Source organism: Devosia sp. MC521 (genome assembly GCF_014127105.1).
GTDB lineage: Bacteria > Pseudomonadota > Alphaproteobacteria > Rhizobiales > Devosiaceae > Devosia.
Map to the genome: position 1 here is coordinate 2,687,675 of NZ_CP059902.1, position 57,671 is coordinate 2,745,345.

Consider the following 57,671-nt stretch of genomic DNA (forward strand, 5'->3'; position numbering starts at 1 on the left):
ACGGGAATATCACCATACTTCCACCCGATGGCAAGAGCATGGCGCAAGCGTGAGCGGATTAGTTTACCCAAACCACCAAAAAGAAAGGGGCCCAACGGGCCCCTTAAATGTTCAGCGAGCGTGCACTTAGTGCTCGATGCCCTTCCAGAGCTTGCGCTTGGTTGCATAAAGCAGACCGGCGAAGCCGATGAGGAAGATCAAAACCATGAAGCCGGTTTCCTTGCGGCTCACGAGGTGAGGCTCTGCAGCCCACATCATGAAAGCAGCAACGTCATGGGCGTACTGGTCGAGGGTTTCCGGAACGGTTTCACCGTTTGGACCTGGCTCATACGTCACCGAACCGTCAGACAGCGGAGGTGCCATGCCAATAGCATGACCAGGGAACACGTCGTTGTACGACTTGCCATCTGGGAGCTCAAAGCCTTCTGGAGCTTCGTCGCGGTAGCCGGTCAGCAGACCATAGATATAGTCAGCGCCGCCTTCCTGGTAGCCAGTGAAGTAGTTGAAGATCCAGGTCGGGAACTCGTCCTTGACGCCGCGAGCCTTTGCCAGCACCGAGAAGTCAGGCGGGAAAGAACCGCCCATTGCTTCGGCTGCTTCAGCGTCGCTCGCGAACGGGCTCGGCCAACGATCCGCTGGAACAGCTGGGCGTACGCCACCTTCTGCGGTTGCATCAGCGACTTCGTACTCAGCAGCAAGTGCCTTGACCTGTTCTTCCGAGAAGGACGGGCCATTCTCTTCCGAAAGGTTACGGAACGAGAGAAGACGCGCACCGTGGCAGCTCGCACAAACTTCACGATAGATCTGGAAGCCACGCTGAAGCTGGTTCTGATCGTAGGTACCGAACAGACCGCCGAACGACCAGTTCTGACGTTCGATTGGAGCACTTTCGCCGGCGGCGAAGGCTGGAGTCGCAGCAAGGCCTGCTGCGACTGCCATTGCGATAGCAATGGTTTTGATTTTTGACATAGGTCTCGCCTCGTTCACGAGTGTACCTTGCCGAGAACACTCTCGGAGATGCTGGTCGGCAGCGGCTTTGGCGTTTCAATCCGCGAAAGCACCGGCAGAATCACAAGGAAGTAGATGAAGTAGTATGCAGTGCAGACTTTTGCCAATGTGGTGTAGACGCCTTCTGCCGGTTGCGCACCGAGGTAAGCCAGACCGATGAAGTTGATCACGAACAGAGCGTAGAACCACTTGAACATCGGACGGAACGAACCCGAACGAACCTTGGAAGTATCGAGCCACGGCAGAACCAACAGCAGGAGCATCGAACCGCCCATGGCGATAACACCGCCAAGCTTGGAGTCGATGAACAAGATGTTGAAGTCAACCGCACGAAGAATGGTGTAGAACGGAAGCAGGTACCACTCTGGAACAATGTGAGCCGGCGTTACCTGGCTATTCGCCATGATGTAGTTGTCGGCATGGCCCAGAATGTCCGGCGCAAAGAAGACGAACCAAGCGAAGGGGATGCAGAACAGCACCATCGCGAACAGGTCTTTCATCGTGTAGTACGGATGGAAAGGCACGGTATCGCGTTTATCCTTCACTTCGACGCCAATTGGGTTGTTATTACCCGGTACGTGAAGCGCCCAAATGTGCAAGCCCACCACCGCAGCGATGATGAACGGCAGCAAGTAGTGCAGCGAGAAGAAGCGGTTCAGGGTTGGGTTGCCAACGGCAAATCCACCCAAAACGAGCTGCTTAATGCTTTCACCAATGCCCGGAATTGCGGTGAACACGTTAGAAATAACGGTAGCACCCCAAAAGCTCATCTGACCCCACGGCAGGATATAGCCCATAAAGGCGGTAGCCATAGTGAGGATGAAGATCAGCACACCCAGAATCCAGATGATTTCACGTGGTGCCTTATACGAGCCATAATACAGCCCACGGAAGATATGAATGTAGAGTGCGACAAAAAACATCGACGCACCCACAGCATGGGTCGCCTGAATGATGCGACCGCCGTTGACGTCACGACGAATGTGCTCAACCGAGTCGAAAGCCATCGAGACGTTCGGGGTGTAGTGCATGGCCAGGATAATCCCGGTCACGATCTGCACGCCAAGGCACATCACGAGAATAGCGCCGAAGGTCCACCAGTAGTTGAGGTTCTTCGGAGTGGGGAAATCCATCAAGTGCTCTTTAGCGAAGCGCACGACCGGCAGGCGGTCATCGAGCCACTTCTCGACTGAGGATCCGGGAGTATAATTCGAGTGTTCAGAAGCCATCGGGTAAGTCCCCCACTAACCGATCTTAACCAGCGTATCGCTGACAAATTCATAAGGCGGCACGACGAGGTTTGTCGGCGCGGGACCCTTGCGAATGCGACCTGCGGTATCATAGTGCGAACCATGGCACGGGCAGAACCAGCCGTCGAACTCACCAGCTTCACCAACTGGTACGCAACCAAGATGCGTGCAGTTCGCAACCATAACCAGCCACTGTTCGTGACCTTCCTTGGTGCGCTGCTCATCTGTTTCCGGATCCTTCAGATCCGACAAAGGCACAGCCTTGGCTTCAGCAATTTCAGCAGCCGTACGGTGACGTACGAAAACAGGAAGACCGCGCCAGGTAATGGTTACCGACTGGCCTTCTTCGATTGCGCCTAGGTTGAATTCGATGCTGGCGAGAGCCAGTGTTGAAGCGTCCGGATTGAGCTGATTGATCAGCGGCCAGACCACGGCGGCTGCGCCAACAGCGCCAACAGCGCCCGTGGCGACGTACAAAAAGTCCCGCCGGTTCGTGGATGAATGTTCTACTTCTGTGGCCAAAGTCCGTATCCCCGTACGAATGCACCTTTGACGGAGCCGGCAGCGGCATTATCGATTATGCAAATAGGAGAATATGCAGAATCGACCGCCGTCCGCCCTCAAGCGGTCCGTCAGTTAGGGTCCTTTTTGCACTGTCACGGGCACTTGTCCAGAGTGCGACAACTGACAGCACCCTCCTGCGACACTATACCCATGGATCATGCATGCTCCACCCTTGCGAAAGATGAACACTTAGTCATGGCCTTGGATTTAGCACTCTATCAACCTGACATTGCAGCAAATACCGGGACCCTTTTGCGCTTGGGAGCGTGCCTGGGAGTACCAGTTCACGTTATTCATCCAGCCGGCTTTGCCATCACCCAGAAAAATCTCGCAAGATCTGGAATGGATTACCTCGATCACGCCAATCTTGTTGAGCACAACAGCTTTTCAGCCTTTGAAGACTGGCGGATTTCCCAAGGCAGGCGGCTGGTTTTGATGACAACCAAGTCCAGTTCATCACTTTATAAGGCGCAGTTTGTCGCTGGCGACATTTTGCTCCTTGGACGTGAAAGCGCTGGCGTGCCAGATGAGGTCGCAGAACGCGCCGACCTTCGTATCCGTATCCCCATGCGAGAAGGCCTGCGCTCTCTCAATATCGCTATCGCTGGCGCTATGGCTTTAGGAGAAGCCATCCGTCAGACTGGCAGTTACGCTGAAGACATTTGAAACTATCCGCACGGCATCCCCCCATGCTGCTAGGACCCTTTACAGTTTCCGCATAAAGGTACATGTCCCCCGCCATGACACTGCCAATCGATATCGACGACAAGAAAATCGCTGCGCAAGCTTGGTTCCGCACTCTGCGAGACAAGATCGTGGCGGAGCTGGAAGCTATTGAAGCTGAGGTCACCGGACCTCATGCCGATAGGGCGCCCGGCAAGTTTGAAATTTCCCCATGGGATCGCGCCGCTGGCGGCGGCGGCGAAATGGGCATGCTTCACGGCCGCGTCTTTGAAAAGGCAGGCGTGCACATCTCAACTGTGCACGGCACCTTCTCCGAAGACTTCGCCAAGCAGATGCCAGGCACCGAAGCGGGTGCGGGCTTCTGGAGCTCGGGCATTTCGCTCATCATCCACCCTTGGAACCCCCATGTTCCTGCCGTGCATATGAACACGCGTATGATCGTCACGGGTAAGCAGTGGTGGGGCGGCGGCGCCGACCTGACGCCAGTTCTCGACGTTAAGCGCACGCAGGACGACACCGACACTATCGATTTCCACGCTGCCATGAAGGCGGCCTGCGAAAACCGTCCGGGCGTCGACTACGATCGCCTCAAGGCATGGTGCGACGAGTATTTCTTCCTGCCACACCGCAATGAACATCGCGGTATCGGCGGCATTTTCTACGATCACCTCAATACTGGTGATTGGGACGCCGATTTCGAATTCACCCGCGCTGTCGGCGAAGCCTTCCTCGACATCTATCCCAAGCTCGTTCGCCGCCATTTTGAAAAGAACTGGTCCGAAGCTGAGCGCGACGAACAGCTGGTTCGCCGTGGGCGCTATGTCGAATTCAACCTGCTCTATGATCGCGGCACGACCTTTGGCCTGAAGACCGGTGGCAATATCAATTCCATCCTCTCCTCCATGCCGCCTGCGGTAAAGTGGCCCTGATCGGCGACTGACCCAACTCAAATTTGATCATGGCGCCCCCACTCACCTTCTGATTGACTGGCGCCATGACTGTTTCTGACCTTGAGATCAAAGCCTATCGCTCGGTTCGATCGATCCGCTTTCCCCTACGCCGCCTCACCGTGCTGACCGGCGGAAATGGCGTGGGCAAAACCAATCTCTATCGCGCCCTAGAACTCCTGCAAGCTGCGGCCAATGGCACCATTACCCATGCCATCGCACGCGAAGGTGGGCTTGGCTCCGTCCTCTGGGCGGGCGAGCGCGGGGTCAAAGACCTGCCGCGGCTCAGCCTCGAAGTTGGCCTTGAGGCCGACAATGGATCCGACGTCATCCTGCCGCGCTACGCCGTTGAAGTCGGGTTCGGCGACAGCAAATACGAAGCCGTCTTCTCCGAAGAACCCCAGATCAAATCCGAGAGCCTGATCCTGCCCGGTCGCCGTCCCGTGACGCTGCTGGAGCGCAATCGCGCGGCCGTGTGGTATCGCGATGATAATGGCGCGCGCCGCCAGCTTGATGATACGCTCCTGCCCAGCGAAACCGCTCTCTCGTCATTGCGCGGCACCCTCCCCGAGGTCGATGCCGTTCGCCACATGCTCGCAAGTTGGCGATTCTATCACGGCTTCCGCACCGACCCAGATTCGCCGTTGCGCCAACCTTCGCTCGCCATCACCTCGCCCATGCTCGATTCTGACGGCAGCAATCTCGGCGCGGTCTTTGCGACCCTCAAACATATTCGCGGCGACACCGTCGATCTCGACGTAGCAATTGATCGAGCCTTCCCCGGTGCGCGTCTCGACATCCCACCGCCAGACAAATACGCCAGTTTCACCATGACCTTCCCTGAGGTCCCCCATCGCCCCTTCGGCGCTGCGGAACTCTCCGATGGTACATTGCAGTTTCTCGCCCTGCTGGGTGCCCTCCTCAGCTACCGCCCCGCCCCCTTCATTGCCCTCAACGAGCCTGAAGCCTCACTCCACCCCGATCTTCTGCCCGCTCTGGCGCAAGCCATCGCCCGCGCTTCTGAGCGAACCCAAGTCTGGGTCGTCACCCACTCCCAAGCGCTCGCTCGGGCCCTTGAAGACGCAACAGGCCTGGCCCCGCGCACCGTTATCCGTCGCAAGGGCTCAACCTGGCTCGAAGGCCTTTCCGACATGGGCTTCTTCCCCGATGACGAAGATTAGCGGAACCCATACCCCGCCCACTCGTTGGGCCCGGACACGCCCAAGGTCAAACCAAGGAGTTACGTGATGAAGCGATTTGATGCTGGAACACTCATCCCAGGCGCAACCTGGCACGCAGAGGCGGAATCGGAAGCTGAAGTCGTGCGTCGCGCTGTCGAAAATCTAAAATCTTTGCACGGCGAAACGGAAGTGCGCCCCGACATGGTCGAGCGTATCAAAGAGCGGATCGTCGATGTTGGTCCCCGCGCCTAAAGCGCGAGGAGCTCATCTTTTGAAAGCGTAAAACCGCTCTCGACCCAGGCCTTCTCAAGCTTTTTAAGCCGTTGACCCAATTCCGGGCCAGCGGCAACGCCTTGCTCTATCAGGTCTTTCCCCGACACGGGCAGCGGCTGCGCGGGCAGTCGCGCCAATTCTCGCGCCGCTTCCATAAGCCGATCACGCGGCCAGTCATCAGTGCTCGCCGCAACAGCCAGCCCTTCAACCGCGTCTTCGCCAAACCGATAAGCGGCCCAGTTGGCTTGATTATGCGCCAGCAAGTCTGCGGACTCAACAATGCGTAAAGCCTTGGCATAAACCTCGCCCGAGAGCCGCCACTCGGCCTGACGCAGCGGCAGGCTATCCGCGCCCAAGAGCGCCAAGCGCGCTTCGGCGGAGCGACCGCCAAGGTCCTCATAGGTTACAAGGCTTGCGATCTGCTTTTCCGTCGCCCGCACAAGGCCAATGCCTTGCATAACCGCCAGCGTCCGCGCCACTTTTGGCTGCGCCAGCATGCGCATCATTTCTGAACCGACACGCTCGCGCGAGAGATGGTCCAAGCGCCCCGAGGCCGCGCGACAAGCAGCCAACCCCTCGGCATCAAACTGCCCGCCACCATGCGTCGTTGAAAATCGGAAGAACCGATAGACCCGCAAACCGTCCTCAGCAATTCTCGTCGCCGCATCGCCAATAAAGCGCACGCGCTGATTATGGAGATCGCCCAATCCGCCCAGCGGATCAAACACCGTCCCATCAGCTTCCACATAGAGTGCGTTCATCGTAAAATCGCGCCGCTGAGCGTCCTCCACCCAGTCTGTGCCAAATTCCACCTGCGCGTGCCGACCATCGGTCTCCACGTCCTTGCGCAAGGTCGTCACTTCCACGCTCGTATCGTCGAGCCGAAGCGTCACCGTCCCGTGGTCTATGCCCGTCGGATAGGTCGCTATGCCCGCAGCTTTTGCCCGTTGCATCACGCTCACCGGCAACAACTCGGTGGCCATATCAATATCGGTATTGGGCCGAAGCGAGCCGAGCAGGCTGTCGCGCACAATCCCACCGACCGCGCGGGTTTTCCCCTCAGCGCCGCCGAGAATCGAGAAAATGGTCTGCACAGCAGGAAGAGCGAGCCAATCCGCTTTAAGCTTGGTCGACGTCATGCAGCATCCTCATCCATCACCAAATCTCGGAATTTCCGCGTGAGATTGGCCGTTATACCCCAGATCATGTGGCCATCATGGTCGATCTGCCAAGTGGTGTGTTCTTTCCCCTGCCGAGAGATTTTAAAGCGCCCATAGGTGGATCGCTCTAATATCCGCGACAGCGGCACTTCAAACACCGAATGCACTTCCCCCGGATTGGGAACAAACGGCCCGCTCGGACTGACCAAAGCCACAACCGGGGTAATCAGATAATTCGTGCCCGTGTAATAGGTCGGCAAATAGCCAAGGATTTTCACATCCTCCGCCCGCATCCCCACCTCTTCATTGGCCTCGCGCAGAGCCGCCGCCGCCACATCGGCATCGGTCTTGTCGACCTTGCCGCCGGGAAAAGCCACCTGCCCCGAATGCGCCCGCAAATCGGGCGACCGCTCCGTATAGAGCACCGTCAACCCTTCGGGCCGCTCCACGAGAGCAATCATCACTGCCGCCTCAACGGGCGGACGGTCATAGGGTGTCAAAGGCGCCCAATCGGGCACCAGCTCTCCGGCGTGTACTGGCGGAACCTGCAACAGGCGGCTGCTCAGTCGAGAAAGGAATGCGTCGTCGCGAATAGTCATAGCGCCAGATTAGGGCAGCCGAACGCAAAGAGCAGCAGAAATCTGCCTACTGACCGGTGCGGAACGCACCGATGCGGCCCGACATGGTCTTGGCAAGGCCCTTGTCATCCGACAGCAGCAGCACGCGGCTCACATCGACCGGGCCGGGAAACTCGATATTGCCCGGAGTGGTGATTTCCCAGCCAAGCGGGCAGTAATAGTCCTGATCGCCAACCAGCAGCACAAACTTGCCCTCGCCACGCGACAGCGCCAGCTTAGACACTTCCAAAGCCAAAAGCTTACCAGCACCGCGCTTGCGGAATTTCGGGTGTGTTGCCAGCGGCCCAAGCATGTAGCCGTTCATGTCGCCAACGCTGATCGGGGTCATCCACACCGAACCGGACGGCACGCCATCGACTTCCGAAATCAGGCTCAGGCTCGGATCAATCGGGAAACGCTCACGCACCCGGAAAGCCGTCCGCGCAAAACGTCCCGGACCAAAGGCAAGTGCCTGAAGGTCATCGACGAATGCATCGTCAGCCGGGGTTGCAACACGCAGGGACAGGGTTTCGCCAGCAGGAGTCGTGATGGCAGCGGACGCAAGAGAAGCGGTCATGAGAAAATGGTCCAGTAATGTTCAGACGAGGACAGGGCCACCCGCTCGGGGCACCCGTTAAAAACGACCAACTAGGGTCGTCGGTTCATCTGAAAAACTTTCACCATCCTGGACGCCTCCACGTCTAGAATCCCGATTAGCACCGGTGTGCGATCACGTAAACAAAAATGCGAAGTCGCGAACAGTCTTGTGTTCGCATCGCCTGTTTGTGTTCCAAATGCACAACAGTGCGTTGCCATTGCCTCCCCTTATCTCCGCCCCTCATTCCCTCTAACTTTGGGGCCACAGCAACCTCCACATCCCCTGCCTCATTGAGGACGTGCGATGGCGAACGAAAGGACGAACAATGGGACAGTTGATAGATGGCAAGTGGTCAACCCAGTGGTACGACACTTCCAAGACCGGCGGAAAGTTCGTCCGTTCGCAATCCGGCTTCCGCAATTGGGTCACCGCTGATGGCGCTCCCGGCCCGTCCGGCGAAGGGGGCTTTAAAGCCGAAGCAGGCCGCTATCACCTCTATGTCTCCCTCGCCTGCCCTTGGGCCCACCGCACGCTGATCTTCCGCAAGCTCAAAAACCTTGAAGATTTGATCCCGGTCCACATCGTCTCGCCCAAAATGCCAGACGAAACCGGCTGGTCATTCAAAACCGACGAAGGCTCGTCCGGCGACACGCTTTTAGGCAAAGACTTCCTCTGGCAGGTCTACGCCGCCGCCAAGCCGGACTACACCGGCCGCGTCACGGTCCCCGTTCTCTGGGACACAAAAACCGATTCCATCGTCTCGAACGAAAGCAGCGAAATCATTCGCATGTTCAACTCGGCCTTTAACGAGCTGACCGGCAATGAGGACGATTATTACCCAGAAGCCCTGCGCGCTGACATCGATGCGGTCAACGCCCGCATTTATGACGAGGTCAACAACGGCGTCTACAAGGCTGGCTTTGCCACGACTCAGCCCGCTTACGAAGAAGCGGTAGCAAAACTCTTCTCCGCCCTCGATTGGCTCGAAGGCCTGCTTGGCGAAACCTCATACCTCACCGGCGATACCATCACCGAAGCCGATTGGCGTCTCTTCACCACGCTCGTACGCTTTGATGCGGTCTATGTCGGCCACTTCAAATGCAACATCCGTCGCATCGCCGATTACCCCAACCTCTCGCACTATTTAAAGGCGCTCTACGAGGTCCCAGGCATCAAGGAAACGGTCGACCTCGATCACATCAAAACGCACTATTATTGGAGCCACATCACCATCAACCCAACCCGCGTCGTGCCGGTCGGGCCAGATCTGGAATTCCTGCGTTATGCGTAAAATTCGGCGTGGGGCTTAATAGCCCCACGCTTTCCGCTTTTCGACGCCGTCAAAATACTCGTCGATCCGCTGCGATGTCGCTGGCGACACCCCATTTGGCAGCTGCCGACGGTCAAACCAGCCGATCTCTGCGATCTCACGATCCGGCTTGCGCTCGAATTCGTGGCTGAATTTTTTGCAGACGAAGAAGGCGACGTGGTCCCGGTTCGTCACCGGACTGGAATTATGGTAAAGACCAAATAACTCCATCGGGCCCTCGACTCGATAGCCGGTTTCTTCCAGCGCCTCGCGCACTCCGGCCTCTTCAAAAGTCTCGCCGGGGTCGACGCCACCGCCCGGAAATTGCCAGCCCGGCACGTAAGTATGCTTAATTAGCAAGACCTTATCGCCATCGACCAGCATAACGCGGGTGCCGACAGTCATGCGGAGCATAAAGCCTTTTACGGTTAGAAAGATGCGCGCAATCATGCGCTGTCGGCCATTCATCATCGGCTTTGCTCCAATACTTGCCCCATCGCTAGCAGAGCTTTGCGCGTGACAAAATCGTGTGGAAGCACGATTGAACATTTTCTTGGCCGCTTCATTCTGGCACAACCCCTCTCGATGATCACACTCGCCCACATTTCAGACATCCATCTCTCGCCGCTTCCAGAAGTGGCACCGCGTGACCTTTTGGGCAAACGCCTGACGGGCTACCTGAACTGGAAGCTCAAGCGCCACGGTGAGATGAACACCGAAACCCTGCAGCGACTTGTTGCGCACATGCGCGAGCAAAACGCCGACTTTACGGCGGTCACTGGCGATATGACCAATTTGGCGCTGCCCTTCGAGGTCGAACGCGCTGGTCAGTGGCTGCGCGAGTTGGGATCTTCGGAAACCACCGCTGTCTGCCCCGGCAATCACGACGCCTATGTCCCCGGCGCGCTTGAGCACGCGCAGCGCGAATGGGGCGATTATCTCAAGGGCGAGACCATCGAAGGCCAGGCCTTCCCCTTCGTGCGCCGTGTGGGCGACGTTGCCATCATCTCCTGCTCAAGCGCTATCCCGACCGCGCCCTTCTTGGCCGTCGGTAAGTTTGACGATATGCAGGCCGCGCGTTTGTCGCGCCTTCTCAAAATTCTCGGCGATGCGGGTTACTTCCGCGTGGTGATGATCCACCACCCACCCGTCCAAGCGCTTCAGCACCCAAGCTTTGGCCTCAAGGGCCACCGCACCTTCCGCCGCGTCATCGCCGAAGAAGGCGCTGAAATGGTCCTTCACGGCCACACGCACCGCTCATCCATCCACCACATCCCCGGCAAGGGGCATGAGGTTCCGGTGATCGGCGTCGCCGCCGCCAGCGCCGCCCAAGGCGGCACGCTCGACGATCCAGCCCGCTACAATCTTTTCCGCATCGAAAAAGCGGGCGAGACTTGGCAATGCACCATGCGCGAATACGGCTTCCAGCGCATCGGCTCCGACATCGTCATGCGCATGCAAATGCGGATTTACTAAAGAGCACCCAGCTCTTCTCCTCCCCCGAATTCGGGGAGGTCGGGTGGGGGCACCTCCCAAAAGCTAACTCTCCTTCTCCTCCCCCGTACTCGGGGGAGGCCGGGTGGGGGCTTTATCCTCACCTCACCGACATTTCCCCACCACCCTCAGGCCCTAAGCAATGAGCGCTAACAACCTTGTGTAGCTCAGCCCGTTGCTCCCCTTCTCCGTGGCCCGTACAAGGCCGGTGATGATTTTTCGTGTTCTCGTCATAGTTCTGGTGGTCGTTGGCCTCGTGTTCCCCGTGAACGCCCAGCCGAGTGGTACAGCGACCTGTTTACGCTTGATGCTCGACGCCACGACCGCACACGACGTTTCGGTCGCGTGCCCTCCCTTGCAAAAGTCCAGTGAGACATGTTGCTCCAGCAAGGCAATCGCGACCAGTTCTGCACTGCTCGCAGCGCCGAAGCCAGCCGCAGCTCTGCCGTTCGCCGCGAGAGAAATCTTCGTGGCAACCGGAATTGATCGCGGCATAGACCGTCCACCAAAAGCTTTCCTGAGTTAGCGCTCCCAGGCACCTTCATCACCAAAATCTACGGACGCAAGCCTTGTCCCCTAGAGACGAGACTTTGCGCGCTGACACCGGAAAGAACTCCCATGTCGAAGATCCACGCTCCTATTCCCGAGCGCATTCCCGCCCTCACGCCAATCTACGCGCGCCTTCACACCCTTGCTGAAACGCTGATGCGCGTTATCTGCGGGCTCATTCTCACAGTCCATGGCTATCCCAAGATCATGGACCCATTCCGGGCCGTACCTATGGTCGAAGGGCTCGGGTTTTACCCCGGCGTCTTCTGGGCACCTCTGCTTGCCGCCACGGAGTTTTTCGGCGGCATTCTGCTTGCCATGGGTCTTTTCACGCGACCCGTTGCGATTGCGGCCAGCGTGATCTTGCTGGTCACTGTTTATGCCCACTGGATCCCGATGGAACAGGGCTACTCTGGCGCTGAAAAGTCTATCCTCTGGCTCGGCATGAGCCTCTTCTTTGCAATTCGCGGATCGAACGCCCATTCGATTGACGCCAAGCTCGGGCGTCAATTCTAACGCTCACGACAATGATCCGGCGCAGCCCCTGTGCCGGATCGCATTGGCGAGATGTCGCCCATCACCGGCGACACTGAGCCTAACAGGCGGCGGCGGCGCTCAACAGCTTGCCGATCCTGTATTGAGGGTCTTGCAAAAGGCTCAAACGCCGCCCTCATCCTCGACAGCCTCTCCCACCGGCCATCACCCTTGACCCGAAGGCACACCACTTCTCCTCCCCCGTATTCGGGGGGACTGTTCATTTGGGACTCCTTATGAGGTGTCTGTTGAAGAACAGATTGAGCGTAATCTCGAGCATCTGCACTGTTTTGGAGACGCGCTTTGTCCGCCGATCGAACCGCGCAAGATTGTCCCTGATTGAGGAATTGGAGGACTCAATCAGGTGGGTTTGCGCCTTTGTTTCCAAATGTGGCACGGTCACGCCATTGCGCTTGAAAGCGAGTGCGTAACAAGAGTTGGCATCGGTAAAGATGGCCCCGATCTCACCCACAGCCTGCAGGGCCAAGCGGTAGGCCGTGATCGCACTTTCTACGCCTTTGTCACCGATGTGGTGGGCAACAACGCGGCGCTGTCTTCGGCTATAAACGGTCCAGATAACCGCTCGCTGCTGTTTTTTTGGACGTAGGTATAGATCTCGTCCATCTCAATAATATCGGGTCCGCTCGCTGGCGTCCCGCGCTGAGCCGCGATCCGCTCTTGCAAGATGTCGTGCTCCTTGCGTATCCATTTAAGGACCGCGGCTGGGGAGGCCGAAAGGACGCGCCCAATGGCCCGAATGCCGGTGCCGTTGAGATACATCTGAACGGCCTGCGCTTTTGTCTGAGCGCTGAATTTAGGGGCGCGATCAGTAAAGTACCGACCACACTGCTTACAGCTAAATCGCTGGTAACCCGCCTTGAGGCCGCGCTTGACCGTGGCAGTGCTAGAACAATCTGGACAATCCATCTCAAACCCTCCGGAAAAACACCCCCAAGCAGCCAAACTAGAATCCCAAATGAGCAAGTTGTAAACAGTCCCCGCATTCGGGGGAGGCCGGGTGGGGGTCTTCCTCCAAACCCGCACCTACTCACTCCCGGGCACGCCCAAGTGTAGCCCCTTGGGTCAACCCCAAGGGTAACGAGCCGTGCGAGGGACACACCTGCTATGACAGAAGTCACCCATCACCGGTGATCCTCACCACCACCCAAACGAATTAAGCAATCCCCGCCGCCAAAACCACGCGCATCATGGCAGACCCCTGCCCCTCACTCCGCGCCGAGCGCCTCCCCCCCAAAAAAAGCCGCCCCCTTGGCGGCGCGATCTTTTCCGCCTTTGCGCCCCTTTCTCGCGCCCCAAACCGCCACCTCCGCGCCCATCCTCGTGCCCATAAAGGCCGGCAGAATGCCCATGATGTGCCAATTGGCGCCCCTAAATCGGCAGCACGCGCGAACTCTTCACTGCCCCCAGCGAAAAACTGCTCTCGATCGAGGCAACGCCGTCGAGCTGCGTCAGCCGTTTGCGCAGGAAGGTCTCATAAGCTTCCAGATCGGCGCAAACCACGCGCATGAGAAAGTCAAACTTGCCGGTCATCAGATAGCAGTCCATCACCTCCGGCCACCGACTGATGGCCGCGCCAAAGTCGTCGAGATTTTGCGCCCGCTGCTGTTCGAGTTTGATCGAGATGAACACCGAAACGGGCAGCCCCACAGCCTTGGGATCAATGCTCGCCCCATAGCCGGAGATAATCCCGGCCTCTTCCAGCTGCCGCACTCGCCGCAGACAGGGCGAGGGCGAAATGCCCACCCGCTCGGACAATGCCTGCACGGTAATGCGCCCGTCCTCCTGCAACGCACGCAAGATTTTATGGTCGATTGGATCGATCTCTCGTTTGGCGAATTCTGCCAAGATTATCTCCAGAACTTGCGATTTCCTGCGCGAACAATCGCCTTAGAGGGCGAGATAGGCGGAAACCGTCCCTGAACAGAGCATAATGTCAGACATTATGGGAGGACAAGCCGATGACACTAGGTTCGGATCGCATTGCGGCCATTGAAGCACTGAACAAGAAATCTCTCTGGCTTGCCAGTTGGATGGTGCATCACGCCAATCACATCCGGCCCAATGTTGACGGCGTTAAAGTGGGCGGGCATCAGGCTAGCTCGGCTTCCATGGCCATGCTGCTCTCGACCCTCTATTTCGGCGTTTTGAAGCATGAAGATCGTGTCGCCGTAAAACCGCACGCGGCACCGATCTTTCACGCCATCCAATATTTGATGGGCCGACAGGAGAAGCAAAAGCTCATTGATTTCAGAGCCTTCGGGGGAGCGCAGTCCTACCCGTCCCGCACCAAAGACACCGCAGACGTTGATATTTCCACCGGCTCCGTGGGCCTTGGCGTTGCCTTCACCGCCTTTGCCTCGCTGATCCAAGATTATGTCCGCGCCAAATCTTGGGCCAAGACCGACCGCCCCGAAGGGCGGATGATCGCACTCGCCGGGGATGCCGAACTCGACGAAGGCAATATTTACGAATGCCTGCTCGAAGGCTGGAAGCACGGGCTGCGCAATTGCTGGTGGATCATCGATTACAACCGCCAAAGCCTTGATGGCGTTGTCCGCGAAGGGCTTTACGACCGCATCGAAGCCATCTTCCAGGCCTTCGGCTGGACGGTCGTTACCTTGAAATATGGTGCCCTCCAGCGCGCCGCCTTTGCCGAACCCGGTGGCGATAAGCTCAAGTCCTGGATCGATAATTGCCCCAATGATCTCTATTCGGCGCTGATGTTCCGGGGTGGCGCTGCCTGGCGAGAGCGCCTCACCGATGCCATCGGCGATCAGGGCGAAGTCTCCGCCCTTCTCGCTCGCCGTTCTGATGCTGAGCTTGCCGAACTCATGGCAAATCTCGGCGGCCACTGCGCCGAGAGCTTGCTCGAACAGTTCACCGTCGCAGGCTCGGATACGCCCACCGTCTTCATCGCCTATACGGTAAAAGGCTGGGGCACGCCGCTCGCGGGGCACAAGGATAATCACGCTGGGCAGATGACGTCGGCCCAGATTGAACAGCTCCGCGCTGCGCACAAAATCCGCGACGGGCATGAGTGGGATCGCTTTGAAGGTCTTGAAAATCCAGACGAACTCCAATCCTTCTTGGACGCAGTCCCCTTCAACACCAAGGCCTCGCGCCGTCTCTCCTCGGCCGCAGTCCCAACCATTGGCCCCCAGCTCCTCGGCACAGGCGCGACCTCCACTCAAGCCGCATTTGCCAAAATTCTCGACGCCTATGCGAAATCTGACAGCGCCTTGTCCGAACGCATTGTCACCACCTCGCCTGACGTCACCGTCTCCACAGGCCTTGGCGCTTGGGTCAACCGGCGCAATCTCTTTGCCCCCAAAGAGAAGGTCGACCTCTTCCAAAAAGAGGCCATCCCGTCGACGCAGAAATGGCGCTTCACCCCCTCAGGCCAGCACATGGAACTCGGCATTGCCGAGATGAACCTCTTCCTCATGCTCGGCGCGGCAGGGCTCTCGCATTCGCTCTTTGGCGAACGCCTGCTCCCGGTCGGAACGCTCTACGATCCGTTCATTTCGCGCGGCCTCGATGCGCTCAATTATGCCTGCTACCAAGACGCCCGCTTCCTGCTGGTCGCGACGCCCTCCGGCGTTTCCTTGGCAGGTGAAGGCGGCGCGCACCAGTCTATCGCCTCGCCTCTGATTGGCATGGCGCAGGATGGTCTCGCCAGCTTTGAACCGGCCTTTGCCGACGAGCTATCCATCATCACCGATTGGGCTTTTGACTACATGCAACGCACGGGCGATGCTCGTCCTGACCTTGCCGATTGGCCGCGCGACGTCACCGGCGGCTCGGTCTATCTGCGCCTCTCGACCCGCACGCTCGAGCAGCCACCCCGCCCTGTTACACCAGCCCTCAGCGAAGGCATTATCCGCGGTGCCTATTGGCTCAATCCACCAACGCCGCAATGCGAGGTTGTGCTGGCCTATCAGGGCGTGCTGGCCAGCGAAGCCATTGAAGCGGCGGCACGATTGGGCGGCGACCGACGCAATGTTGCCGTGCTCGCCATCACCTCCGCCGACCGCCTCAACGCGGGCTGGCAGGGCTCTGTACGCGCCCGTATGCATGGCGACCACACCCCGAGCCATATCGAGCAGCTGCTGGCCCAAGTGCCCAACAAAATCGGCATTGTCACCGCCATCGACGCCCATCCGGCCACGCTCTCGTGGATCGGCAGCGTCTGTGGCCACCGCACCATAGCGCTCGGCGTCGAGCATTTTGGTCAAACCGGCACGGTTCAGGACCTTTACCGCCACTTCGGCATTTCATCGGACGATATTGTTCGCGCAGCAAAACAGTTCGCCTCATTTTGAGGCGAGCTGGCCAGCCAATAAACACGGCCACTCTATTGCATTCGTTTCCTAGAAATACGCTTGTCAGCGTCGATTTCATTTGTCAGACATATGTCAATTGGTTCGTTTGGAAGGGACAGACGAACCAAGCACGAGCGCAAAGATGCGCCGGACTTCAGGGAACGACATCAAGCTTCGAGAAGGAGGGAGCTCATGCACATTCTACCGAAATTGGTAGGCGCACTGGCCGTCGCAACAGCGTTGACCATGCCGGCCTTGGCCCAAACCACCATTTTGGCACCGGGCCAATCGACCACCGGCACCTACATGGACTACATGAAGACGGTCTATGACCGCGCCACCTTCGCTGAACTCCTGCAAATTCCCATCGCTACTTTCGATAAGGAATTTGAGCTTGTTCCGATGGCAGCGGAAAGCTGGAGCCAATCGGAAGATGGCCTCACCTGGACCTTCAAGCTGCGCCCCGGCCTCGTTTGGTCCGATGGTGAACCTCTGACCTCGGAAGACTTTGTTTTCTCGCTCCAGCGCGCAGCCAATTCGGGCTATGACTTTGCTTGGTATTGGGATTTTGCTGGCGGGATCAAGGGCTGGAAGGAAGTCACGGAAGGCGCTGACGCTTCCGAACTGGCCGTCAAAGCTGTCGATGATCTAACCATTGAGATCACCACCGTCGCGCCAAAACCCTATTTCCCATCCGTCACCAGCCTCTGGTATCCGGTGCCAAAGCACCAGCAGGATAAGTTCGGCGACGATTGGGCGCTCAATGTCGAAAACGTTGTGTCCTCCGGTCCGTTCTCGGTCGAGAGCTGGGAGAAGTCGAACAATTCTGTCGTCTTCGTAAAATCCCCGACCTACACCGGCCCATGGCAGGCACAGGTTGATCGCCTCGAAGTCGATCCGACCATTGGCGCGCCAGAAGTTGGCCTGCCAGCGTTCCTCGCAGGCGATGCGGATTATACCTTCCTCAACACCGGACAGGTCCCTGTCGCCACCGCGACCAATCCTGACGGCATCCGCAAGAACGCCGTGTTCGCAACGTCCTACATTTCCTATGATTTGGACGCCGAACCCTTCAACAATGTCGACGTCCGCCGAGCCTTCTACCACGCCGTGGACCGTGCTGAGTTGACCTCAACCGTTCTCAAGGACATCGCCATCCCAGCCGGGTCAATCCTGCCCCCAGGCTATCCTGGCTACAATCCAGACGTCGTTGCGCAGGCAACTTTCGACCCGGAAAAGGCCAAAAAGCATCTCGCCGATGCAGGCTTCCCGAACGGCGAAGGCTTCCCCAATGTCGACATCTGGATCCGTGAAGAGGGCGGCTATAACGGCGCTATCGTTCCGGCTATGGCGCAGTACCTTCAGGCTGAATTGAAGGAACACCTCAACATCACCGTCTCAATCCGTCAGCTCCCCGGCGCTGAATGGATGGATGGCCTGCGTGGCAAGAAGAACAACATCTTCATCGCCCCGTATGAATACGACTATCTCGATCCGTCAAACTTCTACGGCATCTTCTACAATGGTGGCCGTCACGGCTACTTCGTGCCGGAATATGACGCGCTCGTCGCCAAGGCTGACGCCGAAAGCGACTGGGATACCCGCTACGATCTCTACGCTCAGGCCGAACAGGTCATGATCGATCAGGGCCTGATCGTGCCGCTGGTGCACCCGATTACCACTGCTGTGATCTCTGGCGATTTGGGCGGCGAAGCCTCGCAGCCAAACTCTCTTGGCTTCACCCCGCTTGACCGCCTTGGCCACTACTTCTTCACGCACCTGACGAAGTAATCCAGCAGCATCCTAGCGTCCCTTGGTTCCTCGTGCCGAGGGACGCTAGCCCAATTAGGTCAGCCCATGCCCCTCATCGAAATCGAAGACCTGCGCGTCAGTTTCCGTCAATACGGCGGCAAAATTGACGCTGTTCGTGGCGTCAATTTCACGCTCGACGAAGGCGAAAGCCTCGGTATCGTGGGCGAGAGTGGATCAGGGAAATCCGTGAGCTGCAGCGCTCTCATGCGCTTACTACCCGCCACCGCAGAGGTGAGTGCCACAAAACTCATGCTCGGCGGCATCGACGTCACCAAAGCCAATAAGGAAGATCTGGCGCGCCTTCGCGGTCGCTTTGCCTCCATGATCTTCCAAGATCCGATGACGGCGTTTGACCCCGTTTTCACCATCGGCCACCAAATCGCCGAAACCATTCAGGCCCACCGCAACCTGCCCAAGAAGCAGGCTCTGGCGGAAGCCGAAGACCTGCTGCGCCGCGTCGAAATCAAAAACGCAGCGGATGTCGTCAATTATTACCCCCACCAGCTTTCAGGCGGCATGTTGCAGCGCGCTATGATCGCGATGGCACTCTCTTGCCGACCCAAAGTTCTGATCGCAGACGAGCCAACCACCGCACTCGACGTCACCATTCAGGCCCAGATCCTAGAGCTCATAAAGAAGGTTCAGGCCGAGTTTGGCATGGCCCTAATCATGATCACCCACGATCTGGGCGTCATCGCCGAAACCGTCGATCGCGTGCTGGTCATGTATCGCGGCGAAGTGGTCGAACAAGGCACCGTGCAGCAGATTTTTGACGCGCCGGAACAAGCTTACACCAAGCAACTCTTGGCCTCGCTCCATTCCAGTTTCGAGCCGTCGCGCGGCAGCGATGATGAGACCCCGGCACTGGAACTAAAGGGCGTTCAGAAAACCTATCGCATCCGCCGCCGCAGCGGGTTTCGCACTGAATATTCCGATTCCAACGCCGTCCAAAAAGTGGACCTCGTTCTGCCGAAAAACCGCATCGTTGCCGTAGTCGGCGAAAGCGGTTCAGGCAAAACCACCACCGGCATGATGGCGCTACGCCTCCTCGATTCCACCGCTGGGCAAATCCTCTTGCACGGCACCGACATCTCTTCGCTCCCCCCCGCCGGCCTCAAGGCGTGGCGCAAGAAAATGCAGGTTGTCTTCCAAGACAGCTACTCAGCGCTCGACCCGATGATGACGCTGACGCAGATCATTGCCGAACCGCTCCATATTCATCAGCTTGGCACCCCAAAAGAACAGGCCGAGAAAGCCATTGCTTGGCTTGAACGCGTCGGCCTCGACCGAAGCTTTGCCACCCGCTATCCACACGAGCTATCCGGCGGTCAACGCCAGCGCGTCGCCATCGCCCGCGCCCTTATTTTGGAGCCGGACGTGCTCGTTGCCGACGAGCCAACATCAGCGCTCGACGTCACGGTCAAAGCGCAGATCATTGGGCTTCTCAAACAGCTGCAAGCGGAGATGGGTCTGTCCATCCTCTTCATCAGCCACGACCTCTCGACAGTGAAGTCCCTCACCGACAGCGTGGTCGTTATGTATAAGGGGCGCGTTGTCGAAGAGGCACCAACTGAGCGCATTTTTGCCGATGCCCAACATCCCTATACGCAGGCCCTGCTCGACGCCGTGCCAGCCACCAACCCGCGCAACAAACGCAGCCGCACCTTCCTAACAGCGGAAGAGATCGCCGCTCGCACCCCACGCTTTACCGTTATTCAAACCGGCGCCGCGCCGAACAAAACCCCGCAACTCGTCACCATCGCTCCCGGCCACCGGGTCGAAGCCATTGTGACGACCTAAAGGAGGAGCGACCATGTTGAGCTATATCCTGCGCCGCCTCGTCTCAGTTGCGTTCACCTTCATCGTGGTGTCGCTGATCATCTTCTTCATGATGCACGCTGTCCCCGGCGGCCCGTTCGACGCCAACGACATGCCGGTCTCCGCCGCCGTCCGCGAAAAGCTTATGGCCCAGCTTGGGCTCGATCAGCCGCTATACGTGCAATACTTCAAATACATGTGGGGCGTGCTCCATCTCGATTTCGGCGTGCCCTATCAGAGCCCTGGGGAAAGCGTGCTGCAATTGCTCTCCCGCGCTTGGGTCCCGAGCCTTGTCTTGGGGGGCCTCGGCGTTGTGGTCGGCGCGCCCTTGGGCATTCTTTTGGGCATGGCGGCAGCGCTTAATCGCAACACTTGGATCGACTATGTGGCCTCCGCTCTTGCAACCATCGGCCTGACCATTCCGGTGTTCGTCACCTCAATGCTGCTGATCTTGGTATTTGCAGTCTGGCTCAAATGGTTTCCGGCAAGCGGTTGGCCCCACCCCAATCGCTGGGTACTGCCAGTCATTGCCTATGCCGCAATTCCGCTCGCCACCTACGCGCGCTACACCCGCTCGGCCATGCTCGACACTTTGAGCAAGCCCTTTGTCAACGTGTTGCGCGCCAAGGGCCTTTCCGAGCGAAAAATCATCTTCCAGCACGTGCTGCGCAATTCGGCCATTCCGCTGGTGACCGTCTTCCTCCCCATGTTCATTGGCACAGCAACAGGCTCGATCTTTGTCGAAGCCATGTTCCGCGTGCCCGGCCTTGGGTCATACTTCGTCTCCTCGATCCAGAACCGCGATTATCCGCTCGAAATGGCGCTCATGCTCATGATCACCTTCATGTACTGCATCGCCTATCTGCTCTCGGACATCGTCTATGCGCTGATCAATCCGCGTATCCGCGTAGGAGGAAGCCAATGACCGACATCCTCACCCCAACGCCCGCGAGCAACCGCAGCCCGCTCTGGTTCGCTTGGATGCGCTTTAGCTCAAACAAAGCCGCCCTCGTCGGTGGCATCGTCATGGTAGTGCTGATCTGGATGGCGATCTTCGCCCCGATCATGACCCCTGTCGAACCCGAAGCGCAGCTTTTTCTCACCCAGGCCCTCGCCTTCCCTTCCCCCGAGCATTGGATGGGGATTGATAATCTCGGGCGCGATTTTTACACCCGCATCGTCTATGGCGCGCGCGTCTCGCTCTCCATCGGCTTTATTGCGGCTGGGTTTTCCGTACTCATAGGAATTCCCCTTGGCGCTTTGGCAGGCTATTTCGGCGGCAAGGTCGATTGGGTTATCATGCGTATCATCGAGCTCTTCTCGGTTGTTCCACCGCTGCTCGCCGCCATGCTCTTGGGTGCCCTCACCCGTGGCGGCTATCCCACTATTGTCGCCATCGCGGCGCTCTTTGGCTGGGTGCAAGTCTGCCTACTCGTCCGCGCCCAGGTGAAGGCATCGCGCGAGAAGGAATTTGTCCGCGCCGCCGAGGCCCTCGGAGCCTCCCCTTGGTACATCATCCGTCGCCATCTCATTCCAAATTCCATTAGCCCGATCATTGTCGGTTTCGTGCTTGCGATCCCCCTCGCCATGATGCTCGAAGCCTCATTGAGCTTCCTTGGAATTGGTGTTCCCCCGCCAACCCCCACCTGGGGTCAGATGATCAATGAAGGCATCAACTTCATGTTCTTCTATTGGCATCTCGCCGTGTTCCCCACGGCAGCCCTTGCTATCACCGTTCTTGCCACCTCGCTGTTTGGCGATGGTCTGCGAGACGCCCTCGATCCGACCCTGAAAGGCCGTTAATCGTGTCTGAAAATCTTGCTCGACAGTTCCTCATCCGCGAGGATGTCGTTTTCCTCAACCACGGCTCTTTCGGCGCGTGTCCGCGCCCGGTGTTTGAGACCTACCAAGGCTGGCAGCTCGAATTGGAGCGCGAACCCGTCGAATTCCTCGGCCGCAAGCTCACTGAAAACATGCGCGTGCCGCGTCAGGCCCTCGCTGCCGAACTAAACTGTGACGAACAGGACGTTGTGGGCGTCATCAACGCCACCACCGGCCTCAACATTGTTGCGCGTTCGCTCGACCTCAAGCCGGGCGATCAGATCCTCACCACTGACCACGAATATTCCGCTCTGGAAAAAACCTGGGCCTTTATCTGCCGTCAAACTGGCGCAGAAATCGTCGTCGTCGATGTGCCCTTGCCGCTCACCAGCGAAGAGCAGTTCACCAAGGCCATCGTGTCCGGCATGACGGAGCGCACCAAAGTTCTCTTCCTTAGCCACATCACTTCCGCAACAGCCCTCGTGTTCCCGGTCGAGCCCGCCATTGCTGAGGCCCGTAAGCGCGGCATCTGGTCGGTGATCGATGGTGCTCACGCCCCCGGCCATATCCCGCTCGACATGCAAAAGCTTGGCGCCGATTTCTACTCTGGCAATTGCCACAAGTGGATGATGGCCCCCAAGGGTTCAGCCTTCCTCTATGCCCGCCCCGAGGTCCAATCCCTGCTCGACCCTTTGGTCGTCAGCCACGGCTGGACCGCGCAATCCAAGGACCCCGGCGCTAAGGGTGCATTCGACAACTCCCCCTTTGTCGATGAGATGGAAATGATGGGCACGCGTGACCCTTCGGCTTTCCTCGCCATTCCCGCCGCGCTCAAATTCCGCGATGACAATGATTGGCCCGCTGTTGCCGAACATTGCCGCGCCTTGGCGCAAGACACCGGCGAACGCATTGCCAAACTCACGGGCCTTGAACCCTTCAGCTCGCCCGAGTTTTGCGCCCCGCAAATGGTCGCCATGCCGATCCCGGAATGCGATCCACTGGCCATCCACACGGCGCTCTTTGAGCAGTATAAAATCGAAATCCCGGTTTTCCGCTGGAAGGACCACTGCGTCGCACGTGTTTCTGTGCAGGGCTACAACTCCAAACCACAAATGGATCGCTTGGTTGAGGCTCTCACGGCGCTTCTGAACTTAAACAAGGCATAGGCTGACAAACGCTCTCAGATGTGGTGAGAGAGAGCACCTAGCCGCCACACCGAGAGGATCGGGCACCCATGGATCGGGAAAATGCCCTTAACTATCTGGAGCCTTTAGAGAACCGCACGCGCAACGTGGCGGTACAGGATGCGCTCGCCGAAATGGTCGAGCGCGCCGGTCTCAAAATCGGTGACCGCCTCCCGCCAGAATTGTCCTTGGCCTCGTCCTTGGGCGTCGGTCGTTCGACAATTCGGGAGGCCCTCAATCGCTGGGAAGGCCTTGGCGTCATCCGTCGCCGTCGTGGCGACGGAACCTATCTCACCGCCAATGTGCAAACCTCGCGCGGGCTCATCCCCACCATGGTGCGCTTGGAAGGCGAGGCCTTGCTTCGCCTTCTCGAAATTCGCCGCACGCTCGAAATCGACGTCGTGCGCAAAGCCACGATCCACGCCAGCGAGGCGCAGCGCAAAGAGATCAGTCGACTGGGCGACATTCTTCTCAAGGCAGTCAATGGTGGTCACCCTTGGCGCAAAGAAGACCATGCTTTCCACGACGCCATCTATCATGCCTCCGGCAATCCCATGTATGGCCAGATACTCACCAATCTCGATCACGCCCTCGAACGTGACGTAAACTCGCCCTACAATCGCGATGCCTTCGGTCTGGGGTCTTTCCCTATGCACAAGGATCTGGCCGACGCCATTCTGGCCAGTAATCCAGATCGGGCCGTCCAAGCGATCAGCGAAGTGATCGACAATGTCGAATTCGAAATCCGCGCAATCTTGGCTGCCACCAAGGACAGTTAGCGCGCGACAAAAAATAGCGCGATCAACTCGCCACCGCCCTACTCCCGCCCAAGCTGCAAATCACCTATATGATGGACAAACGCAGCGAGTAGCCCGTGACTGAATTTTTCCGCATTGAGAGCCCGAGCCTTGATCCCGCCACGGGAGAGGCCCGCTTTACCTATACGCTGAACGATCTCAGCTTCACCGAAGTGCTGACCTTGCCGCAAGGCGCGGACAGCGCGGCGGCACAAACCTCTAACTTCGAAAAACTTCTCGGGCTTACCGCGATCACCTTGGGCGTGAGCTACTTTAAGCTCCGTGCCCCGTTCACCATCGAAGCGCCAAGCATTCCGCTGACCTCCGCCGAACGCGCCTTCGTCATCGACATCTATGAAAACGGCCTCGGCGAATTCTACGCCCGCAATGAGCTGGCTCGCTTCGGTAAGCTCACGCTCACCGCGCCCGAGGACACTATTGCCCGCAAGCCCGAGATCACTCTGCTCGAACGCACCCTGCTGCCCATTGGCGGCGGCAAGGACAGCCTCGTCAGTGTTGATCTCCTGACGCACACGGGTGTGCCGTTCACCCCGTTTGCGGTCAATCCTAAGGGCCCAATCGTCTCTTGCGTGGATGCCATTGGCACGGCGCCCGTTTACGTGTCGCGAAAACTCGACGCTGAGATGATCCGCCTCTCCAAGGAACCGGGTTATTACAACGGGCACGTGCCCTCGACCGCGATCAACTCCATGATCGCCTCGCTGTGCGCTGTGCTCTTTGGCTACGACCAGATCGTTCTCTCCAACGAGCGCTCTGCCAGCGAAGGCAATGTCGTGTTCGATGGCCGTGAGACCAATCACCAATACTCAAAGTCTCTTGGCTTTGAGCTGCTGATTGCCGATACGCTCGCCAATGCCACTGGCGGCGCGCTGAAATATTTCTCGCTGCTCCGTCCCTATTCGGAAGCCCGCATTGCCTCGCTCTTCACCAAGAGCGATAAATTCGACGCGGTCTTTTCAAGCTGCAATCGCAACTTCCGTCTCAACGGCAATGACGGCGCATTGTGGTGCGACGAATGCCCAAAATGCCACTTCGTCTTCCTGATCTTCGCGCCCTTCATGAAGAAGGAACGGCTCTTGCGCATCTTCGGCAAGAACCTGCTTGATGTCGCTGAATACGAACATTCCTTCCGCGAGCTCTCCGGCCTTGCTGGCCAAAAGCCCTGGGAATGCGTTGGCGAAATTCTCGAAGCCGCAGCGTGCTTCTACACGCTGTCGCGCCACGCCGATTGGTATCAGGACACCATCGTCAAAGCTCTCAAGGACGACCTCCTCGCCCAATACGGCGAAGAAAAACTCCAACTGGCCATGGCGGAGTGCCTCACCGACAGTCGCGATCACCACATCCCGCCCGCCCTCTCGGCCAAGGTGCAAGCTTATGCGGTTTGAAGAACCGGTCCTGCTCTATGGCGCAGGCAAAGAAGCCCTCTCGACCCGCGCTTTCCTAAAAGCCCAGCAGCCCAACCTGCCGGTCTTCGTCGCCGTCGATAGCGGCGCAGCCGACATTCCGGACACGGTGCATATCCCGGCAGATGAGCTGCCGCGCGCCATTGCTGAGCGACGCTTTAGCTACATCATCAAAAGCCCCGGCGTGTCGCGTTATAAGCCGATTTTTGAAATCGCCGCCGATGCTGGCATTTCCGTAACATCGAACCTCAATCTCTGGGGATCGAGCTATCGCGCGGGCCGCACCGTCATTGCCATCACCGGCACCAAGGGCAAGTCGACCACAGCCACGCTCACCCATCTCATGCTCACCCGTTCGGGCATTGATGCAGGTCTGGCTGGCAATGTTGGTCTCGCGCCCATCGACATTGCCGACAAACATGCCGTCGTGATTTTTGAGCTCTCGAGCTACCAAACCTCGGACATGAGTTTTCTGCCCGATATTGCTGCCCTCACCAATCTCTACCCCGAACATGTCGATTGGCACGGCTCTGTCGAGCGCTATTACGCCGACAAGCTCCACCTCATTGATCGCGATGGTGATTTCCCGGTAGCGCTCGGCGCCAAAGCCAAGGGCAATGCACTGGTCGCCAAGGCAGTGCGTGATCATCGCCGTCTGGTCCAAGAGCTGACGGCGGATCAAGAACGCGCCATAGAAAACGCTGCAGCGCACTCCCGCCTCAAAGGCGCACACAATCTCGATAATGCCTTCCTCGCGGCCCAGATCGCCCTGGCCACAGGCGGAACTATGGAAGGCATCCTTGCCGGCATCGCCGCTTTCCGCCCTCTGCCCCACCGTTTGGAAGAGCACAGCATCGGCGGCGTCACCTTCGTTGACGACAGCATTTCCACCACGCCTGAAGCCACCAAGGCAGCCCTTGCGGCCTATCCTGGCCGCCGTATCGCGCTGATCGCTGGCGGGCACGAGCGCGAACAGGACTATGCCGAGCTCGCCACGCTTCTGGCCCTGCGCGGCGTCACGACTTTGGTCACGCTTCCCGTCACGGGCAAGCGCCTCGCTGATGCCGCCCGCATCGCCGCGCCCGAGATTGTCGTGACCGAAGTGCCTGATCTTGAAGCCGCTATGCACACGCTCCTCGCGCAGCGCGAGCGTTTTGACACCATCATCCTCTCGCCCGGCGCGCCGTCGTACAACCAATTCAAAAACTTTGAAGAGCGCGGTGCCCGCTTTATCGCCTACGCTCAGGCGCTATTTGCGACCGCTTAATACGGGCCGTCGAGCCGATCGTTCGGCACGCCCGCAGCGGACAGGCTCTTGCGAATAACATTGAGAAGCTGCGCGTCGGTGATCCGGCGCGCCAGCTGCGGCATGATCCCGTTTTCGCGAAAGCTACGTGTATCCAAAAGGCGCGGCAAAGACCGATTGAGCTGATTTGAATCGTTCAGCCCGTAGCCCGCCAGCACCCCGAACAATGGCGCCGTCATGTTGTCCGCATTCTGTAACAACACCGCATAGCGCCCAACCGCTTCCCAGTCTTCCTCAGCCAGTGCCACCATCGCCGGTGTGATGTAATACCAGCCCGGCGGATTGCTCGAACTTTCAAGCGCGATATCGAACAGCTCCATCGCCTCGCGTCGACGTCCCGCAATCGCTAGAGATTGAGAGTAGGCCGCCAGAAGTTCCGAATTGGCCGGGTCAAGCTTCTGCGCCGTCCCATAGGCCATTTCTTCGCTTTCAAAATCTCCCCGTTCCCGACTAAAGCGGGCGAACTGGGTCCAAACGAAAGCATTCAGGGGTTCGCTGGAGACCGCCACGCGCAGCAGTTCTTCGGCCATCGCCGTGCGCACGCCCATATCAACGTTTTCATAGCCGCTACCGGCCGCTCCCCCCATAATCAGCAGCGCCTGTGCCGCCTGCACTTCCCCGGTCGCCCGTACATCCGGGCTTAACTGCGCATAGCAGCGATTGCTGCGTGCAGCGGCATCGGGCGTAAGATCAGCACGGTAGCCAGAGTAGATCACCCTGCACAGATAGAGCGAAGGCACGACATTGATCTCTTGATCCGCCAAAATCGCCCGAACAGGCGCTAGCACCGGCCCATTGATATTGCTCAGCGCTGTCGCCAGTCGCAGGCTCACTGCATCGGTTAGGCCCTGAGAACCGCGCCCATCAACATTGGTCGTAATGACCTTGCTCCAGCTCACCTGGCCCGTCGCGGTATCAGTCAGGATCGCACTATACTGCGCCTCGTCACCATCGCGACGCACCGTGCCGCTCAAAACAAAGTCAGCATCAACCAGCTGCGTCAGGCTGGTGCCACCATATTTGGCCATCACCAAGCCTGAGCTATTCAACTTGGACACCAAATCAATGGCGAGACCAGCGGTCAGCGAAACATCGTCACCTGTTTGACTGAGGCGCTGAAACTCCATCACCTTTACCGACAATGGTTGGGTGAGATAACGCGCCTGCTCAGTGCGCTCTTCTTCCATGCCGCGAATAGCAAAAGTAATCGCGACCGCGGCAAACATCAGCGTCGCTAGGGCCAGCACACTCCACGACCGCAAGAGATGCTGGCGACTCACCAGCGCGGGGCGAGCGGACGATTTTGGCGCGATCTCGACCACGTCCATCCCGGCTTCGGGGAAAACTCTTGGTGTCGTCGAAGGACTTAAAACAGTAACCGGATCAACAACAACAAACTCCGGTACATATCGACCGGTTGGCAGTTCAATACGAACAGACTCACCTTGCCCGGCGCTGGCATAATACTGGGCGATTAACGCACGCAATCTACGCGCTTGCACGCGAACTATTGGGTCGGCCTGAGGGTCAAAATGGGCCGGACGATCGAACACGTCGACGGCGATGGAGTAGGCTTTTATGCTGCTTTCTTCGCCCCGCAGAGTGGCACGAACGACATAATCGAGAAAACGGCTAAGCTGCGTAGAACGCGCGATTTCTGGCCACGACAGCAGGTTTTGCAAGGCCGCAAGAACGTCTTTTTCTGCTGGTCTGTCGCTGGCCACAAATGTCCCCCCACGCGGTCCGAACTAGCACCGTTTTACATGTAAAACGCAAGCGTTTGTTACCTGCGTTTAACGCCTATTTGCTTCCGGTGCAGAAACAATTCCCGCATACCAGTCCTCGTCGCGGCGCTTTCGTAGCGACGCTGGCCAGCGATTATTTCCCGCTGGATATCCAAAGTGAAATGCACGGGCCCCACCAAACGCCGCGCTAAGTCGGCGAGTGCATGGATCAAGACTACCGATGCTTCGGCATCCACTAAACAGGTAAGCGACAACTGCGTCCACAGGTCGCGTACCTAGGCGGAGAGAGATGCTGCAGAAGGGTCCCCCCGACTTCAACTGCGTTCCCTGCGTCCTCTCCGCCGCCTCAGTTTAGATCAACGGTCTGCACCACTGTTGATCTGATGCGCAGGGCACTCTCAGCTCTGTGCTTGGGCGCGGTTACGGCTCCTCCCTGCTGTGCCGCTCCGGGGGGAGGAATGATCTGCAAAGGCGCTAGTCCCTCAGCGAATTTGCCTCTTCCTCCCCGCGCCCCTCCCGCATATCGCTGCGCGCATGCACTTTCCGACTAAACGTTCGCAACGCCGCCATGATGATCACGGCGAGTAGAGCCACGCCGCCTGCGACCACATAATAGCCGAGTGCTGTTGCGAGCCCCACAGCTCCCGCCAGCCACATCCCTGCGCCGGTTGTCAGCCCTTGCACGCCCGCTCCGGAGCGGAAGATTGCGCCCGCTCCAAGAAACGCGATGCCCGCCGTCACCGCTTCGACCGCGCGGATCGGGTCCGCACGCATTTCGCCGCCTGCAACTGACTCAATTGTGTGGAAGATTTCAAAGGCGAGAATGGTGAACAGCGCTGCAGCGACTGACACCAGCATATGCGTCCTTAACCCAGCTTCTGCGGTGCTGAGTTCGCGTTCGAGACCGATCAGGGCCCCAAACAGGGCCGCGATGCCAATGCGAATGGCGATGATGTGGAGCGGGAGGTAGGTATCGACCATCCCAAAGCTGTTACCCATGTCCATCTGAGCTCATCCCTTGAACAAGACAATAAACAAACTGTCGACGCCTCAGGGGGTTCCGAGTTGCGTGAGCTTAGCTGGCGGGTGGCTGCATTGCGCCATTGACGAGATAGACAATCGCAAAAAGCACGACGATAGCCACCAGCGACACGATCAAAACTCGCGAATTCATCTTGCGCGAATTGCCCTGTCGCACTTCGTTCTCAGATTTATGCGGATCATAGGTCGGCATATCATTCTCCGGTTTCATCAAGTCCCAACGATGGGGGTAAGCCATGGTTCCCAAGTGCCATTGCGCTTGACGTAGAGCCGCGAGAGGTCGACCCTAAAGGCGAATTCAACTTGAGGCGAATATGATCAGCACCGAAGTTTTGACCCGAATGATAATGGCAGGCCAAGGCAAGGAGCCCGCCGATCTGGTCATCAAGAACATCGGTCTGCTCGACATCATCACTGGCCAAGTCACGGTCACCGACATCGCTATTGTTGGTGATCGGATCGTGGGAACCCATGAAACCTACGAGGGCAAAGTCACCATAGACGGCACCGGACGCTTCGCCGTCCCCGGCTTCATCGACACGCATCTGCATATCGAATCTTCCCTCGTCACCCCACACGAGTTTGATCGCTGCGTTCTGCCCTACGGCGTCACCACTGTGCTCTGCGATCCTCATGAGATCGCCAATGTCCTCGGCACCGAGGGCATACAATACTTCCTCGACAGTGCCGAACAGACCATCATGGATGTTCGGATCAATCTCTCGTCCTGCGTCCCAGCGACACCGTTCGAAACGGCAGGTGCCCAGCTTGAAATCGAAGACCTTCTCCCCTTCCGTAGCCACCCCAAGGTCGTCGGCCTTGCTGAAATGATGAACTTCCCCGGGGTGCTCAATGCCGATCCCGGCATCATGGCCAAGCTCATCGCTTATCAGGATGGCCACATCGACGGTCACGCCCCGCTGCTGCTCGGAATGGGCCTCAACGGCTATCTGGCGGCCGGCATCCGCACCGACCACGAAGCCACCAGCGCCGCCGAAGCGCGTGAGAAGCTGCGCAAGGGCATGGCCATTCTCATCCGTGAAGGCTCGGTCTCCAAAGACCTCGAAGCCCTGGCTGAAATTCTCGACGAAAACACCTCGAGCTTTGTCGCCCTCTGCACTGATGATCGCAACCCGCTCGACATTGCCGAAGAAGGCCATCTCGACAGCTCCATCCGCCGCCTCATCGCCCGTGGCTGCCCGCTGCACCACGTTTACCGCGCAGCCAGCCATTCCGCCGCCCGCATCTTTGGCCTCAAGGATCGCGGCATCCTCGGCTCCGGCTACCGCGCCGACATTGCCATTCTCGACAGCCTCGAAGACTGCCGCGTCTCCGATGTCATCTCTGCCGGCCGCCTCGTCACCCCCGAACTTTTTGAAACGCGCAATCCCGTCGCCCCAGTTGGTCTAACCTCGGTTAAGGCCAAGCCTATTACCGCCGACGCCTTCATCACAGAACCCAAACCCGGCCAAAACCGCGTTCCTGTCATCGGTGTCAAACCCGGCCTCATCCTCACCTTCCGCGAAGAAGCCGCGCTCGCCTCAACCGATTTCGGCCTTCAACCCGATCTTGAAGAAGACGTCATCAAAGTCGCCGTCATCGAACGTCACGGCAAAAATGGCAACATCGGCCGCAGCTTCGTGAAGGGGTTCGGCCTCAAGCGCGGCGCCATAGCCTCGTCCGTCGGCCACGACAGCCATAACATCACCGTTGTGGGTGCCACCGACGCCGACATGGCGTTGGCCGTCAATCGTCTCATCGAGCTGGGCGGCGGTTTCGTCGTCGCCAATGAGGGCAGGATCACAGCAGAGCTGGCCCTGACCATCGCGGGTCTCATGAGCCTAAAACCCTTCGAAGAGGTCGCACACGACCTCCACATCCTGCGCGAAGCCGCCAAAGCGCTAGACTGCGTGCTGCCCGAGCCCTTCTTGCAGGTGGCCTTCCTCGCGCTCCCGGTCATTCCCCATCTCAAGCTCACGGACCGTGGCCTGTTCGACGTCGACAAATTCGACTTCGTCGACTAACCGCACATAAGTTGAACTTGCCGGTCATGAAATAATTTAGTCTAGTGCGCCCACTGCGCACTGGACCTGCTATGACTGAAACGCCTCAGACCGACACGCCCCGCTCCGTTCTCCAAGATACCGATGGCGATGCCATTCGCCGTGCCAAAACGCTACTGCGCACTTCGCGCTATGGAGCTTTGGCCACGCTGGACCCAACGAGTGGCGCTCCAGTCGCCTCCCGCGTTGGTACAGCGAGTGATTTCTATGGCCGCCCTGTCCTGCTCATTTCCGGTCTCACCGCCCACTATAAGGCGCTACAAGCCGATCCACGCTGCTCTCTACTCTTAGGCGAACCCGGCAAGGGCGACCCCTTGGCCCATGCCCGCATCACCATTGCGGCCGAAGCCCGTTTTGTGGATCGCGACAGCGAAGAGCATCAAAGCCTCGCCTGGCGCTATTTGAACCACAATCCCAAAGCCAAGCTCTACGTCGACTTGGGCGATTTCCGCTTTGTCGTGCTTGAGCCTCTATCGGTAAGCCTCAACGCCGGTTTCGGCAAAGCTTATGCCCTCACCGCCAGCGATCTGCTCACGCCTCAAAACCCAGACCTCGCCAAAGCCGAGCACCATGCGCTCGAACACATGAATGACGACCATATCGATGCCACGGCCGACTATGCGCGCCACTATTGCGGCGCCGAGCTTGGCAATTGGCGGCTTGCCAGTCTCGATGCCGATGGCATCACCATCGTTCTGGGCGATGACATGCGCCGCATCTACTTTGACGAACCCGCCACCGTGCCGCAGGATTTTCATCTCAAGCTCGTCGCCATGGCCAAAACCGCACGCATCGCTCTGAGCGACCAATCAAACTAACGGCAAACAAAAGCCCTCGCAGACGGGTCTCTGCGAGGGCTCTTAAAATCGGACCAAACCAGCCAAAAGCTTACTTGGCGTCGCGCGCCTTCACCTTGCGGCGGGCGGCATGGAGCAGCGGCTCGGTATAGCCGCTCGGCTGGTCAGCGCCATGCAGCGCCAGATCAAGCGCCGCAACAAATGAGATCGATTGGAAATTGCCAGACATCGGGCGATAGAGCGGATCGCCCTGGTTCTGATCATCCACGACTTGTGCCATGCGCTCGAACACCGAAGTCACTTCGTCCCGGCTCACCAGTCCATGACGCAGCCAATTGGCGACGGCTTGCGAAGAAATGCGGCAGGTCGCACGGTCTTCCATCAAGCCAACATTGTTGATGTCCGGAACCTTGGAACAACCAACGCCCTGCTGCACCCAACGCACCACATAGCCCAAAATCCCCTGAGCATTGTTTTCGAGCTCGCGGATAATCTCTTCGCGGCTGAGCGAATACGGCTTCTGGATTGGCATCGAGAAAAGCTCAGAAAGCCCCGGCATCGCCTGATTATGCCGGCGACGCTGCGCTTCGAACACATCAACCTGATGATAGTGCAGCGCATGCAGGGTTGCCGCTGTCGGCGAAGGCACCCAAGCGGTATTGGCGCCAGCATTGGGATGACCGATCTTGGCGTCCATCATGGCGGCCATATCGTCTGGCCGCGCCCACATGCCCTTGCCGATCTGCGCCTTGCCGGAAAGCCCACAGGCCAAGCCGATCAGCACATTGCGATCTTCGTAGGACGAAATCCAGCGCTCGGACTTGATCTCATCCTTGCGCAACACCGCGCCAGCTTCCATCGAGGTGTGAATTTCATCACCTGTACGGTCAAGGAAGCCGGTGTTGATGAAGAACACGCGCTCACGCGCTTCATAAATCGCCGCCTTGAGGTTTGCCGACGTGCGGCGCTCCTCATCCATGATGCCGATTTTGATGGTGTTAGGCGCAAGACCAAGGAAGCCTTCCACCGACGCAAATATCCGGCAGGCAAAGGCCACTTCTTCCGGACCGTGCATCTTCGGCTTGACGATATAGATTGAGCCCGTCGCCGAGTTGTTGCCCTGATCATGCATGGCGCACAGTGCGGTGATCGCCGCGTCCATCAGCCCTTCGCCAACGGGCTTGCCGTTCAGCAGCACCGCGTCCGTGGTCATCAAATGCCCGACATTGCGCACCAGCAAGAGCGAGCGGCCCTTGAGCACCAGCTCTTCGCCATTCACGCCGCGATAAACCCGATCCGCCTTGAGGCGACGCGTGACGGTCTTGCCGCCCTTATCGAATGTATCTTCCAGATTGCCCTGCATCAGGCCGAGCCAATTGGCGTAAACGCCAACCTTGTCCTCAGCATCTACAGCGGCAACCGAGTCTTCGCAGTCCTGAATAGTGGTGAGCGCCGACTCGACAATCACATCAGCCAGACCGGCTGCGTGGGTCGCGCCAATCATGCTCGATTTATCGATCAGCAAAATCGCATGCAGACCGTGGTGCTTGAGCACGATCTCCTGCTTATCGCCAACGCCCGAGTACCCCACGAAGGCATCAGCATCTGCGAGAGACACGTCACCCGCAGCGGTTTTGATCAGAAGGGTTGCGACGCCACTCTGCTCCACCACGCTATACTGCGTGACAGATGTGTGGCTGCCTGAAGTCAGCGGAAACGAGGCATCGAGAAACTCTGCCGCCCGCGCAACAACGGCTGCGCCACGTGCCGCATTGAACGCCTTGCCCGGCGCCAGATCGCCATCTCGGCTGATCACATCCGTGCCGTAAAGCGCGTCATAGAGCGAGCCCCAACGGGCATTGGCAGCATTGAGCGCATAGCGGGCGTTCGAAACAGGCACCACCAGCTGCGGGCCACAGAGCGAAGAAATTTCTGGGTCTAGATTGCTGGTCGAAATGGAGAAGTCACCCGGCTCGTCGACCAGATAACCGATCTCGCGCAAGAACTGCTCATAGCCCTCAGGATTGTTCGCGACGGGTCCATTCTGATGGTGCCAATCGTCAATCCGGCTCTGCAGCTGGTCGCGCTTTGCGAGGAATTGCGCATTCACTGGCACATGTTCGGCCAACAGCGCTGCAAACCCCGCCCAAAACGCGTCTACCGATACGGGAAGTCCTGGAAGGGCCGCTTTTTCTAAAAAATCCACCAGTAAGGGGTGAACGGAGAGGCCGGACTTCGTCACGTATTCGGTCATGTTAAAACTCTGCTCGAACAGTTTGGGGTACACTGGTTTATGACAAGAGCGGTTGGTTTCACAACCCGGCTAAAGTCGACTTTGTAGCGGCTCCAGCAACATAAACTTCCACAATGGAGCGATCATCGCCCATGGTTTGGAGTAAGAATAGCTCTTCAACCAAAGATGTCACTGTTCCTTGGCGCATTTGCATAGTTGGCGTTGCTCCAGAATCGAGCACGACCAAGTCAGCATCGCGCCCCGGCGCTATAGATCCGATCTTGTCTTCTAAGCCCAATGCTTCTGCGTTACCCCGCGTTGCCAAATGAAACGATGACAATGGATTGAAGCGCTGCTTGCGCAACTGCAAAATCTTGTAGCCTTCGTCCAATGTCCGCAGCATGCTCATGCTGGTGCCGCCACCAATGTCCGAGGCAATGCCAATCCGAACCCCGTTGGCCAGAAGGCGTTCGCGGTCAAATAAGCCTGATCCTAGGAACAGGTTTGACGTCGGGCAAAAAACCGCCACCGCCCCGGTTTCCGCCAAGACGGCCGTTTCGCGATGATTGAGATGGATCGAGTGACCGAGCAGCGTTTTCCGACCCAATAGGCCGTAGTCCTCATAAATCCCCGTATAGTCCTTTGACGCCGGATAGAGCTCCATCGAGAAGCGAATTTCTTCGTCATTCTCGCTCAAATGCGTCTGCACGTAGCATTCGGGATGCTCGGCGACCAAAGCCTGCGCGGCTTCGAGCTGTGCGGGAGTCGAGGTGATGGCAAAACGGGGGGAAATCGCATACTGGCCGCGACCGCGCCCGTGCCATTTGGCAATGAGCGCCTTGCTGTCGTCATAGCCGGATTGAGCCGTATCGCAGAGCGCTTCGGGCGCATTGCGATCCATCATCACCTTGCCGCCGACCATAAGCATATTGCGCTTCTCGCCCTCGGCGAAGAACGCATCAACCGAGCGCGGATGGCTTGAGCAATAGGCGACGGCTGTGGTCGTGCCGTGCCGGATCAGCGCGTCGTAAAAATCAACAGCGACCGCTGCGGCATGTCCCTGCTGGCTGAACTTTTGCTCTTCGATAAAGGTATAGGTATTGAGCCATTCGAGGAGCGACCCAGCATAGGCGGCCATGATGTGGCTCTGCACATAATGCACGTGGAGGTCGATAAAGCCGGACATGATCAGGTGAGGCCTGTGGTCCACCACTTCGGCCCCAGCAGTCTCAGCGCTCGCATAATCACCGACTGCGATGACCTTGCCGTTCTCGAGCGTCACGGCACCATCTTCGAGATAGAGATAGCTCTCGGTGTCTCCAATATCTTGCGGGGCCCGGTGGAAGCTGAGAACTCTGCCTCGCAATATGGTTTTCGTCACGAGTTAGAACCCTCTCTATACCACTCTACGAGCAACGCCCGTTCTTGCGCAGTCATTTCCGTCACATTACCGGGCGGCATCGCGTGGCTCCACCCAGACTGAATGACAATCTCGCGGGCGTGGTTGGCAATCGCGATGTCATTATCAAGCACGACATTCTTGGGCGCACGATACACCCCCTCATAGGCCGGCTCGGCCGTATGGCACATGGCGCAGCGCGTCTGCACTGCAAGGCTAGCGGCCGCAAAATGCTGGCTATCCATATATTGCTGCCCACCCGCGCTAATCTGCGTCTCGGCCCCTTCAGGCAGGCGCGGACCGGTCGAGAGCCAAGCGATGATCAACATCAGGATCACAGCAACAGCCCAGGTCCCATGCGGATTGCCCTTACGAGCATGGCGCGTGTTGAAATAGTGCCGCACGACCACGCCAACGAGGAAGATCAGCGATGCGATAATCCAGTTCCACTGCGTGGCGAAAGCCAGCGGATAGTGGGACGATAGCATGAAGAAGATCACCGGCAGGGTGAGGTAATTGTTATGCAGCGAGCGCTGCTTAGCTATCTTGCCATATTTCGCGTCGGGCGTGCGCCCGGCCTTGAGATCGGCAACCACAATCTTCTGATTGGGAATAATAATCATCGCGACATTGGCGGTCATAATGGTCGCGGTAAACGCGCCCATATGCAGCATGGCCGCGCGGCCAGTGAACAGCTGCGTATAGCCCCAGCTCATCGCCACAAGGATGGCGAACAGCACGAGCATCAGGCCCGTGGTCGATTGCCCGATCTTGGACTTGCACAGCGTGTCATAGAGCAACCAGCCCAGACCAATCGAGCCGATGGAGAGCGCAATTGCGCCCCAGCTCGGAATATCGAGCACATTGCGATCGACCAGATAGAGGTCCGCGCCGATGTAATACAGCAGCGCCAGCAGCAGCGCGCCCGAGAGCCAGGTTGCATAGCTTTCCCACTTGAACCAAGTGAGGTGCTCGGGCAAAAACTCCGGCGCAACGAGATACTTCTGGATGTGGTAGAAGCCACCACCATGCACTTGCCATTCTTCGCCATGGGCTAGCGGCGGCAAGCTCGGGGTCTTTCGTAGACCCAAATCGAGAGCGATAAAGTAAAAAGAAGACCCAATCCAAGCGACCGCTGTGACCACGTGCAACCAGCGCGCGGCGAACATCGCCCATTCATAGAAAATAACTAAATCGCCCATGTCCCACCCTCATAAAAAGGGGCGGGTAAACCCGCCCCTGATCATCTCGAAATGTCTATCAGGCTGGTGGGATCACGCCTTCAACATACCAGTCCATGCTGAGCAATTCAGCGTCGGTCATGGTGACGCCAGCCGCAACGCGTTCAACACCAGTGTGGTCCTTGATCGGACCGGTGAAGATTGCAACCGAACCATCGATCTGGCCGAGACGCATAGCTTCTGCGTCCTTAACGGCAGCTTCTGGAACCTTGGAGTGGTAAGGGGTCATGGTCACGACTTCTTCCTTGAGACCTTCCCAGGTGTTGCCTGGAGCCCAAGAGCCATCGAGAACAGCCTTGGCCGACGCGAGGTAGTGCGGGCCCCAGTTGTCGATGATCGCGGTCAGCTGGGTGTCAGGAGCAAATGCGCTCATGTCTGCGCCCTGGCCGAAGCCGCCGATGATGCCGCGTTCCGCAGCAACCTGCAGAGCCGCTGGACCGTCGGTGTGCTGAGCAATGATGTCCATGCCCTGGTCGATCATAGCGCGGGCAGCGTCAGCTTCCTTGGCTGGGTCGTTCCAGGTCGAGATATAGACCGGGGTCAGGGTGAATTCTGGGTTGATTTTACGCGCAGCGAGCGTGAAGGAGTTGATGCCCATCACAACTTCTGGGATCGGGAACGAGCCGATGTAACCAGCCTTGCCGGTCTGGGACATGTGACCAGCGATGATACCGCAGATCGCACGACCTTCATGGAAGCGCGCGTTGTAGAGGCCAACATTCGGGCCGCTCATGTAGCCGGTTGCGTGTTCGAACGCGATATCAGGGAACTCTTCTGCAACCTTGATAACGCTGTCGCCGAAACCAAAGCTGGTTGCGAAGATCAGCTTGCAGCCCTGCTGAGCCAGTTCGCGCAGAACGCGTTCGCAATCCGGGCCTTCAGCCACGTTTTCGACGAACATGGTTTCAACCTGTTCACCCAGCTGTTCCTGGATGAAGATACGGCCCTGATTGTGCGCGTAGTTGTAGCCGTTGTCGTTGATCGAGCCCACGTAGATGAAGCCGATCTTCAGTTTTTCTTGACCGAAAGCAGTGCTTCCGAGAAGTGGCAGAGACAAGGCGGCCCCACCAACCTTGATGAAAGTACGACGCGACAGTGTCATCATTTTTCTCCTGATTGACGACATTTTTATGAATTGAGGCGTTCGTTGGCGCCGCCTCAATTACCCGGCATGAACGGCCTGCCAAGGCAGGCCGGAGCATTAGTTGACGCGTCGCGCTTCAGCGAAATTAGCACCAGCACGACGATCGTTGCGAGATAGGGCAAGGCTGCCCACAATTCAGCAGGTATAGCGGAGAAAAGACCGCCACCCGCCTTGATGTACACTTCCATGGTCATCACCAGACCAAAGAGATAAGCGCCGAACAACAGGCGCATTGGGCGCCACGAGGCGAACACCACCAGCGCCACGGCAATCCAGCCACGGCCCGCCGTCATGCCTTCGGCCCATTGTGGCGTCAGCAGCAGCGGGAAGCACGCACCGGCGATCCCTGCCATAGCGCCACCAAACATGATCGCGAGGTAGCGGACACCCAATACCGAATAGCCAATCGAGTGCGCCGAATGGTCGTTCTCGCCGACAGCGCGCAAGATCAGGCCCGAACGGGTCTTCTTGAGGAAGAACCAAACGGCAAACACCATGAAGAACGCGAAGTAAACCGGCAGCGAATAGCCCAGCAGCACGCGCGCAATGGGATGGTCCGCGATGGTTTCGGGCAAGACCGAGTCCATAAGCGGGACCGGACGAGCAGAGTAGTTGGCCCCAATGAGAGCCGAAAACCCTGTCCCGAAAATCGTCAGTGCCAGCCCGGTCGCTGTCTGATTGGCCGAAAGCGAGAGCGTCAGGAAACCAAAGATCAGAGACGAGAGAACACCAGCAACGGCCGCTGCCAGAAGAGCCAGCAGGGGCTGACCGGTATGGAACTGAACGATGAAGCCGACGACAGCGCCAATCAGCATCATGCCTTCAACGCCGAGGTTCAACACCCCTGCCCGTTCAACGACCAGTTCGCCCAAAGCGGCAATCAGAATAGGAGTGGACGCGCCGACGACGGTCACGATGATCGCAATGGTAAGATCCATTATGCAGCTCCCACGCGGGCATCAGGCTGAACGCGCCGAATGCGATATTTGATCAAAATGTCACCAGCCAACAGCAGGAACATCATTAGCGCCTGGAAGATACCTGTCGTTTCATCCGGAAGACCCATGGTTGTCTGAGCAATCTGCCCACCAACGAATGTGATCGCCAACACGAAACCTGCAAATATTACGCCAAGTGGATTAAGCCGTCCGAGGAAGGCCACGATGATGGCCGTAAAGCCGTAGTTGGTGGCAAAGCCCGGCACCATGCGCTGGAACGGGCCAGCCACTTCCAGCATCCCCGCCAGACCCGCCAAACCGCCGCTCACCAGCATGGCCATCCAGATGGTTTTGTTCTGCGAAAAGCCGCCGTAACGCGCTGCGTGCGGCGCCGCACCAACAACGCGCATACGATAACCAAACACGGTACGGGTCATGATGAACCACACGACCAGTGCAATGAAAATCGCCAGCGGCACGCCATAGTGCACGCGTTCCACGAGCCCCTTGAGGATCAATGCGCCGTCACCGAGGAAGCCAAAATTTTCGACCGTCAGGTTTGGCAAGCGCGCCGCCACGTCAAAGCGACGCGACTGCGGGAAACCAATGCCCATTGGGTCCTTCCAGGGACCACGAATGAGGAAGAAAATCAGCTGTACGGACGCATAGGTCAGCATCAAACTGGTGAGAATTTCATTGACGTTGAGCTTGGTCTTGAGAAACGCCGGGATCGCCGCATAGGCCATGCCCGCAATCGCCCCTGCCACCGCCATCAGCGGCAAAATCCAGAAGCCACCCTGCCCGTGCGTGGCCAGCGCCACCCAGGTCGCAGCCAAAGCACCAACGATGTACTGGCCCTCAGCACCAATGTTCCAGACATTGGCCCGATAAGCGATCGACAGACCAACACCGATAATAATCAACGGCGCAGCTTTAACGCCCAATTCCTGCCACTTGTAGGGATTGGTCAGTGGGGTAAGGAAAATCTCCCCAACCGCCGCAAAGCCATTGTAACCAATGGCCGAAAACAGGATCACGCCCACCAGCATGGTCAGAGCAACAGCCGCAATCGGCGTTGCATAGAGCATGAACTTGGATGGTTCAGCGCGCTTTTCGAGACGAAACTGCATCATGCTGCTCCCGCCTCGCCATGCACACCGCCCATAAGCAGACCGATCTCTTCCACGCTAAAGTCCTTCACCGGCCGCACTTCAGAGAGCGACCCCATATTGATTACCGCAAGGCTGTCGGAAAGGGCCAGCAACTCATCAAGGTCCTGGCTGATCACGACAATGGCCGAGCCCGACGCGGCCAGATCGACCAAAGCCTGATGGATCGCCGCTGCCGCGCCCGCATCCACGCCCCAAGTTGGCTGGCTCACCACCAGAACCTTGGGGCTCTGCATGATTTCGCGGCCCATAATGTACTTCTGCAAATTCCCGCCCGAGAGCGAACTCGCGGTCGACTGCGAGCCGATGGCCTTCACCGAGAAACCCGCGATCACCTTGTCGGTGTATTTCTTGGCCGTGCCGAAATTGATCAGCCCCAGCATAACCATGCCGATACGATCACGCGCCGTGAGCACCGAATTGTCCGAGAGCGAGAAATCACCAACCGCCGCGTGACCATTGCGCTCTTCCGGCACCGCCGAAATCCCCGACCGGCGACGGTCGGTTGGGTGCTGCAAGCCAATGCTGCGTCCATCAAGGCTGATGGCGTCGCGGTCTTCGCCGAGCAACTCGCCCGATAGCGCGTCCAAGAGCGCGTTCTGCCCATTGCCGGCCACGCCCGCAATGCCCAGAATTTCACCAGCATGCACAGTAAATGAGATGTTGTTGACGGGCACATCGAAGTCGCCCGTCTTCTTGGTCGAAAGGCCGTTCACCACGAGCTTAGGCTCGCCAAAGCTGCGCCCTTCACCCTTGTTGATATCCTTTAGCCCGGCCCCGATCATCTTCTCGGCCATCGAGCGCGAGGTCTCGACCTTGGGATCACACGTATCCACGAGCTTGCCGCCGCGCAGAATAGTCGCTGTGTCACACAGCGCCTTAATCTCATGCAGCTTGTGCGAGATATAAAGGATCGAGCAGCCTTCGCTCGCCAACTGGCGCAGCACGGTGAACAGCTGCTCCACTTCCTGCGGCGTCAAAACCGAAGTCGGCTCATCCATAATCAGCAGTTTTGGATTGAGCAGCAGCGCGCGCACGATTTCGATACGCTGGCGTTCGCCCACCGAAAGCGTTGCAACGGTACGGTGCGGATCAAGCGTCAGCCCATAGGTCTGCATGATCTGCCGCGTCCGCTCTTCGAGCTCACGCTGCGGTATCTTCGCATCCATGCCGAGCGCGATATTTTCGAGAACGGTCAGCGCTTCAAACAGCGAGAAGTGCTGGAACACCATGCCGATGCCCAGTTTGCGCGCGGCCTTAGGGCTCTGCACGACAGTGGGAACCCCATTCCAGCGGATCTCGCCAGCATTGGGCTGCATGATGCCATAAATCATTTTCACGAGGGTGGACTTACCCGCCCCGTTCTCACCGAGAAGCGCGTGAATTTCCCCTGGCTTGACCGAAAACGACACATTGTCGTTGGCCAGAACGCCTGGGAATTGCTTGGTGATACCGCTCAGTTCGAGCCGATTGGGCAGGTCAGAAACCACGCGCCACTCCCGTTTGTTCAAAGGAGGAATTGTCACGTGCACAAATGCCCTGACTTCCAACATGTGCCATAATTTCAGCTGCGGCGAAGGCCGCTATAACGGCGGGGCGTTTGTCGCCAAGGCCCTGCGCGCCGATAGGTAAAATGAGCTTGTTCAACGCCAATGCGTCACCCCCTTGGTCACGATACCAGCTCGTGAACTTTGCTCTTTTCGTTTGTGAGCCGACCATTCCAACATAGGCAGTGTCACGTCGCGACAATGCTTCATATGCAATGAGAAAATCTAAAGCGTGATCATGCGTGACGATCACAAAGCTGCTGCCCGCAGGCGCTTGGCGCACAATCATCTCGGGCATAGCGACAAGTCGAGAAGCGATTTGAGGCGCAAGTGCAGCCAGCTCCTCTTTGCGCGTATCAATCACCTCAAGCCTCACTGGCATAAGCGAGAGAATTTGCGCCAAGACACGGCCAACATGGCCCGCGCCAAAAATGAAAACGCTCGGACGTCGCGCCAGATCGGCCTCGCACCGCGCCACAAGCTCGGTCCGCATCGTGTCGGTAACAAAAGAAAGATCGACACGAACACGCCCGCCACAACACTGGCCGATTTCAGGCCCCAAAGGCACGTCCATGACCTCATGCGCGCGCCCTGCTGTGATCAGCCGGCGCGCGTGGTCAATAACCATATATTCAAGGGCACCGCCACCTATAGTCCCAAGCGCGAGTGTCGCGCCCACCACCATGAAAGTGCCTTCCGCGCGCGGCGAGGAGCCTTTCACATGCGTGATTTCGCACAATATGGCGTCGGGATTTTCGGCGAAAAATGCGCTGAGGGCTTGAGGGGTCATGATTCTCCCCCGTAGGCGCGGCCGGTCAGTTCCCCTCCCCCAATTTGGGGGAGGTACGGTGGGACACCAGACTTTGCGCCCACCGAGTTTTTCACGCGCGCGTCTCCGCTTGGAGTCGCTCTACGCCCATCAACACGCGCTCGGGCGTAATCGGCGTATCAAGGCGCGGCGCGATTCTATAATCGGCCACGCTGGCCACAGCCATGCCCAATGCTTCAGCCACACTCATGGCCAGCATAAAGGGCGGCTCACCGACCGCTTTGGATCGACCTATGGTCGGTTCTTTGTTCACCGACCACTCCGCCAGCTTCACGTTGAAGACCGGCGGGATATCAGAAGCCAAAGGGATTTTGTAGGTGGAAGGGGCGTGAGTCCGGAGCTGTCCCTTAGAATCCCACACTAATTCTTCGCTGGTGAGCCATCCCATGCCCTGAATGAAGCCGCCTTCGACCTGTCCAACGTCGATAACGGGGTTCAGCGACTTGCCGACATCGTGCAAAATATCGACTCGGTCGACGGTATATTCACCCGTCAGTGTGTCGATGGTGACCTCGCTCACCGATGCCCCATAGGCATAGTAGTAGAACGGTCGACCACGGCCCGCCGCACGATCCCAATTGATATCCGGGGTCTTGTAAAATCCCGCTGCCGAAAGCTGAACGCGATTCAGATAGGCCGAAGCCACCAGCTCCCCAAACGGCACAAAGGTGGGCCCTGCCTGCAGTCCACCCTGCACCCACGAGCACTCGCTCTCTGAAACCTTGTGAAGAGCGGCCCCATGGGCGACCAGCCGAGCCTTGATCTGATCACACGCATTGAGCGCCGCCATACCATTAAGGTCAGTGCCTGAAGACGCAGCCGTCGCCGAGGTATTGGGAACCTTCCCCGTGGAAGTCGCCATGATCTTGACGGTGTCGAGATTGATGCCAAAGGCATCGGCAACCACCTGCGCCACCTTGGTGTGCAGCCCCTGCCCCATTTCCGTGCCGCCATGTGAAAGATGGACCGAGCCATCTTTATAGACATGCACCAAGGCACCAGCCTGATTGTACCAGGTCGCCGTGAACGAAATTCCGAACTTCACCGGGGTCAGCGCAATGCCCTTCTTGAGCACTCTGCTGGTCTTGTTGAAGGCGATCACCGCGCGGCGGCGCGCCTGATAATCCGCGCTGGCTTCCAGCTCTGCCACCACGCGGTCAACGACATTGTCCGTCACCGTTTGATGGTAGGGCGTAATATTGTCGGTGTCCGTGCCGTAGAAATTGGCCTTGCGAATATCGAGCGGATCTTTGCCCAGCGCATAGGCGATGTCTTCTACCCAGCGCTCCGCCGCCAACATGCCCTGCGGCCCACCAAAGCCACGAAACGCGGTGTTCGAGACAGTATTGGTATAAAGCGGCTGCGACCGCAGACGCACCGCCGGATACCAATAGGCATTATCCGCATGGAACAGCGCGCGGTCTGTTACTGGCCCCGAAAGATCGGATGAAAACCCCGCGCGCGCAGCATAGTTTGCATCAACGGCAAGAATTTTGCCGGTCTCATCATAGCCAACGTCATAATCGACCACGAAGTCATGGCGCTTGCCCGTCGCCTGCATATCGTCGTCCCGATCCGGACGGATTTTACAAGCGCGGTTCCACTTCTTCGCCGCCAGCGCGGCGACAGCAGCAAAGAGATTGCCCTGCGTTTCCTTGCCACCAAAGCCACCGCCCATACGGCGGATATTGATGGTCACAGCATGGTGGCGAATGGCCAAAACCTGCGCCACCATCAATTGCACTTCGCTCGGGTGCTGGGTCGAGGCGTGGATGGTCACGTCCTCGTCTTCGCCCGGAATGGCGAGTGCAATCTGCCCTTCGAGATAGAAGTGATCCTGCCCGCCGATCGTAATTGCCCCTTGAACGCGACGCGGCGCGCTGGCGAGGCCCGCTTCGACATCTCCCCGTTCCAGTTTGAGCGGTTCGGTCACGAGCTTTCCGCCCGCGCCCTGCGCCGCGCGTACATCGAGCGCATGCGGCAGGTCTTCGTAGTCAATCTTGACCAGCTGTGCTGCGCGGCGCGCGGCGTCGCGCGTGTCTGCCACCACCGCAAACATCGGCTGGCCCCAGAAATGCACCTTACCAACCGCGAAAATGGGTTCGTCATGCTTATGGCTCGGCGAGACGTCATTCTCGCCCGGAATATCCTCTGCGGTCAGCACGCCGATAACGCCGGGCGCCGCGCGAACGGCATCGAGATCAATCGACTTGATCGTGGCATGGGCGCGGTTCGACAGGCCCAAATAGGCGTGCATCGTGCCCACTGGCTCAATCATATCGTCGATATATTCTGCCGATCCGGTCACGTGCTTGGGGCCGCTGTCATGGCGGGTATTGGCATGCAGCACAGCCAATGAAATTTCGGAAGAATGCTTATTCATCATGCTACCTCACGGCTCAACCGCTCTGCGGTGCCTTCAGTCTCCATGTAGAACCGACGGAGCAGGTTCTTGGCGGCCAGCAGACGATAGTCCGCCGACGCGCGCATATCGCTAATGGGCTGATAATCCTCGCCGAACAGCGGCAGCACCGCCTCAATCGTTTCTTCCGACCAGGCCTTGCCCATCAGCGCTGCTTCCACCACCGCGGCGCGCTTTGGCGTCGCCGCCATGCCGCCAAAAGCGATGCGCACCGAGGTCACCACACCATTGTCGGTCCCCACGCGGAAGGCCCCGCACAGCGATGAAATATCCTCTTCCTTGCGCTTAGCAACCTTGTAGACGGCGTAGTGTTCACCCGCAGGCAGCCTTGGTACAAAGAGGCTTTCGACAAACTCACCCGGCCCACGATCCTGCTTGCCATAGGCAACGAAGTAATCCTCAAGCGCCATTTCGCGCCGCTCATTGCCTTTGCGCAGCGTCAATCGCGCGCCTAGTGCGATAAAGGTCGGCGGGGTGTCGCCAATAGGCGAGCCATTAGCGATATTGCCGCCCAGCGTACCCATATTACGCACCTGTTCCCCGGCAAAGCGGCTCCAAAGCTCACGCAATTGCGGGAAATGCTCTTCGATCGTGGGCAGCGCTTCCGAATAGGTCACACCCGCCATAAAATTCACGGCCGCGTCCGAGACCGTAACGGCCTTCAGCTCTTGCAGATGATTGATAAAAATCACCGGCCCAATGCGACGCATGAACTTGGTCACCCACAGCCCAACGTCCGTCGAACCGGCGACGATCCGCGCTTCCGGATACTTTGCATAAAGGTGCGCCAGATCATCCAGGCTTGCGGGAATGATAATGCGGTTTTCACCAGCGCCAATCTCGACGCGCCCTGTCTGGCTCAACGCGATCAGCCTATCCTTGACCGCAATCCGCTCCGCCCACAGCACATCGCCCTGTGGCAATCCATAGCTCGAAATCGCCTCGGCCGCGCGAATGATCGGCGCATAGCCGGTGCAACGACAAAGATTGCCCTGCAATGCCTTCTCGATGGCCGAGCGCGTTGGGTGCGGGTTCCGCATCCACAAGCCATAAAGGCTCATGACAAACCCCGGCGTACAGAAACCACACTGGCTCCCGTGCTGATCCACCATCGCCTGCTGCACCGGATGGAGTTGGCCATTCTCCCCGCGCAAATGCTCAACGGTGACGACGTGACAGCCGTTCAGGCTCCCTAGCAGTCGAATGCACGCTGTTACGCTGTCATAAATGACTTCATCGCCAAAAACGCGACCAACCAATACCGTACAGGCACCGCAATCGCCCTCAGCACAGCCCTCTTTCGAGCCGCGCAGTCGGCGCTCTAGGCGCAACCAGTCGAGCAGCGTCTGATCAGGCGCCACATCCGTCAGGGCAATATCTTCACCATTGAGCAAAAAGCGAATGGCGTTGGTCACGTCTACCAAGGCTCAACTCCCGCGGTAGGTCGAATACGCAAATGGGCTGACAAGCAGCGGCACATGGTAGTGCTTGTCTTCAGAAATGGTAAAACGGATCGGCACGACATCAAGGAACGGCGTTTCAATCTCAACGCCAATACGCTCGAAAAACTGCCCCACGTGGAAGCGGATTTCATATTCGCCGTGCTGGAACTCATCGTCCAACAGGGGCTGATCTACGCGACCGTCAGAATTGGTGTAGCTATCAACCAGATGATGCGTGTGGTCGCCATGAACATAGTGAAGTTCAAGGCGCATACCCCGCGCCGGCGTACCATGCATTGTATCGAGAACATGGGTCGTGAGGCGTCCGCCTGCCATGTTGCTACTCCTATTCGTCGTCCCCCCAAGACCATAGCATTTAGCAATCTTGCGGCTAGCCCAATTTCACACAGGAAAGCCAGAAGTTACCCAGACATATTTGCCTGCCTAATTTTTAGCCTTCACCCCGCCTTAGACAGGTGCCACACTCCCCCTCAGGACACCATGCACGATCAAGGCTTTGCGAGGAGCGCCCGTGGCTATGAACCCTAAAATATCAGACCTTAAACCCGATGCTGATGGCGTCACCCGCCTCAGTGGTGGCAATCCTCAAATCGCCAAAGGCTATGGCGATGAGGTGGTGCAGAACTACATCGCCGCCCTCACCGGTTGGCAGCAACGCGAAGCCAAAATCATCGATAGCCTGATCACCGCGGCTGTTCCCAATGTGCTCAAAGCCGTGAAGTGGAACTCGCCGATGTATGCTGTCACCGAGCACCACTATTTCACCTCCTTCTATGCCATGAAAAACTACCTCAAGGTCGGCTTCTTCAATGGCGGGCAGCTCGTGCCAGCGCCACCAGAGCCGTCCAAGAATCCAGACGTGCGCTATCTCCATGTCACCGAGGCGGGCTTTGATCACGCCCAGTTCTCCGCGTGGATAAAGGCCGCCGCTCAACTCCCCGGCGAGAAAATGTAGCCATGGCTTTCCCCCGCAACAGCAAGGCCGACCTCGCCACCGGCGCGACGCCCTCCCAACTGATTGACCAGCGCATCGCCGACCTGCCCGGTTGGCGCGGCGAAACCCTCGCCCTCTTGCGCAAGCTCATCCACGAAGCGCTGCCCGACGTCATTGAAGAGTGGAAATGGGGTCAGCCAGTCTGGTCTCACAATGGCATTTTGTGCACCGGCGAGGCCTATAAAGCCGCCGTAAAGACCACCTTCCCCAAGGGCGCATCGCTGCCCGACCCCTCTGGTATCTTTAACGCCAGTCTGGAGGGCAATGCCCGCCGCGCCATCGACTTCACCGAAGGCGGATCGATAGATCACGACGGATTTAAAGACCTCATCCGCGCCGCCGCTTCTTTGAACAAGCAGAGTGCAAAATAGGCATTGTTGATAACTCGCGAAAGAAACGCGCTTCACCGAAAGATTTTGCACTTAAACCCGCTAGCCTAAGTGCAAACCTGCTCCTACCATCACGCAGAATTATTCGACGCTGATGGATACCGCAGATGCTTCGCTACCCACGCAATATGCACGGTTATGGCGCCAATCCCCCCAATGCCAATTGGCCCGGTGGTGCGCATGTCGCGGTGCAGTTTGTCCTCAATTATGAAGAGGGCGGCGAAAACAATATTCTGCACGGCGATGGCGCGTCGGAAGCCTTCCTCGTCGACGTTCTGGGCGCGCAGCCTTGGCCAGACCAACGCCATGCCAATGTCGAGAGCATGTATGAATATGGCTCGCGCGCTGGCTTCTGGCGCCTTCATCGCCTCTTCACGCAGGCCGGTCTCCCTGTCACCGTCTATGGCGTCGCCACCGCGCTCATGCGTGCGCCAGCGCAGGTTCAGGCCATGCTCGACGCAGGTTGGGAAATCGCCAGCCACGGTCTCAAATGGGTCCAGCATAAGGACATGCCCCCCGCTGAAGAGCGCCGCCAGATCGCGGAAGCCATTCGTCTCCACACCGTCGCCACGGGCATCCCGCCGCAAGGCTGGTACACGGGCCGCTCCAGTCTCAACACCGTCGATCTTGTCACTGAAACAGGCTCAATGGCCTATATCTCCGACACCTATGACGACGACCTGCCCTATTGGCGGCTTCACGGCGATCGCCCACAGCTGATCATCCCCTATACGCTCTCGGCCAATGACATGCGCTTTGTCACGCCCCCGGGCTTTGACACGGGCGACGAGTTCTTCACCTTCCTCAAAGACAGCTTTGACTGCCTTTATGCCGAAGGTCAGGCAGGTAGCCCCAAGATGATGTCCATTGGCCTCCACTGCCGCCTCGTCGGTCAGCCGGGGCGCTTTCAGGGCCTCAAGAAGTTCGTTGATTACATCAAAACCTTCGACAACGTCTGGGTCCCCACCCGCCTTCAAATCGCCGAGCACTGGGCCAAGGAACACCCCTTCATTGCACAGGACGTGCTCCCCAGCACGCTCGACCGCGACGATTTCATTTCCCGCTACGGCTCGATCTTTGAGCATTCGCCGTGGATCGCCGAGCGCGCTTGGGATGGTGAATTAGGTCCCGCCAATGACACCGCTCAGGGCCTCCACTTCACCCTACGCAGTCAATTCCGCATGGCAACAGACGACGAGCGCATGGGCGTTCTGCGCGCCCACCCTGATCTCGCGGGCAAGCTCGCCGCTGCCAAGCGCCTCACGGCCGAAAGCACTGCCGAACAAAAGTCCGCCGGTCTCGACGCTCTCACCGACCAAGAGCGCGAAACCTTCACGCGCCTCAACACCGCTTATGTCGACAAATTCGGTTTCCCCTTCATCATCGCCGTGCGCGACCACACTAAGGCGTCGATCTTGGCGAACTTCGAAACCCGGCTCGCAAATTCCGCCGAGCAGGAGTTCACCACCGCCTGCCGTCAGGTCGAGCGCATCGCCCTCCTTCGTCTCAGCGCCGTCTTGCCCTAAGCCGCGCCCTGCCCTTTGTCCGAATTTTTGCCCGAGCCCGAGATGTCATCACATTACGCATCACCCCCTGCAGGCCTACCCAGTCAAATGGCGCTTCACACCCAGCGCGCGGTTTTCACCGAGGCCTATGCCGTGCTTCCGCATGGGACGATGCGCGACATCGTCATCTCCTATCTCCCCCATTGGCGTCTCACCCGCCTTTGGGCCATCGCCCGCCCGTTAAGCGGCTTTGCCGAGACCTTCTCGCAATACATTATGGAAGTTGCCCCGCAGGGCGGCAGCGATAAGCCTGAGGGCAATCCAGAGGCCGAAGGCGTCATCTTCGTTGTCGCTGGCGAGATCACCCTCACCATCGAGGGCAGTGAGCATACCCTCACCGAAGGCGGCTACGCCTTCCTGCCTCCTGGCTGCAACTGGACCGCCGTCAACAACGGCACCGAGTTCTGTCGCTTCCATTGGATCCGCAAAAAATACGAACGCGTCGATGGCGTCGAGGTGCCGGAGGCCTTCGTCACCTCAGACAAGGTCGAACCTATCCGCTGGATGCCCGGCTCAAACGACCGCTGGGGTACGACACGGTTCGTCGAACCGATTGATCTGCGCCACGACATGCATGTCAACATCGTCACTCTCGAGCCCGGAGCTGTCATTCCGTTCGAGGAAACCCATGTCATGGAGCACGGCCTTTACGTCCTCGAAGGCAAGGCCGTCTATCGCCTCAATCGCGACTGGGTCGAAGTCGAACCCGGCGATTTCATGTGGCTCCGAGCTTTCTGCCCGCAGGCTTGCTACACGGGCCCGGAACGCTTCCGCTATCTGCTCTACAAAGACGTCAACCGTCACGCCAAGCTGCCGTTTTGATCATGAACGATCGCACACTTCGCATCGAGCCTCTCACCGCAGAAGCCTTTGCCCCCTTCGGTCAGGTGATCCAGACCGAGGGCTCAAACCACTTCACCATCAATCGTGGCATGACCGAGCGCTACCATGATCTGGCCACGATCCAACTGGGCGGCACCGATCCCCGCCCCATGATTTCGCTCTTTGCTGGCCAGCCCTACGCCCTGCCGCTCAGCCTCGATATGGTCGAACGTCACCCCTTGGGCAGCCAGGCCTTCTACCCCACGAGCGCCGCCTCATGGCTTGTCATCGTCGCGGAGAACGAAGACGAAAAGCCGGTGCGCATCCGTGCTTTCCGTCCGGCTCCGGGGCAAGGTGTCAACATCGCCATCAACACTTGGCATGGCGTGCTTTGCCCCATCGAAAAGCCTGCAAGCTTCATCGTCATTGACCGCGGCGGACTAGACAGGAATCTCGAGGAACATTTCTTTGATGACCCCTGGCTTGTGGACGCTTAATCTCGCCGCAAAAATACTTTACCCCTGATGGCGAACGGAAATGCTACCTCGCCTTCTCTTCCGTTCGGTGATGGAGTTGCTCATGCGCACATGGATCATGCTCACCCTTTGCAGTGTTTTGCTCGCCACCCCCGCTTTGGCGCAAGCAACCACGCTAACCGGCGACGTGACCTATCGCGAGCGCATTGCCCTGCCCATTCCCGCTGAGCTTGTCGTTACCCTCGTCGAGCTGACAACCGGCACGCAAATCGCCAGCGCCACCGCTCCAATTCCAGATCGCGGTCAGGTTCCCCTCTCCTATTCGCTCAATCTGCATCAGCAGCCTGCGCCCGAGAACCACTATGGCCTTGTGGCCAAAATCCTCAGCCGTGGTGCCGTAGTCTTCCAGAACTATGATCCCATCGCTGTCGACCCTGCCTCTCCCAAGCAGACGACAATTTTTGTGCATCGCGCTGGCGATGTGCAGCCCCTTATCGAAGAGCCTCAGGTTCTCAATTTCAACGCCATGACCCCAACCACGTCCCCGCTTATTGATACCGATTGGACAGTTCAGTCGGTCAACGGACAAGCCATTGAAGGTCCGCGCAAGCCCTCAATTGGCTTTGATCATGAAGGTCGTGTTTACGGAACAGGTGGCTGCAATCGCTATTTCACGACCGCGACAATCGCCGGAACAGCGATCAGCTTCGGTGTCGGTGGCACCACCAACATGGCCTGCGACGCCGCCACTATGGGCCGGGAAGCGGCATTCTTTTCAGCCCTTGCCGAAATCGTCGGCTATGTTCGCCAAGACGATGTGCTGCAGCTCATTGGCACTTCTGGTGCGGTTCTCCTCGAGCTGTCCCGCAACGCCGCCGCTTAACCAAGTTCATCATCTCTCGCTAATATTCGAACCTTTTCATCAAGAGTCACGTTCCCCCATCAACTGATTAGTTGTTCGTGGGAAAGCGTGATGTCCGATCCATCTCTTTTTTCCGGGAGCCCTTCACCGCTCCTGGCTATATTTACCGATTTCGATGGCACGCTGGTCGAGCTAGCCGAAACCCCTGATGCTATTCATGTTCCGACCGAGCTGGCGGAGCGTTTGGCGCGGGCGATCAACGAATTCGACCACGCCTTTGCCATCCTCACAGGGCGCGAAATCGCCGACATCGACACCTATTTGGGCGAGCTGCATCTCCCCATAGCCGGTGCTCATGGCGCGCAACGCCGTCGCGCCGATGGCAGTTTTGAAGAAGTCTTGGAAATCTACACCAAGGGCGCTTCCGAAATTGCGCAAGCCTTGGCCCCGATTGTGGCGGAGAACGAAGGCCTCATTCTCGAAGAGAAAGATGGCGCCGTTGCCCTGCATTATCGCCAAGCACCCGAGCTTGAAGAACTGTGCCGCGAGGCAATGACCGAGGTGCTCACGGCCCATTCGATCTTCACCATGGTGCCGGGCAAAATGGTTTTCGAAGCTCGCCCTGCCGGCTTCGACAAGGGCAATGCCCTGCGCGCCTTTATGCAGGAAGCACCTTTTGCTGGGCGCACCCCGATCTTCATCGGCGATGATGTGACCGATGAAGATGCTTTCCGCGCCGCGCAGGAATTGGGCGGCATCGGCATCAAGCTTGGGCCTGGTGATACCGCCGCGCGCATGCGCATTGCCGATGTCGCCTCCGTCAATGCTCTGATCGAAGGTCTCATCGAAATCGCTAGCCGCAGCGCAACCGCACAGACAGACACCACCACGCCGGAGACCATCACCCACTGATCGGAGCCTTAAGCTCCGATCCCTAGATCGAGAAAAACCCGAAAGACCTATGAGCCGTATAGTAATTGTTTCCAATCGCACCCCCGCCAAAGGCCCAGCCGCTGGCGGTCTTGCAGTCGCACTCAAAAAAGTACTCGCCGAACGTCAGGGATTTTGGTTCGGCTGGTCTGGCAAGCTCACCGACAGCCCAAGTCCCACCGCGCAAATTCAAGACGTCGATGGTCTGTCGGTCGCCCAGATCGACCTGACCCGCGACGATCATCAGGCCTATTACTCTGGCTTTGCCAATTCCATCCTCTGGCCCAGTTTCCACCTTCGGCTCGATCTCACCACCATCGAGAGCCACTGGTACGAAGGCTATCGCCGCGTCAATGCGCAGTTCGCCGCCGCGCTCGCCAAACTCTTACGACCCGACGACATCATCTGGGTGCACGACTATCACCTGATCCCGCTGGCCACCGAATTGCGCCGTCTTGGCGTCCGCAATCGCATCGGCTTTTACCTGCACATCCCGTTCCCGACGCCGGATGCGCTCTATGCCATCCCCCATCACACCGATCTCATGCGCGATCTCTCGCACTATGATCTTGTCGGCATGCAGGCCAAGCGCGACATTGCCGCCTTTATGGAGTTCGCCGAGCACCAAGCCCCGCCAACCTTTGCCTCAAGCGCAAATCACCATGTAGATTTCTCCCGCACCGAAATCGTCGCTTTCCCCATCGGCTCTGATCCGGATGCTTTCGCAAGCCTCTCGGTCAGCCCCGCTGCGCAAAAGATGATCACGCGCATGCGCCGCTCCTTGGGCGATCAGCAGCTCATTCTCGGGGTTGATCGTCTCGATTATTCCAAAGGCCTGCCGCAGCGCGTTGAAGCCTATGAAAAGTTCCTGGCTCACAACGCGAGCTTCCGCCGCGGCGTGCATTTCCTGCAGGTCGCGCCCCCCTCGCGCGACACTATCAAGGAATACCAAGCCACTTCTGAAACCTTGGATGCCGTTTGTGGTCGGGTGATGGGCAAGTTTGCCGAGCCCGATTGGCAGCCGCTCACCTACGTCAAACGAGCCTATGGTCAACCAAGCCTGGCGGGTCTTTATCGCCTCGCGCGCGTCGGACTGATCACGCCCCTCCGCGACGGCATGAATCTTGTGGCGCACGAATATATCGGCTCGCAAAACCCCGAGGACCCGGGCGTACTGATCCTCTCGCGCTTCGCCGGAGCGGCCGAAATCTTCCCAGCCGCGCTTCAGGTCAATCCCTTCGACACCGACGAAAGTGCCGAGGCAATCCGCGTTGCGCTCGAAATGGGGCTTGAGGAACGGCGTGCTCGCTACGAGGCGCTCATGGCTGCCGCCCGCAAACACAATGTCGGTGATTGGGCTGAAGAGTTTCTCGCCCACCTCTCCCGCAAGCCCGGGGACAGCGCTCCCCAGCACGACCATATTTATCTCAATTCGGTCGCTTAACACCCCAAGCAGACAATAAAAAAGGCGGCCCGTGAGCCGCCTTTTTCGTGATCTTTAGCCGTCGCGACGATTGCGCGCTGCGGTCTTTTTAGCCGCTGTGCTCCAGCGCTGCTTGGTCTTGAGACCATCTGCGCGTGGTGGCTTAATCGACTTAGCCGGAGCCAATGGGTTCTTCGGATCGCGAGCAACGCCTTCGCGTGCTGCCCCGCCCTTGCTGCGCTCACCACCCGGACGTGGGGTGTTGAACTTGCGCGGATTTGGCTTCGGGTTGCGTGCAGTACGCGCACCAGCCGGAGCACCGGGGCTCGTGCGTGCGCCACGCGGAGCTGCGTCAGTTTCGACGAGGTTCACGTCGCCCGATACTGGCAGCGTACGACGAATGAGGCGTTCCACATCGCGCAGCTTGGCCTTTTCCGAACCGTCGACGAGGGTGATCGCGATGCCGCTTTCCCCGTTACGACCGGTACGACCGATACGGTGAACGTAGTTTTCCGGATCGTCTGGCAGTTCGTAGTTCACGACGTGGGTGATGCCCTTAACGTCGATACCGCGCGCTGCAATGTCGGTTGCAACCAGAATGCGAACCTGACCGGTGGCAAAGCCCTTGAGAGCTGCCTGACGGGCGTTCTGGCTCTTATTGCCGTGAATAGCCGCTGCTTCATGACCATCGATGGCAAGGTTCTTCGCCACGCGGTCGGCGCCATGCTTGGTGCGTGAGAAGATGATGACGCGTTCCATGCCTTCCTTCTCGTCGGCGAGCAGGTCGTTGAGAACGCCACGCTTTGCCTTCGAACCGGACATGATTACACGCTGGTCGATCTTGACCACAGTCGAACCCTGCGGTGCCGCTTCAACCTTGATCGGTTCCTTCAGCAGCGTCTTGGCCAGATCTTCGATTTCCGCCGGCATGGTTGCCGAGAACAGCATGGTCTGACGACGCAGACCGATCTGCTTGGCGATAGCACGAACCGGGGCAATGAAGCCCATGTCGAGCATACGGTCAGCTTCGTCAAGCACCAGCCAACGCGTTTCGTTGAGCTTGATCTTGTTGTCGTCCAGCAGGTCTTTGAGGCGGCCCGGCGTTGCAATCACAACGTCAACGCCCTTGGCGATCTTGCCAACCTGATGGTAGCGCGACACGCCGCCGAGCACGAGAACGGTATCAAGGCGCATCTTGGAACCTGCGAACTTGCGCATGTTCTCTTCGATCTGCACGGCCAATTCGCGGGTCGGCGCCAGGATCAGCGCACGAGTGGTCATTGGGCGTGGACGGCCGGTCAGGCCCATAAGGCCAGCAAGGATTGGCAGGCCGAAAGCCGCCGTCTTGCCCGAGCCGGTCTGGGCGATGCCCAGCATGTCACGGCCTTCCAACAGCTTTGGAATAGCCTGCGATTGAATCTTGGTTGCTTCAGTAAAACCACCTGCAGTCAGGCTGGTGGTGAGCTGCTCGGGCAAACCCAATTCGATGAAAGAAGTCAAACGTGTGTCTTTCTTGCTGCGCGATACAACGCGCCAGCGCACCGCACAGCGGCCGCCGAATAAAATTCTGCAAACGGGCGATAGGGTTATCGCGCGGGTGCTGGCTCAAGCCCGGAGCCTGTTGCTTCCGGGATGACTTCGCCGCTCACCGCTTAAGTAAGAAGAGAAGCCCATCATCGGCCTTTCCGGCCGGGGACGTGGCCCTCATATGGGCGAGAGATCACAAAAACGCAAGGTTTTTCGAGTGTGCGCCTGCGCATACCCTTCATGCATCCCACTTGCCTTGGCGCGATGACAGTGCGATCTAGCACCATGATCCGCGCCCTTGTTCTTCTCGCTCTGCTCGCCCTTCCCGCCAGTGCTCTGGCTTCCGAATGGCGTTACACCGACGGCGCGGGCACAGAAGTCGTCCTTGCAGAACCGCCTCAGCGCATTGTTGCGCATACTAGCGTGGCCGCCGCTCTTATTCCCTTGGGCATCGAGCCCGTAGGCATTCTGCTCAACGGCCAACCCTCGCTCGAGCGCGCCCTCGAGGGCGTCGACGTTTCCCATATTCCTGTCGTCTCGCAAGGCTGGGGCGAAATCGACGCCGAGGCCATTCTTGCCCTCGTGCCCGACATCATCATCACCGAATATGCGCCAGAGTATTATTCCTATGCTGGCGGCACCCATGAGGAGCCGTTCAAATCCCGGCTGGAAGCCATTGCGCCCCTCATCGGCATCGCCACGCCCAATTCAACTCTCGCGACGATTGTTGAGTATGAAAGCTTTGCGCGTAGCCTCACAGACAGTGTCAATGAAGAGCGCCTTGCTGCCGACAAAGCCGCTTTTGAAAAAGCCCGCGACGCTCTCATCGCCACTGCCGCCACCAAATCCGATTTGACGGTCCTGCCCATTTCGCCCGGCCGTTCAGAGATCGCCCTTGGCGTCGCCAGCCGCTTTGGCGAACTGGTCGATTTCCGCAATTGGGGCGTTAACATTGTCGAGCTGGTCCCCACCTCCGGCGACTATCACGCCACCAGCTGGGAAAACATTCGCAATTACGACAGCGACATCCTGCTCATCGATGATCGTTGGGGCATAGCCTCGCTCGCAACCATCACCGAAAACCCACTCGGCGCGCGCATCCCTGCCATCATAGCCCAGCAAACCGGCAACTGGCCTGCCGGCTGGATCCGCAGTTATCGCGTCTACGCGCAGGAAATCGACAAGCTCACGAGCCTCCTTGAGCGCAGCGAAAAGCTCTAAATTCCGCCGTACCAATCATAGCCATTGTCTTCCCAATAGCCGCCCTTGCCGAGACCGATTTTGGAGAGATCATCCACCAGCTCAATGGTGTGGAGATATTTCGGCTGCTTATAACCCAGTGCCCGCTCGATCCGCAGCCGCACCGGCGCGCCATTGCTCACAGGCAGCGTCTCATCATTGAGCCCATAGGCCAAAATCGTTTGCGGGTGGTAGGCGTCAACGAGGTCGGAGCTGGTGTAATAGAGAATGTCCCCGCTCAGCGTGCGCTGGATATTGTCAAAACAATGGTAGACGCAATAGCGCGCGCCATCTTTCACCCCAGCCTCATCGAGCAGCGCCCCAAGTTGGGTGCCGGTCCACTTGGCGATGCAACTCCAGCCTTCAACACAATCATGCCGCGTAATCTGCGTGCGCGAGGGCATATTGCGCAATTCCGCCAGCGAATAGCTCACCTCGCGCTCCACCATCCCCTTGATGGTCAAGCGATAGGGCTCAAAATTGGCCATGCGCAGGAAATTATATTCGGCGGTCGTTGGCTCTGTTGAGCCATTGGGCTTCATGCCCTGCCGAATTTCGCTTTCGCTATATTCGGGCGACAGCACTTGCTCGCCAATCAGCGCCCGCTGCGCCCTGTAGGTCAGCACATTGGCGCTTTCCATAACCTCACGGATCGGATCGCCGCGTCGCGCCAGAAAATCGAACGGCTTACAGCCAGTCATCGCCAGTCCCGCGCCCACAGCACTGCCGCCCAGAAT

General features: G+C 58.4%; 52 protein-coding genes (1 of these 52 cut by a window edge). 27 read left to right on the forward strand and 25 right to left on the reverse strand.

Going from position 1 to position 57,671, the window contains the following annotated elements:
• Positions 1 to 126: 126 nt before the first annotated feature.
• Genes H4N61_RS12920 through petA form a run of 3 tightly spaced genes read right to left on the reverse strand, consistent with a single transcriptional unit; the run spans position 127 to position 2,780 of the window.
• Positions 127 to 969 carry a cytochrome c1 gene (locus tag H4N61_RS12920; protein ID WP_182394188.1) on the reverse strand — a complete coding sequence of 281 codons (843 nt, stop codon included), beginning with the start codon at positions 967 to 969 and terminating at the stop codon, positions 127 to 129.
• 14 nt (positions 970 to 983) lie between these two features.
• Entirely contained in the window at positions 984 to 2,237 is a 1,254-nt protein-coding gene (locus H4N61_RS12925) for a cytochrome b N-terminal domain-containing protein (RefSeq protein ID WP_169195666.1), read from the reverse strand.
• Between the two features lie 15 nt (positions 2,238 to 2,252).
• The gene (gene petA, locus H4N61_RS12930) at positions 2,253 to 2,780 is read right to left on the reverse strand and encodes a ubiquinol-cytochrome c reductase iron-sulfur subunit (protein ID WP_169195667.1); all 528 of its coding nucleotides are present in this window, start codon (positions 2,778 to 2,780) and stop codon (positions 2,253 to 2,255) included.
• A 237-nt stretch (positions 2,781 to 3,017) separates the two neighbouring features.
• Here petA and H4N61_RS12935 point away from each other — a divergent pair, with 237 nt between their 5' ends.
• The 4 genes from H4N61_RS12935 to H4N61_RS12950 all read left to right on the forward strand — a co-directional run bounded on the left by H4N61_RS12935 (position 3,018) and on the right by H4N61_RS12950 (position 5,886).
• Positions 3,018 to 3,488: a tRNA (cytidine(34)-2'-O)-methyltransferase gene (locus H4N61_RS12935; RefSeq protein ID WP_182394189.1), complete on the forward strand. Its 471-nt coding sequence runs from the start codon at positions 3,018 to 3,020 to the stop codon at positions 3,486 to 3,488.
• Between the two features lie 74 nt (positions 3,489 to 3,562).
• Complete coding sequence (hemF, locus tag H4N61_RS12940) at positions 3,563 to 4,435, forward strand: oxygen-dependent coproporphyrinogen oxidase (RefSeq protein ID WP_248306012.1); 873 nt, start codon at positions 3,563 to 3,565, stop codon at positions 4,433 to 4,435.
• A gap of 65 nt (positions 4,436 to 4,500) precedes the next feature.
• Positions 4,501 to 5,634, forward strand: coding sequence for an AAA family ATPase (locus tag H4N61_RS12945; RefSeq protein WP_182394190.1), 1,134 nt, complete (start codon positions 4,501 to 4,503; stop codon positions 5,632 to 5,634).
• Between the two features lie 66 nt (positions 5,635 to 5,700).
• Positions 5,701 to 5,886, forward strand: coding sequence for a DUF1059 domain-containing protein (locus H4N61_RS12950; RefSeq protein WP_169195670.1), 186 nt, complete (start codon positions 5,701 to 5,703; stop codon positions 5,884 to 5,886).
• Here H4N61_RS12950 and H4N61_RS12955 read toward each other — a convergent pair.
• Genes H4N61_RS12955 through H4N61_RS12965 form a run of 3 tightly spaced genes read right to left on the reverse strand, consistent with a single transcriptional unit; the run spans position 5,883 to position 8,261 of the window.
• Complete coding sequence (locus tag H4N61_RS12955; RefSeq protein WP_182394191.1) at positions 5,883 to 7,046, reverse strand: CCA tRNA nucleotidyltransferase; 1,164 nt, start codon at positions 7,044 to 7,046, stop codon at positions 5,883 to 5,885. The genes H4N61_RS12950 and H4N61_RS12955 overlap by 4 nt on opposite strands.
• Positions 7,043 to 7,666, reverse strand: a complete 624-nt coding sequence (locus H4N61_RS12960; RefSeq protein ID WP_182394192.1) for a CoA pyrophosphatase — start codon at positions 7,664 to 7,666, stop codon at positions 7,043 to 7,045. Before H4N61_RS12960 ends, H4N61_RS12955 begins: the two co-directional genes overlap by 4 nt.
• A 46-nt stretch (positions 7,667 to 7,712) precedes the next feature.
• On the reverse strand, positions 7,713 to 8,261 hold the full coding sequence (locus tag H4N61_RS12965; protein WP_182394193.1) for an N-acetyltransferase: 549 nt from the start codon (positions 8,259 to 8,261) through the stop codon (positions 7,713 to 7,715).
• Positions 8,262 to 8,607: 346 nt separating this feature from the next.
• On the opposite strand from H4N61_RS12965, the gene H4N61_RS12970 reads away from it, so the two are divergent.
• Positions 8,608 to 9,573, forward strand: coding sequence for a glutathione S-transferase family protein (locus H4N61_RS12970; RefSeq protein ID WP_182394194.1), 966 nt, complete (start codon positions 8,608 to 8,610; stop codon positions 9,571 to 9,573).
• A gap of 15 nt (positions 9,574 to 9,588) precedes the next feature.
• On the opposite strand, the gene H4N61_RS12975 is transcribed toward H4N61_RS12970, so the two are convergent.
• On the reverse strand, positions 9,589 to 10,062 hold the full coding sequence (locus tag H4N61_RS12975) for an NUDIX domain-containing protein (protein ID WP_248306520.1): 474 nt from the start codon (positions 10,060 to 10,062) through the stop codon (positions 9,589 to 9,591).
• 45 nt (positions 10,063 to 10,107) lie between these two features.
• On the opposite strand from H4N61_RS12975, the gene H4N61_RS12980 reads away from it, so the two are divergent.
• Entirely contained in the window at positions 10,108 to 11,067 is a 960-nt protein-coding gene (locus H4N61_RS12980; RefSeq protein ID WP_182394195.1) for a metallophosphoesterase, read from the forward strand.
• Between the two features lie 636 nt (positions 11,068 to 11,703).
• A complete protein-coding gene (locus tag H4N61_RS12985) occupies positions 11,704 to 12,150 on the forward strand; it encodes a DoxX family protein (RefSeq protein ID WP_182394196.1) in 447 nt (148 codons plus the stop codon).
• A gap of 528 nt (positions 12,151 to 12,678) precedes the next feature.
• Here the strand turns inward: H4N61_RS12985 and H4N61_RS12995 are convergent.
• Together H4N61_RS12995 and H4N61_RS13000 are read right to left on the reverse strand one after the other, a co-directional pair.
• Positions 12,679 to 13,095, reverse strand: coding sequence for an IS1 family transposase (locus tag H4N61_RS12995; RefSeq protein ID WP_182394197.1), 417 nt, complete (start codon positions 13,093 to 13,095; stop codon positions 12,679 to 12,681).
• 462 nt (positions 13,096 to 13,557) lie between these two features.
• Positions 13,558 to 14,034, reverse strand: a complete 477-nt coding sequence (locus H4N61_RS13000; RefSeq protein ID WP_169195677.1) for an Lrp/AsnC family transcriptional regulator — start codon at positions 14,032 to 14,034, stop codon at positions 13,558 to 13,560.
• A gap of 113 nt (positions 14,035 to 14,147) precedes the next feature.
• Between H4N61_RS13000 and H4N61_RS13005 the strand changes: the two genes are divergently transcribed.
• From H4N61_RS13005 to murD, 9 genes are all read left to right on the forward strand, one after another.
• Positions 14,148 to 16,511: a transketolase gene (locus H4N61_RS13005; protein ID WP_182394198.1), complete on the forward strand. Its 2,364-nt coding sequence runs from the start codon at positions 14,148 to 14,150 to the stop codon at positions 16,509 to 16,511.
• A gap of 192 nt (positions 16,512 to 16,703) precedes the next feature.
• Positions 16,704 to 18,302 carry a peptide ABC transporter substrate-binding protein gene (locus H4N61_RS13010; protein ID WP_182394199.1) on the forward strand — a complete coding sequence of 533 codons (1,599 nt, stop codon included), beginning with the start codon at positions 16,704 to 16,706 and terminating at the stop codon, positions 18,300 to 18,302.
• Positions 18,303 to 18,368: 66 nt separating this feature from the next.
• Positions 18,369 to 20,123 (forward strand): ABC transporter ATP-binding protein, encoded by a 1,755-nt coding sequence (locus tag H4N61_RS13015; RefSeq protein ID WP_182394200.1) that lies wholly within the window; start codon positions 18,369 to 18,371, stop codon positions 20,121 to 20,123.
• A 13-nt stretch (positions 20,124 to 20,136) separates the two neighbouring features.
• Entirely contained in the window at positions 20,137 to 21,066 is a 930-nt protein-coding gene (locus tag H4N61_RS13020; RefSeq protein WP_182394201.1) for an ABC transporter permease, read from the forward strand.
• Positions 21,063 to 21,944, forward strand: a complete 882-nt coding sequence (locus H4N61_RS13025; RefSeq protein WP_182394202.1) for an ABC transporter permease — start codon at positions 21,063 to 21,065, stop codon at positions 21,942 to 21,944. Before H4N61_RS13020 ends, H4N61_RS13025 begins: the two co-directional genes overlap by 4 nt.
• A 2-nt stretch (positions 21,945 to 21,946) precedes the next feature.
• Positions 21,947 to 23,128: an aminotransferase class V-fold PLP-dependent enzyme gene (locus H4N61_RS13030; protein ID WP_182394203.1), complete on the forward strand. Its 1,182-nt coding sequence runs from the start codon at positions 21,947 to 21,949 to the stop codon at positions 23,126 to 23,128.
• Between the two features lie 68 nt (positions 23,129 to 23,196).
• On the forward strand, positions 23,197 to 23,925 hold the full coding sequence (locus H4N61_RS13035; RefSeq protein ID WP_182394204.1) for a FadR/GntR family transcriptional regulator: 729 nt from the start codon (positions 23,197 to 23,199) through the stop codon (positions 23,923 to 23,925).
• 95 nt (positions 23,926 to 24,020) lie between these two features.
• The gene (locus H4N61_RS13040) at positions 24,021 to 25,352 is read left to right on the forward strand and encodes an endonuclease domain-containing protein (protein ID WP_182394205.1); all 1,332 of its coding nucleotides are present in this window, start codon (positions 24,021 to 24,023) and stop codon (positions 25,350 to 25,352) included.
• Positions 25,342 to 26,637 (forward strand): UDP-N-acetylmuramoyl-L-alanine--D-glutamate ligase, encoded by a 1,296-nt coding sequence (gene murD, locus H4N61_RS13045; RefSeq protein WP_182394206.1) that lies wholly within the window; start codon positions 25,342 to 25,344, stop codon positions 26,635 to 26,637. Before H4N61_RS13040 ends, murD begins: the two co-directional genes overlap by 11 nt.
• Here the strand turns inward: murD and H4N61_RS13050 are convergent.
• The 3 genes from H4N61_RS13050 to H4N61_RS13060 all read right to left on the reverse strand — a co-directional run bounded on the left by H4N61_RS13050 (position 26,634) and on the right by H4N61_RS13060 (position 29,655).
• Positions 26,634 to 28,400 (reverse strand): hypothetical protein, encoded by a 1,767-nt coding sequence (locus tag H4N61_RS13050; protein WP_182394207.1) that lies wholly within the window; start codon positions 28,398 to 28,400, stop codon positions 26,634 to 26,636. The two genes, murD and H4N61_RS13050, sit on opposite strands and share 4 nt — an antisense overlap.
• 495 nt (positions 28,401 to 28,895) lie before the next feature.
• Positions 28,896 to 29,426: an MgtC/SapB family protein gene (locus H4N61_RS13055; RefSeq protein WP_169195688.1), complete on the reverse strand. Its 531-nt coding sequence runs from the start codon at positions 29,424 to 29,426 to the stop codon at positions 28,896 to 28,898.
• A 70-nt stretch (positions 29,427 to 29,496) separates the two neighbouring features.
• Positions 29,497 to 29,655, reverse strand: a complete 159-nt coding sequence (locus tag H4N61_RS13060; protein ID WP_182394208.1) for a hypothetical protein — start codon at positions 29,653 to 29,655, stop codon at positions 29,497 to 29,499.
• Between the two features lie 121 nt (positions 29,656 to 29,776).
• On the opposite strand from H4N61_RS13060, the gene ade reads away from it, so the two are divergent.
• Both ade and H4N61_RS13070 read left to right on the forward strand, forming a co-directional pair.
• Positions 29,777 to 31,486, forward strand: coding sequence for an adenine deaminase (gene ade / locus H4N61_RS13065; protein WP_169195690.1), 1,710 nt, complete (start codon positions 29,777 to 29,779; stop codon positions 31,484 to 31,486).
• 71 nt (positions 31,487 to 31,557) lie between these two features.
• Positions 31,558 to 32,343 carry a DUF2470 domain-containing protein gene (locus H4N61_RS13070; protein ID WP_182394209.1) on the forward strand — a complete coding sequence of 262 codons (786 nt, stop codon included), beginning with the start codon at positions 31,558 to 31,560 and terminating at the stop codon, positions 32,341 to 32,343.
• 70 nt (positions 32,344 to 32,413) lie between these two features.
• Here H4N61_RS13070 and H4N61_RS13075 read toward each other — a convergent pair whose 3' ends face one another.
• The 11 genes from H4N61_RS13075 to uraH form a co-directional block, all read right to left on the reverse strand.
• Positions 32,414 to 34,576: a malate synthase G gene (locus H4N61_RS13075; protein ID WP_169195692.1), complete on the reverse strand. Its 2,163-nt coding sequence runs from the start codon at positions 34,574 to 34,576 to the stop codon at positions 32,414 to 32,416.
• 58 nt (positions 34,577 to 34,634) lie between these two features.
• Positions 34,635 to 35,936 carry a guanine deaminase gene (guaD, locus tag H4N61_RS13080; protein WP_169195693.1) on the reverse strand — a complete coding sequence of 434 codons (1,302 nt, stop codon included), beginning with the start codon at positions 35,934 to 35,936 and terminating at the stop codon, positions 34,635 to 34,637.
• Positions 35,933 to 37,156 carry a urate hydroxylase PuuD gene (locus H4N61_RS13085; RefSeq protein WP_182394210.1) on the reverse strand — a complete coding sequence of 408 codons (1,224 nt, stop codon included), beginning with the start codon at positions 37,154 to 37,156 and terminating at the stop codon, positions 35,933 to 35,935. Before H4N61_RS13085 ends, guaD begins: the two co-directional genes overlap by 4 nt.
• A gap of 58 nt (positions 37,157 to 37,214) precedes the next feature.
• A complete protein-coding gene (locus H4N61_RS13090; RefSeq protein ID WP_169195695.1) occupies positions 37,215 to 38,297 on the reverse strand; it encodes a BMP family ABC transporter substrate-binding protein in 1,083 nt (360 codons plus the stop codon).
• 56 nt (positions 38,298 to 38,353) lie between these two features.
• Complete coding sequence (locus tag H4N61_RS13095) at positions 38,354 to 39,277, reverse strand: ABC transporter permease (RefSeq protein ID WP_169195696.1); 924 nt, start codon at positions 39,275 to 39,277, stop codon at positions 38,354 to 38,356.
• Positions 39,277 to 40,410: an ABC transporter permease gene (locus H4N61_RS13100; RefSeq protein WP_248306521.1), complete on the reverse strand. Its 1,134-nt coding sequence runs from the start codon at positions 40,408 to 40,410 to the stop codon at positions 39,277 to 39,279. The genes H4N61_RS13095 and H4N61_RS13100 overlap by 1 nt, the downstream gene beginning before the upstream one ends.
• Positions 40,407 to 41,936, reverse strand: coding sequence for an ABC transporter ATP-binding protein (locus tag H4N61_RS13105; protein WP_248306522.1), 1,530 nt, complete (start codon positions 41,934 to 41,936; stop codon positions 40,407 to 40,409). Before H4N61_RS13105 ends, H4N61_RS13100 begins: the two co-directional genes overlap by 4 nt.
• Positions 41,926 to 42,783 carry a xanthine dehydrogenase accessory protein XdhC gene (gene xdhC, locus H4N61_RS13110; RefSeq protein WP_169195698.1) on the reverse strand — a complete coding sequence of 286 codons (858 nt, stop codon included), beginning with the start codon at positions 42,781 to 42,783 and terminating at the stop codon, positions 41,926 to 41,928. Before xdhC ends, H4N61_RS13105 begins: the two co-directional genes overlap by 11 nt.
• Positions 42,784 to 42,874: 91 nt before the next feature.
• Positions 42,875 to 45,205: a xanthine dehydrogenase molybdopterin binding subunit gene (xdhB, locus tag H4N61_RS13115; protein WP_169195699.1), complete on the reverse strand. Its 2,331-nt coding sequence runs from the start codon at positions 45,203 to 45,205 to the stop codon at positions 42,875 to 42,877.
• Positions 45,205 to 46,668 (reverse strand): xanthine dehydrogenase small subunit, encoded by a 1,464-nt coding sequence (xdhA, locus tag H4N61_RS13120; protein WP_182394211.1) that lies wholly within the window; start codon positions 46,666 to 46,668, stop codon positions 45,205 to 45,207. The genes xdhB and xdhA overlap by 1 nt, the downstream gene beginning before the upstream one ends.
• Positions 46,669 to 46,671: 3 nt before the next feature.
• Complete coding sequence (uraH, locus tag H4N61_RS13125) at positions 46,672 to 47,022, reverse strand: hydroxyisourate hydrolase (protein WP_182394212.1); 351 nt, start codon at positions 47,020 to 47,022, stop codon at positions 46,672 to 46,674.
• A 202-nt stretch (positions 47,023 to 47,224) separates the two neighbouring features.
• Between uraH and H4N61_RS13130 the strand changes: the two genes are divergently transcribed.
• From H4N61_RS13130 to H4N61_RS13165, 8 genes are all read left to right on the forward strand, one after another.
• A complete protein-coding gene (locus tag H4N61_RS13130) occupies positions 47,225 to 47,662 on the forward strand; it encodes a DUF1801 domain-containing protein (RefSeq protein ID WP_182394213.1) in 438 nt (145 codons plus the stop codon).
• A 2-nt stretch (positions 47,663 to 47,664) separates the two neighbouring features.
• Positions 47,665 to 48,072 (forward strand): DUF1801 domain-containing protein, encoded by a 408-nt coding sequence (locus tag H4N61_RS13135; protein WP_169195703.1) that lies wholly within the window; start codon positions 47,665 to 47,667, stop codon positions 48,070 to 48,072.
• 125 nt (positions 48,073 to 48,197) lie between these two features.
• Positions 48,198 to 49,616: an allantoinase PuuE gene (puuE, locus tag H4N61_RS13140; protein WP_169195704.1), complete on the forward strand. Its 1,419-nt coding sequence runs from the start codon at positions 48,198 to 48,200 to the stop codon at positions 49,614 to 49,616.
• A 42-nt stretch (positions 49,617 to 49,658) separates the two neighbouring features.
• Positions 49,659 to 50,477 (forward strand): bifunctional allantoicase/(S)-ureidoglycine aminohydrolase, encoded by an 819-nt coding sequence (locus H4N61_RS13145; RefSeq protein WP_182394214.1) that lies wholly within the window; start codon positions 49,659 to 49,661, stop codon positions 50,475 to 50,477.
• Positions 50,478 to 50,479: 2 nt separating this feature from the next.
• Positions 50,480 to 50,974, forward strand: a complete 495-nt coding sequence (locus H4N61_RS13150) for an ureidoglycolate lyase (protein WP_182394215.1) — start codon at positions 50,480 to 50,482, stop codon at positions 50,972 to 50,974.
• A gap of 40 nt (positions 50,975 to 51,014) precedes the next feature.
• Complete coding sequence (locus tag H4N61_RS13155; RefSeq protein ID WP_182394216.1) at positions 51,015 to 51,836, forward strand: META domain-containing protein; 822 nt, start codon at positions 51,015 to 51,017, stop codon at positions 51,834 to 51,836.
• A gap of 90 nt (positions 51,837 to 51,926) precedes the next feature.
• Positions 51,927 to 52,727: a trehalose-phosphatase gene (gene otsB, locus H4N61_RS13160; RefSeq protein ID WP_182394217.1), complete on the forward strand. Its 801-nt coding sequence runs from the start codon at positions 51,927 to 51,929 to the stop codon at positions 52,725 to 52,727.
• Positions 52,728 to 52,776: 49 nt separating this feature from the next.
• Positions 52,777 to 54,189 carry a trehalose-6-phosphate synthase gene (locus tag H4N61_RS13165; protein ID WP_182394218.1) on the forward strand — a complete coding sequence of 471 codons (1,413 nt, stop codon included), beginning with the start codon at positions 52,777 to 52,779 and terminating at the stop codon, positions 54,187 to 54,189.
• A 54-nt stretch (positions 54,190 to 54,243) separates the two neighbouring features.
• On the opposite strand, the gene H4N61_RS13170 is transcribed toward H4N61_RS13165, so the two are convergent.
• Positions 54,244 to 55,644, reverse strand: a complete 1,401-nt coding sequence (locus H4N61_RS13170) for a DEAD/DEAH box helicase (RefSeq protein WP_248306613.1) — start codon at positions 55,642 to 55,644, stop codon at positions 54,244 to 54,246.
• A 336-nt stretch (positions 55,645 to 55,980) separates the two neighbouring features.
• On the opposite strand from H4N61_RS13170, the gene H4N61_RS13175 reads away from it, so the two are divergent.
• The gene (locus tag H4N61_RS13175; RefSeq protein ID WP_182394219.1) at positions 55,981 to 56,916 is read left to right on the forward strand and encodes an ABC transporter substrate-binding protein; all 936 of its coding nucleotides are present in this window, start codon (positions 55,981 to 55,983) and stop codon (positions 56,914 to 56,916) included.
• Here H4N61_RS13175 and H4N61_RS13180 read toward each other — a convergent pair.
• A protein-coding gene (locus tag H4N61_RS13180; protein WP_182394220.1) for a molybdopterin-dependent oxidoreductase crosses the window boundary here: on the reverse strand, positions 56,913 to 57,671 show its 3' portion. It continues 33 nt past the right edge of the window; the window shows 759 of its 792 coding nt (coding positions 34-792); the start codon falls outside the window, past its right edge — the gene reads right to left on this strand; its stop codon occupies positions 56,913 to 56,915. The two genes, H4N61_RS13175 and H4N61_RS13180, sit on opposite strands and share 4 nt — an antisense overlap.

What these genes read in the sequence shown, in the direction of transcription:
- H4N61_RS13070 (WP_182394209.1), top strand. Translation starts at nt 31,558, where the DNA reads ATGACTGAAACGCCTCAGACCGACACGCCCCGCTCCGTTCTCCAAGAT.
- murD (WP_182394206.1), top strand. Translation starts at nt 25,342, where the DNA reads ATGCGGTTTGAAGAACCGGTCCTGCTCTATGGCGCAGGCAAAGAAGCC.
- H4N61_RS12965 (WP_182394193.1), bottom strand. Translation starts at nt 8,261, where the DNA reads ATGACCGCTTCTCTTGCGTCCGCTGCCATCACGACTCCTGCTGGCGAA.
- H4N61_RS12945 (WP_182394190.1), top strand. Translation starts at nt 4,501, where the DNA reads ATGACTGTTTCTGACCTTGAGATCAAAGCCTATCGCTCGGTTCGATCG.
- H4N61_RS13015 (WP_182394200.1), top strand. Translation starts at nt 18,369, where the DNA reads ATGCCCCTCATCGAAATCGAAGACCTGCGCGTCAGTTTCCGTCAATAC.
- H4N61_RS13075 (WP_169195692.1), bottom strand. Translation starts at nt 34,576, where the DNA reads ATGACCGAATACGTGACGAAGTCCGGCCTCTCCGTTCACCCCTTACTG.
- uraH (WP_182394212.1), bottom strand. Translation starts at nt 47,022, where the DNA reads ATGGCAGGCGGACGCCTCACGACCCATGTTCTCGATACAATGCATGGT.
- H4N61_RS13135 (WP_169195703.1), top strand. Translation starts at nt 47,665, where the DNA reads ATGGCTTTCCCCCGCAACAGCAAGGCCGACCTCGCCACCGGCGCGACG.
- H4N61_RS13145 (WP_182394214.1), top strand. Translation starts at nt 49,659, where the DNA reads ATGTCATCACATTACGCATCACCCCCTGCAGGCCTACCCAGTCAAATG.
- puuE (WP_169195704.1), top strand. Translation starts at nt 48,198, where the DNA reads ATGCTTCGCTACCCACGCAATATGCACGGTTATGGCGCCAATCCCCCC.
- H4N61_RS13060 (WP_182394208.1), bottom strand. Translation starts at nt 29,655, where the DNA reads ATGCCGACCTATGATCCGCATAAATCTGAGAACGAAGTGCGACAGGGC.
- H4N61_RS13010 (WP_182394199.1), top strand. Translation starts at nt 16,704, where the DNA reads ATGCACATTCTACCGAAATTGGTAGGCGCACTGGCCGTCGCAACAGCG.
- H4N61_RS13090 (WP_169195695.1), bottom strand. Translation starts at nt 38,297, where the DNA reads ATGACACTGTCGCGTCGTACTTTCATCAAGGTTGGTGGGGCCGCCTTG.
- H4N61_RS13095 (WP_169195696.1), bottom strand. Translation starts at nt 39,277, where the DNA reads ATGGATCTTACCATTGCGATCATCGTGACCGTCGTCGGCGCGTCCACT.
- H4N61_RS12975 (WP_248306520.1), bottom strand. Translation starts at nt 10,062, where the DNA reads ATGATGAATGGCCGACAGCGCATGATTGCGCGCATCTTTCTAACCGTA.
- H4N61_RS13100 (WP_248306521.1), bottom strand. Translation starts at nt 40,410, where the DNA reads ATGATGCAGTTTCGTCTCGAAAAGCGCGCTGAACCATCCAAGTTCATG.
- H4N61_RS13020 (WP_182394201.1), top strand. Translation starts at nt 20,137, where the DNA reads ATGTTGAGCTATATCCTGCGCCGCCTCGTCTCAGTTGCGTTCACCTTC.
- H4N61_RS13175 (WP_182394219.1), top strand. Translation starts at nt 55,981, where the DNA reads ATGATCCGCGCCCTTGTTCTTCTCGCTCTGCTCGCCCTTCCCGCCAGT.
- H4N61_RS12920 (WP_182394188.1), bottom strand. Translation starts at nt 969, where the DNA reads ATGTCAAAAATCAAAACCATTGCTATCGCAATGGCAGTCGCAGCAGGC.
- hemF (WP_248306012.1), top strand. Translation starts at nt 3,563, where the DNA reads ATGACACTGCCAATCGATATCGACGACAAGAAAATCGCTGCGCAAGCT.
- xdhB (WP_169195699.1), bottom strand. Translation starts at nt 45,205, where the DNA reads ATGAATAAGCATTCTTCCGAAATTTCATTGGCTGTGCTGCATGCCAAT.
- H4N61_RS13130 (WP_182394213.1), top strand. Translation starts at nt 47,225, where the DNA reads ATGAACCCTAAAATATCAGACCTTAAACCCGATGCTGATGGCGTCACC.
- H4N61_RS13005 (WP_182394198.1), top strand. Translation starts at nt 14,148, where the DNA reads ATGACACTAGGTTCGGATCGCATTGCGGCCATTGAAGCACTGAACAAG.
- H4N61_RS13035 (WP_182394204.1), top strand. Translation starts at nt 23,197, where the DNA reads ATGGATCGGGAAAATGCCCTTAACTATCTGGAGCCTTTAGAGAACCGC.
- otsB (WP_182394217.1), top strand. Translation starts at nt 51,927, where the DNA reads ATGTCCGATCCATCTCTTTTTTCCGGGAGCCCTTCACCGCTCCTGGCT.
- H4N61_RS13055 (WP_169195688.1), bottom strand. Translation starts at nt 29,426, where the DNA reads ATGGACATGGGTAACAGCTTTGGGATGGTCGATACCTACCTCCCGCTC.
- H4N61_RS13165 (WP_182394218.1), top strand. Translation starts at nt 52,777, where the DNA reads ATGAGCCGTATAGTAATTGTTTCCAATCGCACCCCCGCCAAAGGCCCA.
- H4N61_RS12955 (WP_182394191.1), bottom strand. Translation starts at nt 7,046, where the DNA reads ATGACGTCGACCAAGCTTAAAGCGGATTGGCTCGCTCTTCCTGCTGTG.
- ade (WP_169195690.1), top strand. Translation starts at nt 29,777, where the DNA reads ATGATCAGCACCGAAGTTTTGACCCGAATGATAATGGCAGGCCAAGGC.
- H4N61_RS12960 (WP_182394192.1), bottom strand. Translation starts at nt 7,666, where the DNA reads ATGACTATTCGCGACGACGCATTCCTTTCTCGACTGAGCAGCCGCCTG.
- H4N61_RS12935 (WP_182394189.1), top strand. Translation starts at nt 3,018, where the DNA reads ATGGCCTTGGATTTAGCACTCTATCAACCTGACATTGCAGCAAATACC.
- H4N61_RS13150 (WP_182394215.1), top strand. Translation starts at nt 50,480, where the DNA reads ATGAACGATCGCACACTTCGCATCGAGCCTCTCACCGCAGAAGCCTTT.
- H4N61_RS12950 (WP_169195670.1), top strand. Translation starts at nt 5,701, where the DNA reads ATGAAGCGATTTGATGCTGGAACACTCATCCCAGGCGCAACCTGGCAC.
- H4N61_RS12985 (WP_182394196.1), top strand. Translation starts at nt 11,704, where the DNA reads ATGTCGAAGATCCACGCTCCTATTCCCGAGCGCATTCCCGCCCTCACG.
- H4N61_RS13085 (WP_182394210.1), bottom strand. Translation starts at nt 37,156, where the DNA reads ATGGGCGATTTAGTTATTTTCTATGAATGGGCGATGTTCGCCGCGCGC.
- H4N61_RS12925 (WP_169195666.1), bottom strand. Translation starts at nt 2,237, where the DNA reads ATGGCTTCTGAACACTCGAATTATACTCCCGGATCCTCAGTCGAGAAG.
- H4N61_RS13155 (WP_182394216.1), top strand. Translation starts at nt 51,015, where the DNA reads ATGCTACCTCGCCTTCTCTTCCGTTCGGTGATGGAGTTGCTCATGCGC.
- H4N61_RS12970 (WP_182394194.1), top strand. Translation starts at nt 8,608, where the DNA reads ATGGGACAGTTGATAGATGGCAAGTGGTCAACCCAGTGGTACGACACT.
- H4N61_RS12995 (WP_182394197.1), bottom strand. Translation starts at nt 13,095, where the DNA reads ATGGATTGTCCAGATTGTTCTAGCACTGCCACGGTCAAGCGCGGCCTC.
- H4N61_RS13025 (WP_182394202.1), top strand. Translation starts at nt 21,063, where the DNA reads ATGACCGACATCCTCACCCCAACGCCCGCGAGCAACCGCAGCCCGCTC.
- xdhC (WP_169195698.1), bottom strand. Translation starts at nt 42,783, where the DNA reads ATGACCCCTCAAGCCCTCAGCGCATTTTTCGCCGAAAATCCCGACGCC.